The following is a 57,671-nucleotide window of genomic DNA, read 5'->3' as shown; positions in this document are numbered from 1 at the left end:
ATCAACAGCGATTAAGTTGGCTTTTCCATCTGGAGTAGGACAAACTCCGTCTTCACATAACCATGCGCCACCCCATTGGAAAACGTCCCCTTGTTTCTTCAGGTGTTGTATACCATCATAATTAGGATTTGCGACCGCGATTTCATTACGAATTTCTTGAGCATTTCTGAAGCTAACTAAATCAGCTGTTTCCGGTTTGACACGCTTCGCTAGATCAACGTAAATTTTCCACTCCTCACGTGCTTCTTCAATTCTGTTTTTATTTCCTTCGATTTCTGGTGAGAAGTAAACCATACGCTCCGTTGATGTCGATGTACCTCCACCTTCTTGTTCATATCGTGTTTTCGCCGGTAAAACAATAACGGCTTCCTTCGCATCAACAAGTGTTGACGTATTTAAAATAATATCTTGGTGGACACGAATGTCTAATTCAGAAAGTGCTTTTTCAACAAAATCAGGATTTGGCATCGTTTCTAAGAAGTTTCCACCTGATAAATAGTATAATTTTATTTTGCGTTCATTGTCTTCCGGTAAAACGATATTTTCAAGGGTAATTCCAACAATATCTCCTTGCCATTTTGGAATGTCAAAGCCCCAAATTTTCTCCATCCGTTCCATGTTTTTAGGTTCGAAATCTCCACCAGGAAGGACGAATGGATCTGCTCCCATTTCTCCACTTCCTTGTACAGAAGAATGACCACGGAATGGCATTAATCCACTATGCTTACGGCCTAAGAAGCCACGTAATAAAGCAAGGTTGGCTACTTGTGAAATGTTATCTGTCGCAAACGAATGCATAGTTAAGCCAAGCGCCCAAGCGAATACGGCATTTTTACTATTTGCTAATAACTCTGCTAACTCAATAATTCTCTCTTTACTAATTCCAGAAGACGTAATGATTTCATCCCAAGATTGTTCCTGGGCTTTCACCTTTAATTCATCATAACCATTCACATGTTTTTGAACAAATTGGTGATTAATCGCTGAACCATGTTGTTTTTCTTCCATTTCAAACCAATGCTTCATAATTCCATGCATAAAGGCGATATCTCCGCCAATGTTGACTTGATAGAAATCATCAGCTACTTTTGTCCCGAATAATGCCGACTCTGGTACTGATGGCACCCAATATTTATCCATTGAAGGCTCCATATACGGGTTAACAACAATAATTTTCGTTCCTTTTTTCTTCGCTTCTAACATGTATTTAGTCGAAACCGGTGAAGCGTTTGAAGCAACACTCCCCCAGAATAAAAGGACATCTGTTCCAATCCAGTCTTGATAGTTAACCGTCGATGCCCCAACTCCGACCGAACGTTTTAACGCTGTTTTACTTGGTGAGTGACATATACGTGATGCATTATCAATATGATTTGTCCCTAAGAAACGAGAAACTTTTGCCGCTACATAGTAGGACTCATTCGTGATCCCTCTTGACGTTAGATAGAAAGCATATTGCTTAGGGTCTAATGTTTTCATTTTAGCTGCAATCATATCCATTGCATCGTCCCACGTAATACGCGAAAACTTACTTTCTCCAGGTCGACGAATGAGTGGATATGGAATACGACCTAATTTTCGTAATTCTGTGCTCGAATATTTTCGTAATTCATCAATATCTGCATGAAGAATCTCTTCTTTAATTGCCGGCATTGTGTTTAAACGAAGCACATTAAATCTCGTTGTACAAACGTGAGGTCCAGTTAATGTTTGGTCATAGAGTCCAGAGACGCCTAATGCACAGCCATCACAAACCCCTTTTGTAATAATATTAGCCGCATATCCTAGATTATCTTTGTTTTCCCATACCGTTTTAAATGAGTCACGGATATGTTTTGGCTTTACTTTACCAAGCCCGAATGGGATTGGACTAACCCAAAGTTTAGGTGCTGGGATTTTTGACTTTTTCATTGGTCCAGCATGTTTTGTTTTCCCCATCTATTAACACTCCTCGTATTGGTTTTTTCTGTAAAAAAACCACCGTACACTTTTTCCTTAAAAAGATGCAACGGTGGTTAAGTCTTGAGCAGGAACGCTGCTAAGTGCCAAACCTCTATTTATTTTGAAGCAGAAAACTTTTGTTCTATATCTTCATCAAAAACAAAAATGGACATCCCAAAATCACGTTCAATATCAATATCAACAAACAGGTGTAAAAACTTACATTGCAAAAACTCTTCCATTTCAGTTGGCGGGTTCTTCCGATACATATCCTTGACCATTTCCGTCCGTGCCGCCCGAAGCATTTGCTTCCCTTCATCAGCAGTTGCAATAAATTTTTCAATTGGAGATAAGTTACCCTCCATCTCGCAAATCGCCCAGTTTTTACAAAACGTTGTACTAACCCTGCTTGGTCCTTTACCCATATGCTTTTTACGAAAAGAACGAACTAAGTTACTAAATTCAGCTTCATATCTATTCATGTACTACAACCCTTTTAATTTAAGATGGTTATAGTATACCATCGCCATAAAATGATAGACAAATAACTCGTTTTACTTTAACCGAAGTTTCTATTTCCTTCTTTACAATAGTTATCCAATTAAGATACTTTTCTAACTTCAACTTGTTCTTTAGCCGCTTTTAATCTGCGGATATCTAGCCTTGTCAGGAAAGAAATGATGAGTGCTACGATAAATAAACCGCCAAAGAAGCTTAAACTAGCACCATAACTTCCAGTCGTATCTTTGATCCATGCTGCAAATAATGGACCTACAAGACCTGCAGCGGCCCAAGCTGTTAAGATGTAGCCGTGAATCGCACCAAGCTGCTTCGTACCAAATACATCACCGATAAAAGCTGGAATTGAAGCAAATCCTCCACCGTAACAAGCATAAACAATAACAACACAAATTGAAAAAATTACTTGGCTTGTAACACTTGGAAGTAAGAAGAAAATCGGAATTTGCAATACAAAAAACAAAGTGTATGTATTTACACGACCAATATAATCAGAAACTGTAGCCCAACCTAACCGTCCTAAACCATTGGCTATTCCTAATGCACCTACAAGAGCCGCAGCAGCCTCAGGAGTTAATCCGATACTTTCCTCAGCGAGAGGCTTCATTGCGGAAATAATCGCAATACCACACGTTACGTTGATGAAAAGCATGAACCATAAGAAATAAAAACGTTTTGTTTTAATTGCTTGGTTCGCTGTTAATTGTGCTAAATCTTCGGTCACTTTTGCTTTACCAGAATTAACTTTTTCATTAAGTCCTTCAGGTGCCCACCCGGCCGGTGGTCTTTCTAAGTAAAGTGATGATAAAAGCATGATTGCAAAATAAGCAGCACCAAGAATATAAAATGTTTGTGAAATACCCACATTTGTTATTAAAGCATTCATAATTGGACTTGCAACGGCTGCAGCGAATCCAAACCCCATAATGGCTAAGCCTGTCGCTAATCCTCTTCGGTCTGGGAACCATTTAATAAGTGTTGATACTGGGGCGATATAACCAACCCCTAACCCGATTCCACCTAATACCCCGTAAAATAAATACAACAACGGAAGTGAACCTATGTTTACAGCAAAACCAGATCCGGCAATTCCTATACCAAAGAATATCGTTGCAACTAAACCGGCTTTTCTTGGACCATGTCTTTCAACAAAGTGGCCCATAAAAGCAGCTGAAAGACCTAAAAATAAAATAGCTAAACTAAATGTTAATTGTACTTGACTCGAAGACCAACCAAACTGCTCAATTAATGGTGTTGTAAAATTGCTCCAAGCATAGACTGAGCCGATGGAAATATGAAGCCCTACCGCAGCTAAAGCAATAAGCCAGCGATTTTTAACCTTCCCCATCTAATCACTCCTTTACCTTTATTTAAAAACAAAAAAACCACCGCTAATCCCTTAAATCATTAAAAAATGACATAAGAAAATTGTGCGCCGGTTAGTATCAAGCAGGTTCTCTACTCTAGGACCAACTGGTAATCACTTTTGAAATCATGTAAGCAATTGTAATTGATGACAGGTTCGCTATCTCAGATCACAATTGTTACAAATTAGTGAACTTTTCTTTTTATAGCATAACTATATTTTTAATTATATTCAATAGTTTTCTTTTAATATTTTTTATAAAATAGTAATCTATCCTTTTTGATAATTAACAAAATAAACTACTTGTCTATTTCAAAATAATATGTTTAGATTTTAAATAATTATTAAATTTGAAATGGGTGAGTCTTTTGGATCATGCTACAAGTAACCCTATGAGCTTTAAAAGACCAATTGTTAAATATAGTGACGGAAAATCACATTCAGTTCATGATGAGATTGTAACCGAATTTCCGCTAACGATTTATGTAAATGATCAAGAATTCGCGACAATGGTCTGTACCCCTTCTCACTTTGATGAAATGGTCGTTGGATTTTTAGCATCTGAAGGGGTTATCCGATTCATCGATGATATTAAAAAAATGACAATTGATACTGATAAAGGCTTTGCCTATGTTGAATTACATTCACAACAAAACACAAACCAACAATATTACTCAAAACGGTTTATCGGTTCATGTTGCGGAAAAAGCAGACAATTTTACTTTCATAACGATGTAAAAACAGCGAAGACTTCGACATCGAAAACAACCATTACAGCTGAACAATGCATTACCTTAATGAACGAAATGCAAGATAATAGTCTAGTATTTAAAGAAACTGGCGGTGTACACAACGCAGCACTCTGCACACCAGACGATATGATTGTCTATCATACAGACATTGGCAGGCACAATGCCCTAGATAAGCTTTATGGCCATTGCCTTATTAACAGGATCCCAGTCCGTGATAAGATTCTCGTTTTTAGTGGTCGAATTTCTTCTGAAGTATTAACGAAAGCAGCTAAGATCGGTGTCGGCATCATCCTTTCCAAATCAGCACCCACAGACTTGGCTATCAGTTTAGCAGAAGATTTAAATATTACTGCTGTAGGCTTTATTAGAGGATCATCCTTTAATATCTACTCACATCCGGAAAGAGTTACAGCTCAAACAGCAAAATAGAAAAGTCCAAAAAAGGGATGTCTTAAAAGTAACAGTCAGTCACTTTTTAAACATCCCTTTTTGTTAACGATTATTCTGAAGTTGAATCTGAAAAATCAGCCTCAATCCTTTTTAAAAATTCTTCTGCAGCATTATATCCTTGCTGCTTCAAATACCAGTTATTGGCCGCTGCTTCAATTAACCCTGCTACATCACGTCCAGGATACAGTTGAATTTCGAGCGATGGCACCTTAACACCCATATATTCTGTAAATTGAGGTTCATGATCAAGCTCATTATTTAGAGCATCTTTTTGCCATTTTGTTAATTTTATATCCAGTGCAATTCGAGTTTCATCTTGGAAAGCCTTTCGCCCATATAAGCGGACAACATTCAATAAACCGACACTACGTAAAGCGAGGAATTCTTTGTTTTTCTCATCATGTGTGCCCAATAGTGTTTGTGGACTAAGCTTTTTTAAGACAACAATATCATCAGCCACTAAGCGGTGCCCCCGACCAATTAACGTATGTGCTGTCTCACTTTTTCCAACTCCTGAATTCCCGCGTAATAAGACACCAATTCCAGACACATTTAAACAGACACCATGTACAGCTATTTCAGGAGCTAACTCTTTTACAAGATAACCATCCAATTTAGTAATAAATTCAGAAGTTGTCTCAGGCCTTTTAGTAATGAGTAAGGGGATTCCCTCTTTAATACAGTGTTTTGGTAAATACTCTAGCCTCTCTTCATCAGCTGTAACGATGAAACATGGCGGATGATACTTAACGATATTTCCAATTCTCACTTTACGTTCTTCTTTATCTAATTTAAACAAATAGTTGATTTCTTTTTTCCCTAAAATTTGAACCCGCTCTGTCGGAAAAAAATCAAAGTGTCCAACAAATTCCAAGCCTGGACGATGCACCCGTGATTGCGTAATGGTATTATGTAATTGATCTTCACCAACTAGCACTTTTAATGAAAACTTACGAACCAACTGTTCCACAGTTATTGATTTCACCTTCAACTCACCGTCCTAATCCAAATTGCTCTCTAAACTTGAATTATACTCAAAAAAGATGGAATCGTCATCTTTCTGCCGTATAAATATATAAACATTGTTTCCTATTAATCATTAGTGTGTAAACTACAAATAAGTAATATCCTTATCCCTGCATAGCTACTCGCGGTTCTTACAGAAAAAAATAGTTCTATTTACCCTGAAGCGATATCCAACCTTAAAAATGCATTGCCTCAATTATCAATCGGTAGTTCAAAAGTAGTTAATTGTCGAATAAAAACGCTTCTATTTCCTGAAAAATCAAACTATAATAATTTTAGTTACTACGCTCTATCTTTTTGTGGCCACAATTAAGGAGCAAAGTGCTAGTCAAGAAGACTTGGGAAGCGAAGAAGTATAGCCTGCATTTGGACACTTGGACTATATGGAGCTAGTAGTGTAACCGGCCCTCTTATTTAATTTTACTTAACTAAAAATTTATTTAAGAGGAGAAATGAAATGAAAAAATTATTTGCAGGTTTATTAGCTACAACTTTACTCTTAAGTTTTGGAACTGGTGTTTTAGCAAAACCTAATCCAGTAATTGAAGATGGACGTAATGGTAATAGTGAAAAGAATGGAAGTTTTGAGCTAATTGTTTCAGATGGTCCTTACTATGTAGGTGAAAATGTTGATGTTAGTGTAGAAAATTTAGTGATTGATGGCCCTATCGATACTTTAGAAATTGTGGGAGATGGCGAATTAACATTACCAACTACCCCTGGAGAGTACACAATTACTGTTACAGCAACAACATATTTTAAAAACGGTACAAAGGATGGACAAATTCATACTCAAGTTACACGCACTAAAACTATTGACGTTATCGAAAAACCAAGTAATCAATTACAAGTAGCAACTACTATTTCAGCTCAATGGAATGGCCATCCTAATGAAAATAATACGGTTAGAGTAAATTACACTATTACAATTGATGGTACTACAATTAACCACTTTGTTAACTTTAATAAAGACGATAGAGAAGCAGGATTTGTAGAAGTTGAAAAAGATGGTTATAGATTCATCGTTAACTATCTTGCTCCTTGATACACTAATAAAATTAATGAAAGTATTCGAGAAAGCAAAGCTTTTCGAATACTTTTTTTGTTTTGCTACCTTGCCACTTACACTAAAATTCCCTTTGATGTACCTAAATAAGCTTTTTGATTCACCCTTCAAAATAAGGTATTATTGATAATAAACAATTTTCAACTTAAGGTCGTGATTAACATACGTATTAATAAATATATTAGTGAAGCTGGGAAAGCATCCAGACGTGGTGCGGATAAATTAATTAGTGAAGGCAGAGTCACCATCAATGGCAAACGTGCCAAAATAGGTGATCAAGTCAATCCAGGCGATGATGTCCTGGTAAATGGAGCGCCGATTCGGGTAGCTAGAAATAATGTTTATATTGCCTTAAATAAGCCTGTAGGTATTACAAGTACAACAGAAAAGAAAGTAAAGGGAAACATTATTGATTTAGTAAATCACCCGTTAAGAATTTTTAATATTGGCCGACTTGATAAAGACTCTGAGGGCTTGATACTCCTCACAAATGATGGTGATATTGTTAATGAGATTTTACGTTCCGAAAATAAGCATGAAAAGGAATATATCGTTTCAGTAGACAAGGCAATTACTCCTGAATTTGTAAAGAAAATGTCCGAAGGTGTAAAGATTTTAGGTACAATAACACTTCCATGTAAAGTCGTACAGTTATCAAAATATGATTTTCAAATTACGTTAACACAGGGGTTAAATCGCCAAATTCGTCGCATGTGCGAAACGTTAGGCTACGAAGTCTACAGACTGCAAAGAATTAGGATCATGAATATCCATCTAGGAAATCTCCCTCCTGGACAATGGAGAGATTTAACAAAGAAAGAGCGCACACAACTATTTAGAGAACTAAACTATGAACCAAAGGAATGGTAAAAAAACGGCTTTTTTACTATGGTTAACTAAGGTTATGCTAAGGTCTGAACTCGGTATCGTACCCGGGATCAGGCCTTTTACTTTTGCCTATATCAATGTATTTTCCAGTTAAATATCGGGAATAATGGTAGTCTACTAATTTTAAAGCTTATTAACTTTATCTAGTAAACTGGAGGTATATACATGTTTGAATTTATGAAAGAGATTCTTTTAATTCTTGGACGAATTATTACTATTTTACCGTTGCTATTGTTCATCAATCTTTTTATGGGAAAGCGTGCAATTGGAGAACTGCCTATATTTGATTTCTTAATAATTATCATTCTGGGAGCTGTTGTTGGGGCTGATATTGCAGATCCTAATATTCATCATTTTCCGACTGCGATAGCGATCATTGCTATTGGAATTCTTCAAAGAATAGTCGCAAAATGGAAGATTTCCAATCGGAAGATAGGTAGATTACTTACTTTTGAACCAACTGTTGTTATTCAAAACGGAAAATTTCTTGAGAGAAATTTAAAAAAAGTCCGCTACTCTATTGATAATGTATTACAAATGCTGAGGGAAAAAAATATATTTGATATTAATGATGTAGAAACAGCAATTATCGAAGCAAATGGCGCTTTAAGTGTTTTAAAAAAGCCGCAAAAAAACTCAGTTACTCTAGAGGATATGAAGATTCCAAAAACAACATCTGCAATATCCTTCCCTATTATTGTCGAAGGTACTATTTACCCAAGTGTCCTAAAACATTTTAGTTTAAATGAAGCATGGTTACAGCAGAAATTATCACATAAAGGTGTTGGCGATATTAAGAACGTTTTCTTTGCATCAATAAATCACAATCTTGAATTGTATGTCTCTTTAAAAGATAAAGATAAAAATAATATAGCCGTTCCACCAATCAAGCATTAATTTATTTATAATTGAGATTTCAAATTATTCAAAATCACAGAGGAACAAAACCGTACCATAAATACATTCCTATTTATGATACGGTTCACCTCTATTAATCTTAAACGCCCGGTACACCTGCTCTACTAAAATCAATCGCATTAACTGATGCGGAAATGTCATTTTGGAAAAAGATAACAATTGATCGGCGCGTTTTAATACGGTATCACTTAACCCTAGCGACCCTCCAATGATAAAGACAACTTTACTTCTTCCGTATGTAGCGAGTTTATCGAGTTCCTGGGCTAGTTTTTCAGAACTCCACATTTGTCCTTCAATTGCTAATGCGATAACATAAGCATCCTGGGGAACCTTTGCTAAAATTCGTTCCCCTTCTTTTTCTTTCACCTGCAGCATTTCTGTTTCACTTAACTGCTCTGGTGCTTTTTCGTCTGGAACTTCAATCATATCAACTTTCGCAAATGGTCCCAGCCGTTTAACATATTCCTCTATTCCCAGCTTCAAATACTTCTCCTTTAATTTCCCAACAGTAACAATGGAAATATTCACAATCCACACTCACCCTTTTTTCAAACTTTTATCCACAGAAGTTATCCACATATCAACATTATTGTTGGGGACTTACTTATTCACAATGTATATTGCTTCATTTTCACAAAATGAACACGTTGTGGATAATTGATTTTCCTCTGAAATCATTTCAACTACTGGTGCTACTTCATACTCATCCACAATTTGATCTATCGCTAACTCAACATGTTCAGCACAACATGAATACATGTTATCAACTCCTTTTTTCAATTCAAAATCACGAGAACTCAAATTAGAACTAATCCCCTCTTGAGTTACTCAACTCAATAAACAACTCTAAACAAATATCGTCTCTTCTTAGTATCCACAATTTCACCTTTCTTATTTTAACAGAAAAAATAAACAGGAGTACTCATCTCCTGTTTATCTTAACTTTTATTTAAAAACTATTTTGTTCAGAAAGCGCTAGAGTAACTGTTTGCTTTTTCCCTTCGCGGTAGAAAGTAACCTTTACTTCATCGCCGATCTTTTTATGTGTGTATAAGTATTTACGTAAATCATGACTATCACTTAGCTCTTGATCATCAATGGCTACGATAACATCATATTCCTTAAGACCTGCTTGATCAGCTGGTGACATTGGCGCAATGCTTGTAATGAAGATACCGGTTTTCACCTCTTCAGGCAGCTTCAATGTTTCTTGCCAATGATAACTTGGAATTTCTGATAATGAGCGAATTCCAACACCAATTTGCGGACGACGTACTTCGCCGTAAAGTTCTAAATCCTCGATAATTGGCACTGCAATTGCCGTTGGAATCGAGAAGCCAATACCTTCTACGGCTGATTGTGCAATTTTCATTGAGTTTATGCCAATGACTTGACCTTGAATGTTAATCAGCGCTCCACCACTGTTGCCTGGGTTAATTGCTGCGTCAGTTTGAATAACTTCAGCATGCCAATCGACCTGACCATCACGGTTTAAGTCTACCGGAATGCTTCTTTCCAACGCACTAATAATCCCTTGCGTAACTGATCCTGAAAACTGCAGACCTAATGGGTTACCGATAGCGATTGCCGGTTCACCGACACGCAGTGTATCAGAGTTCCCGAACTCAGCAACTGTATCAATATTTTCTCCATCAATTTGTAAAACAGCTAAATCTGTTAAAATATCTGATCCTAATAGCTTTGCAGGCACTCGACTTCCATCGCTTAGACTTACTTCAATTTCATTTGCGTTTTCAATCACATGATGGTTTGTGACAACAAAAGCTTTCCCATTTTCCTTTTTATAAATCACTCCAGAGCCTGTACCTTCATTATTCGTTTGTGACCAAAAATTAGACTCTCTTAAATTTACGACACCTACAACGGCATCTGAAACGCGGTCAACAGCTTCGATTACATCAGAATTCACTGAGAGATTTACCGTTTGTTCCAGTCCATCTGGGGTCTTTGGCTGTTCAATCACTATATCCTCTTGTGTCTTCGGTGTAACATTATAAGGTAAAAGCCCATTTTGTGCTAGAGTGGGGACGGACAAGATCACTAGCAATGCACCTACGGTAGAGCCAATAAAAGCAGAAAGACCAAATCCGACCCCTCTTCCTTTTTTCCTTTGATTTTCATTGTAGCGTTGATTTTGTTCATCATAATATCCCACGTTACGGTCACCTTCCCTATCGATGTAAAATGATAATTTGAAAAGATAATAAACCTTTTTGCTTATGTCATTATCCTCACTTATTATTTTATAAAATCAGAAAGATGAAAGTCTAGATAGCGGCGATGAATTCGATAATTTTCCATACTTCTTATAGAATTACCCATAGATATGGATAATAATCGAATATTTTCTTAGGACTTAATTGATAGGCGTGTGAATCCAAAGATTCACACGAACGAGCCCAAAATCAACACCAAACTTTAACAAAGCTAATTATAAAAGATTACACATATGTCAGCTCAGTCGGTTTCGCAGGGTCTGTATCGTATAACTTTAATTTATCTCCGATTACATAGCCGTTTTCCTCAAGCGTTTGCTGTACCGTCATTCTCGCCAAATCTTTCATATTATTATCAAGACTTAAATGAGCTAAATAGATTCGCGACGTTTTATCAGTAATAACATCACATAATGCCAGTCCTGCATCTTCATTTGATACATGTCCAACATCACTAAGAATTCGACGTTTTACATTCCATGGATATCGTCCCATTCTAAGCATATTCATATCATGGTTTGATTCAAAAATATACATATCGGCATCTTTAATTGTCCCTTTAATCCGTTCACTCACATAGCCAAGGTCCGTTGCCAGGACAAGCTTCTTTCCTTCATGATGAAATACATAAAACATCGGTTCTGCGGCATCGTGTGAGACCCCAAACGATTCTACATCTAAATCACCAAAGCTTTTCACAGTCTCAACTTCGAAATGAAACTTCTGTTCTAAAGATAATTTGCCCAGGTCCTTCTCCATTGCCAGCCACGTTTTTTTATTGGCATAAACCGGAATATCGTATCTTCTGGCAAGAATGCCTACTCCTTTTATATGATCACTGTGTTCATGAGTAACTAGTATTCCGTCCAGCTGTGAAGGGTCACAGTTGATTTTTTCAAAAAGCTTTTCCATCTGCTTACCACTTAATCCAGCATCAATTAATAGCCGCTTTTTTTCAGTAGCGACGTAAATGGCATTACCCGTACTGCCACTTGCTAGAACACTAAAACTCAAACTCATTTCTCCCACTCCACTTTCTTTGTTTCATTAGTTAATATGTTGAATTGAACTATCAATGGCATTGACTAAATAATGATCGTCATTAATACGTATACTCCACATTGGTGCAAGAACATGCACTTCACCTAATGGCCGAAATAGACTATAGTATCCTAATTCTACTTGAGTAATATGACTTTCATAAGGAATGAGATTTTCCTTAAAAAGAATTTCCACCGCTTTTAAGCCAGAGAGCATTTCTTGTTCTCGTCCTTGACGATGAATCGCTAAATAGCGTTGCTGATAACCAATAATTTGGTTATTTTCATCAACTTGAACAATTAACTGTCCACCGTCATAATTATAGACCGTTATTCCGGCATACGTTTGATAAAATCCCGCTTGCAATGTTTCTTCATTCCAGCCGCCAAAGCGATAATTCTCTCCGAATAAAATGTACTCATTAAGAAATTGTTCAAGGTCATATTGCGTGTTTGTCCTAGATAATAAAAACGGATTATCAAGCTGTGAAACAATCATTTTCTCATCTACAATTCTGGCACTTTGTCCAGACAAGTTCTCAACATTTTCTTTAAGAAATGCCTCCAGTTTCCCGCTAATATGAGTCCCTTTCACACTTTCATCAGGGATACTCACTTCGACCGTTACGGACATCTCTTTCAGACGCTCCTCAAGAGTAGCTTCCGTAAGCGGACTTACATTCGTAGAGTTTTTCTTTTCCATAAATTGATAACCTAGAAAACTATTTAAGAGGAAGAACGTCAGAATAAAAATTGTCTTCGTTTTACTCCAGTCCATTCGCTTCAGCCTCACGATCTACTTCATCATTAGCGATGACTTCATCATCTGTCTCATCATGAAAATCAACCACATCCCATTTGCCATTGTATAGGACAAACCATTCAGGCTGGAACGTAATGATCGAATTGTTCTTTGTCATCGAATACCCTATCGTTACTTTTTGAAGAAGTGACGGATCAAAACCTTCACTACTTTCAATTTTATTGATAACAGCTTCACCTGAGGGCAAGGCATATTGAAGGTTGGCATCGATTGGACTCTCATCTAAATCAAATAAGGGCCGAATATACTCATACGTTTGATTTCCAATTCGCGAGATATATAACTCAGCTACCTTCTGATGACTGGCACTAAAAACAGGTACACCAGAAACAACGAGACGAAAAAGTGCTTCTTCTTTCGTTTCGTCAACATTCCAATCGTAAAAAATATACTGATCTGTCCAACCGCCATGTCCGTTGATGAAATCTACACTGCTGATAACTACATTTTTTCCATTTTTGTCGTGCTGTTCACTATAACCAGGGTTAATATAAAACAAAATATTGCCTGAATATAACACGTTGAGCATTCGATTTCCGTCTGTATAGGATTCCTGGCGCTCACTTTGGCGATAATGCTTAGCATAACTAGGATCACTAAATAATGCTTGTTTAAATCTATCAGGTGATAATAGCGTTGACGTATATGTCAATCCATCGACTTGTAATTCACCTTTTGGTAAATAGATCTTCCGGTTAAACAGATGGTCTCCATCTACGATAGGATAAGCAAATGCAGCTGGAAGGGTATCAACACCATCCAAAAAATGGGTGAGAAACTCATCAACCGTTAGATTCGCTGTTGTTTGAATGACTTTTTGTTCGTCATAGGAATAAAAACGAACTGCAACCACTTGTCCTGAGGAGTTTTGCTCGATGAACATCTCCATTTGATTAATACCCTTCATCGAAAATTGCAACCCTTCAAGTTTAAAGGCTTCTTTAAAAACATCAATCGGAACAATGGAAGGGAATACGACCTCAATTCCACTCTTTTGATACGTAGATAGTGAAAGAATCTCATTATTTGTTAAATAGCGAACATCACTGAACGTTAATTCCTTCATTTTTTCATAAAACTGGTGAAACAATGGTTCTTTTGGATAGAGCAAATGAGATTGGCCATGATCAAAGACAATCATAGATTCAGGTTGAATCACTTTCGATATAGAAAGAGTCTCGCCAATAGGATTATTTTCGACATAGCCTTTGTCATCACGCTTTAATAATCCATAATCAGGTTGGAACGTCCACAACTGCCATGTTAAAACAACACTCATTAAGACAAGAGCTGTTAAAATAACTGTTTTAATATGCTCAAGCACCATCTTCACTCCTTCTTACTAAATGAGGAAGCGTGAAAGAAATCGTTGTTCCTTTTTCCCATTCACTTTCTACCCATATCTCACCGCCATGAGCCTGTACCATTTCTTTTGCAATGGCTAAACCAAGACCAGTTCCTCCTAAATTACGGGAACGGGCTTTATCAACGCGATAAAAGCGGTCAAAGATTTTATTGATGCTTTCCCGGGGAATACCTAAACCCTGATCGGTTACGGTTATACGAATATTTTCCTGTCCATCATGATGTACTCCAATCGTAATAACCCCACCTTCCGGAGAGTATTTAATCGCATTTGAAATGATATTATCAAGCACTTGTGTAATTTTATCGCGATCAACGCTGGCATACATATCTTCCCATTCAATTTCTCGTTCAAATGTGATTCTTCCATCTTTCGACACCATTTCAAAACGATCAATGACCATATTTACATATTCAGTAAGATTAATTTCTTCAAAATTAAGACGGTAATCTTTGCTGTCCATCTTTGAAAACTGTAATAAGTCATTCACTAGTCGAATCATTCGTTCCGTTTCATTCTGTGTCACTTGCAAAAACCTAGGTGCGATGTCCGGATCGTTCATTGCTCCATCGGCCAAAGCCTCTAAATAACTTCGTAAAGACGTTAATGGTGTCCTTAATTCATGAGAAACATTAGCAACAAACTCTCTTCGTTCTTGTTCAATTTTCTCTTGCTCTGTTACATCATGAACAACAGCAATTAATCCATTAACAGGACCATCTCCGTTTTGTATCACCGAAAACTTTGCTTCTACGATATAGTCCCGATGATCTCCACCAAAGTCGAGTAAAATAGGTTCTGTGCTTTCATAAAGTTCTTCTAATGTAATAGTGTCTGATAAATGCAGTAATCGTAAGAGAGATGCACCAAGGACGGCATCTCGATTAACGGCTAACAAATCTTCTGCTCTGTTATTCATTAAAATAATCCTACCCTCTTTATCAGTAGCAATAACACCATCTGTCATATGGGCTAACACAGAACTAAGCTTCTTTCTTTCACCTTCAGTTGTAGCATGGGCTTCTTCAAGCTTTTTCGTTAAATTATTAAAAGCCATCGCCAACTGTCCAATTTCATCATCACCATACACACGGACATTTTTTGAGTAATCACCTTTAGCCATGACCACAGCATGCTTACGCATATCAACAATCGGACGGGTGATTGTTCTTGCAAGGATAATTCCCAATAGTGCTGTAATCGTTAAGGCGATGAATGTACCTGTAGCAAAAATTTGATTGATCTGTTTTATTTGGTCATAAATCGCTTCAATGGAAGCTTCAATGTAAATCGCTCCGATAATATCATTGTTTGATTTAACAGGAACTGCCATCACTCTTACACGGTGGCCTGTTTGCGGGTCGCGTAAAATAGCTTCATCTTCTCTCCCAAGGAGCGCTCGTTTCACACGAATTTCCGTGCTTAACTGGCCAATAATATGGCGATTATTAAGGTTTGATGTACCAACAACCATTTTATTATGATCAATCACTTGAACTTCGGCTTGATCGATTGAAAAGAAATCACGTAACAATGAATGAATATCCGTTGTCAGTGAGGGAGATTGATCATCCCGTGTCTTAATCATCTCTTGCTCGACATTATAAGAGAGCAAATTGGCTCTGTCATCTAGCATTTTGAAATAATTTGTAATCAGCTGCTCTTCTAATTGACGTACAAAATAAACACCAATCACTTGCATGGCAATTAAAATGAGTAAAACATAGATCAGTACTAATTTTACATGGATCGATTTAAAGAAACCGACTTTCTTCATTACTTAGCTCTCCTCATGATGCCGTAAATAATAGCCAACACCTCTGCGTGTAATTATCCATGTCGGATGACTAGGGTTGTCTTCAACTTTTTCCCGTAGCCTTCTCACCGTTACATCAACAGTTCTTACATCACCAAAATAATCATAGCCCCATACTGCTTGCAGTAAATGCTCTCGTGTCATCACTTGACCAATATGCTTTGCCAAGTAATGAACCAGTTCAAATTCACGATGAGTTAACTCAATCGCTTGTCCTCTCTTCAAAACAAGATATGCATCTGGCTGGATCACTAATGATCCGATAACAATTTCTGTACTCTCTGATTCTTGCTCTTCTGTATTCTTACTATGACGACGTAAATTTGCTTTTACCCTTGCAATTAATTCCCTTGTACTGAATGGCTTTGTCACGTAATCATCCGCACCTAGCTCCAGACCAAGAACTTTGTCAATTTCGGAGTCTTTTGCTGTTAGCATAATAATCGGCATATCATATTTCTTCCGTACTTCACGACATACTTCCATTCCGTCTTTTTGTGGAAGCATAATATCAAGAAGAATTAAATCAGGTGTTTCTTGTTCAACTTTCTTTATGGCTTCGACACCATCATACGCACACTCTACTTGAAATCCTTCTTTTTCTAAACTGAATTTTAAAATATCAGCAATAGGCTGCTCATCATCAACAACAAGAATTTTCTTATCCACCCAAACTCGCTCCTTCTATTGAGTATCTATTTATATAAAAGCTACTTTTTGAAATTAAAATGCTTTTTACATTTTACATTTTTAATTTTACATTTTCACATGTCTTACTCTAACATTTTATCATACGTTCCTCTACTTACCTGCTTTTGCGGCAAAATCAAATCTATAAAGTTATGGAAATAAAAATCCTTTAGCTCGAAAAAGGAGATGTCTCTTGAGTGACATCCCCTTCTTGAATACTATCTATTTAAATAATCCATTGGGTTTTTGAGATTACCATCTTTATAGACTTCGAAGTGCAGATGAACACCAGTAGAATTCCCTGTTGAACCCATCACTCCAATTTTTTGACCTGAACCTACTGTGTCGCCTACATTGATATCAATTGAACTTAAGTGGGCATAGACCGTGCTGTAACCATTGTTATGATTAATAATCACTTTGTTTCCATAACCACCATCCCAGCCAGCAAATGAAACCGTCCCATTATCTGCTGCTAGTATATTGTGATTACTTGGTCTAGCAATATCAATCCCTTTATGAAAACGTCCCCATCTCGTCCCTTGATAGCTTGAAATATAGCCACCTACTGCCGGCCATGAAAATTGTCCAGTTCCACGAGATGTAGATTCTTTCGTTCCTTTAATTACAATTTTGTTCACGGGTTCTATAGTAATTTCTTCTTCTATCACACTTTTCTTGACAATTCGTCCATTTTCTTTAATGATTTCATATGTTACGGTTCTTTCCCCAGGTGAACCCTTTTGTTCTACTTTCGTATCCCCTTTCCACATTGTTGCATCTTCTTTCGTTTCAGTTTGGAAAGGAATCTCTTCTTTTGCCGTTTTCTTTTCTTCAACGATAACATAAACATAAGGTTCATAGTCTGTTACATTAATTTCATCACCAATTTGCAGTAATGTTCCTTCTGTAATCGTTGGATTAATCGCTAATACTTCAGCGACTGATAGTTGATATTGTTCAGCAATTGAACCTAACACATCACCTGGTTGTACAACGTGAATTTTGTCTTCTAACGTTCCGAGGGTTAATTGTTTCACCGCTTTATCAACGGTTAAAATATCTTCAACTTTTGCAACATCCTCTTTGTATGTAATCTCCTCTGAGAGACGCACATCACTAATAACTGATTCACCTGGCTTAGGTAAAGATTGTTCATTTTCATCAATCTCTACTTTATTTTCCAGTGACTCTAACACTGTCTCTGAAACGTATTTTTGCTTTAATTTAGCTATTGCCTCTTCTGCTTCTTCTTCACTACTAATGTGACCTACTATTTTATTACCAACAGATAGAACAATAGATTCGACCATCACTGATAATTGATCCTCTAATAGTTCAAGTGTTTGGCTGTTTTTAGTTCGTACTTGGAAAACCTTCTCTGGCACAACTTCTAGTTGTTCACCAATAACATAAGTAAAGCCCTCTTCATCCACTTCATTTTCTACTTCTTTTATCTTCTTCTCAACAACTCGATCAATTAGCTGTAATGAGTCGACACTACCAATTTGATCTCCATCAATATAAACATGATAGACTGTTTCAATTCCATTTATTTTCGGGTTATCTGCTAAACCTGCCCCTGAAAATAGTAATACTGCACAAGCTGTCGATCCTGCTGCAAGTTTCTTATTTTTAACTAAGCTAGTTAATTTATTTATACAGTTTGATACTACCTTTGAGGCGATCTTTTCAATGATTAAACGCATCGCTCTCCTCCTATAACCTTTTACATTTATTAAAAAAACTATGACACTTTTGCTAGTCACGTATTCTATTATAATAAAAATTTTAGTTATTCGATGAATTGACGTACAAATTTCCCAAAATCGACACAATTCAACACCTTTACTATTTTAGCACATGATTTGATGAAAGTACCATGTAATCTAAAAATATGGTAAAGATGGACTAAACTTCTTCAATTTTTTTCAAAAAAAATAGCCAGTCATTATATGACGGCTTCTCGTTTCTTATGAATAAATAAATGAAAAATGCCGGCCAGAGGACTTGAACCCCCAACCTACTGATTACAAGTCAGTTGCTCTACCAATTGAGCTAGGCCGGCAAATAATCAATATAAATGGTGGCTCGAGACGGAATCGAACCGCCGACACGAGGATTTTCAGTCCTCTGCTCTACCGACTGAGCTATCGAGCCTTATTTAGTTTAGAGTTTAAACTTATAAAAACAAATGGCGGACCCGACCGGGATCGAACCGGCGATCTCCTGCGTGACAGGCAGGCATGTTAACCGCTACACCACGGGTCCAGATTGCGGGGATAGGATTTGAACCTATGACCTTCGGGTTATGAGCCCGACGAGCTACCGAACTGCTCCACCCCGCGACGTTATAAAGTTACTGGACGATGTCTTGCTCTGAAGTCAGTTACACTGTTTCTTCCTCTACAAGTATCGCTTTGTTGCTTGCTGCGTCGAAACAACTCGAAGTACATTCAATGATGTAATGCTCGTTGCTCCACCTCGCGAACGTAATAAATTGATTTTATTGGTGACCCGTACGGGATTCGAACCCGTGTTACCGCCGTGAAAGGGCGGTGTCTTAACCGCTTGACCAACGGGCCACTTCTTGAAAGAAATGGTGAGCCATGAAGGATTCGAACCTTCGACCCTCTGATTAAAAGTCAGATGCTCTACCGACTGAGCTAATGGCTCGTAGTTTATTCAATGATGCTTCTCATGAAGCTTACGGACGATGTTTCGCTCCGTGGTCTTACCTGTTTCTTCCTCTACCAGTATCGCTCCGTCGCTTGCTGTGTCGAAACAACTCGTAGTTTCCCAATGCTGTTTCGCTCGTGACTGAGCTAATGGCTCGTAGTTGTAATGTGTTGTCTTAACGACAAGATTAATAATAACATGTCCAAAGATTAGATGCAAGTGTTTTTAAAAACTTTTTTAGTTTAGAGTTGAGAATGTAGAGTTTAGAATTGTTCGTTAGCATTTCGAAGGGGCTCTTAAACCTCGATGATACTCCCCCAAAAAACAACTCTACACTCTAAACTCTACACTCTAAACTAATATGTTTTTACGCAAATACCCCACGAACAAGGTTTGTTTGATTACGATCTGGTCCAACAGAGAAAACCGATAATGGAATACCTGTTAATTGCGATACACGCTCAATGTAATGACGTGCATTTTCAGGAAGCTCATGTAATGATTTCACTCCTGTAATGTCTTCCGTCCAACCAGGAAGCTCTTCATAAACTGGCTCACATTGTGCCAATACTTTTAAGCTTGCTGGAAACTCTTTAATGATTTCTCCGTTGTATTTGTATGCAGTACATATCTTTAACGTTTCGATCCCAGTTAATACATCAATTGAGTTTAAAGATAAATCTGTAATTCCACTCACGCGGCGAGCATGACGAACTACAACGCTATCAAACCAACCAACACGGCGTGGTCTTCCAGTAGTTGTACCGTACTCATTTCCCACTTCACGGATACGATCACCAATTTCATTATGAAGTTCCGTTGGGAATGGGCCATCACCTACACGAGTTGTATATGCTTTACTTACACCAACGACATGGTTAATTTTTGAAGGTCCAACACCTGAACCAATTGTTACTCCACCTGCAATCGGGTTAGAAGACGTTACAAACGGGTATGTACCTTGGTCAATATCAAGCATTACCCCTTGTGCACCTTCAAATAATACACGACGCCCTTCGTCAATCGCATCGTTAAGAACAACAGATGTATCAACAACGTATTGTGCAATTTGCTGACCATACTCATAATATTCATCTAAAATTTCTTCTTTAGTGAACCCTTCTGCATCGTACATTCTTTCAAGTAGACGGTTCTTCTCATTTAAATTACGCTCCAATTTTTGCTCGAATTCTTCTTTATCAAGAAGATCAGCGATTCGAATTCCAATACGGGCAGCTTTGTCCATATAAGCTGGTCCGATACCTTTCTTCGTTGTACCAATTTTGTTAGCGCCTTTGCTCTCTTCTTCTACAATATCCAATTTCAAATGATATGGAAGAATCACATGAGCACGGTTACTAATACGAAGGTTGCTCGTATCAACACCATGATCGTGTAAATATTTTAATTCTTCAACTAATGCTTTCGGATCAATAACCATTCCATTACCGATCACGCAAATTTTATCTTTATAAAAAATACCAGACGGGATTAAATGTAATTTATACTTTTTGCCACCGAAGACGATTGTGTGCCCTGCGTTGTTACCGCCTTGATAACGAGCTACTACTTCCGCTTTTTCTGATAAATAATCTGTAATTTTCCCTTTACCTTCGTCACCCCATTGGGTTCCTACTACGACAACTGATGACATTTGGCGCACCTCCAGGATCATAATGACACAATACACTTGTGCATTATCCATGTTTTAAAATTTTAATATTAATCATCATTTCTTTAACAACAATCATTGTTGTTTCAACGACATTAGTGTATGTAAAAATTCCTGTTTTTAAAAAGAATAATGTCTGAAACCATTTATTAGTGTACCAAATATTCTAAAAAAAAGTCAATAAAACCCGAACATTTTTTGTTTTTTATTAATACTATGTTCGTTAAAAGAAAGTTTAGAGTTTAGAGTGAAGACCATTGTCAGTAATACAAAGAAGGCGTCCTAGAAAATGCTTTCAATCAACTCTAAATTCTACACTCTAAACTCTAAACTAAAAAAATCCCCCTAGCTTTATTTGCTAGAAGGAATCATTTGGTGTGTAAAACTTTCAACTTTCAACTGTTTTTTACGCTCCTGGTGGCATACTGCTTTCGTCGTGACGCCGTTCAAGATTGACGAACTTATTGTATTCTTTTACGAACGCTAATTCAACAGTGCCAACTGGACCATTACGTTGTTTAGCGATGATGATTTCGATAATGTTTTGATTCTCTGTTTCTTTATCGTAATAATCGTCACGGTATAGAAAGGCAACAATATCGGCATCCTGCTCGATACTTCCTGATTCACGAATATCGGACATCATTGGTCGTTTGTCCTGTCTTGATTCAACTCCACGTGAAAGCTGTGACAAAGCAATAACCGGAACTTCTAATTCTCTCGCTAAAGCTTTTAATGATCTAGAAATCTCTGAAACTTCCTGCTGACGGTTTTCACCGCTTCGGCCATTACCGCGAATTAATTGCAAGTAATCAATCAGAATCATTCCAAGACCTTTTTCCTGCTTGAGACGACGGCATTTGGCACGGATATCATTTACTCGAATACCGGGTGTATCGTCAATGTAGATTCCGGCTTTCGAAAGACTGCCCATTGCCATCGTTAATCTTGTCCAGTCTTCTTCTTGCAATTGTCCAGTACGCATTCGCTGTGCATCAATATTTCCTTCCGCACAAAGCATACGAGTGACGAGTTGGGCTGCACCCATCTCTAAACTAAATATCGCGACATTCTCGTCCGTTTTCGTTGCTACATTTTGCGCAATATTTAATGCAAAGGCTGTTTTCCCGACCGATGGACGAGCAGCAACAATGATTAAATCATTGCGCTGGAATCCCGCTGTCATACGGTCTAACTCGATAAAACCAGTCGGAATCCCTGTAATATCACCTTGACGGTTTTGGAGCATCTCTATATTATCGTACGTCTCTACGAGTACATCTTTAATTGATATAAAAGCACTGGTATTTTTTCTGTGGGCAACTTCAAGAATCGTTTTTTCGGCATCGTTGAGAATTGAATCTACTTCTTCTTCAGCTGTATAACTATCAGCAGCAATCGTTGTTGCCACTCTGATTAAACGACGCAACGTTGATTTCTCCTCAACGATTTGACAGTAATAATCAATATTTGCAGCTGTAGGAACGGCATTGGCTACATCACTTAAGTACGATACTCCACCGATTTCTTCTAACCACTTTCGGTCTTGAAGCTCAGCTGTTACCGTAATTAGATCTACCGGTTCCCCTTTTTCCGCCAAATCTAGCATAACTGTATAGATTTTTTGATGAGCGGCACGATAAAAGTCTTCAGGAGCCAGTCTCTCTGAAGCTGTTACGATCGCTTGTTCTTCCAGGAAAATAGCGCCAATTACCGCCTGCTCTGCTTCGATATTCTGCGGGGGCGTACGGTCTGCGTATAAATCACTCATGCTACCTTCCTCCCTCTCCTCATAATCTAACACATGTTTTCTATTCTACTATGAAAAAGCAAAACAACACACAATCAATATTTAACAGTAAATATCTTGTGTGTTGTTATTGACTTTAACTTTTACTCCTCTACAACATGGACTTTAACAGTTGCAGTTACTTCTGGGTGAAGCTTAATTGGAACATTTGTATAACCAAGTGCACGAATTGGCTCATCTAGCATAATTTTTCTTTTATCAACTTTCTTTTTCATTTTCTTTAAAGTCTCTGCAATTTGTTTCGTTGAGATTGCTCCAAATAAGCGCCCGCCTTCACCAGACTTCGCTCTCACTTCAACCGTCAGGCTCTCTAGCTCTTCTTTATAACGCTTTGCTTCTTCTAATTCTTCAGCAGCTTTTTTCTCTTCACTTTGCTTCTTTACCTCTAACGTTTTTACATTACCCTTTGATGCCTCGACAGCTAGATTATTAGGAAAAAGATAATTCCTTGCATAACCTTCAGATACGTTTTTGATTTCACCTTTTTTTCCTTTTCCTTTTACATCTTGTTGAAAAATAACCTTCATATTACTCTTCTCCTCCTTTAAGGTAATCATCAATAATCTCTTTTAACATGTCTTCCGCTTCAACAATCGATATGCCTTTAATTTGGGTTGCCGCATGTGTCAAATGCCCTCCACCTTGAAGAGCCTCCATAATTACTTGCACATTCACCTCGCCTAATGAGCGAGCACTAATTCCTATTTTGCCGTCTTTTCGTTTTGAAATAACAAACGATGCAATCACATCATTCATTGTAAGCAAGGTATCGGCAGCTTGCGCAATTAACACTTGGTCATAGCATTTATCCGGGTGCCCTTTAGCAATGGCGATACCACCTTTGTAAATTGTTGCACTTTCAATTAGCTTTGATCGCTTCACATATTGCTCTATATCTTCTTTTAATAGTTTTTGGACTAAAGTAGTATCTGCACCTTGAGATCTTAAATAAGAAGCCGCATCAAATGTTCGCGCTCCTGTACGGAGGGCAAAACTTTTTGTATCAACGATGATCCCGGCTAACAGGGCGGTTGATTCCAAAATATCCATTTTTATTCGGTTTGGTTGGTATTCAAGCAATTCAGTCACTAATTCTGCAGTTGATGAAGCATACGGTTCCATATAGACAAGCACAGGGTCAGTAATAAATTCCTCGCCACGTCGATGATGATCGATAACGACAACACGCTCAACTTTTTTCAGCAAACGCGGCTCAATTACTAGTGACGGAATATGTGTATCAACGACAACGAGTAACGTTCGGTCAGTCATCTCTTCCAGTGCTTCTTCGGGTGTAATAAAGTGAGCCCATAACCGGTCATGCTTCTCAACTTCATCCATGAGTTTTTGAACACCGGAATTAAGCTCATTTTTATCGAGAATAATATAGCCCTCTTTTCCATTTGCTTCAGCAACCTTAAATATCCCAATTGCCGCACCGATTGCATCCATATCAGGATTTTTATGTCCCATTATTACGACTCGATCACTTTCGTTTACAAAATCCCGCAGTGCATGAGAGATTACCCTGGCCCGGACACGGGTTCTTTTTTCAACAGCATTAGATTTCCCGCCATAAAAACGCACCTTGCCCGTTTTATGCTTAATAGCTACTTGATCTCCGCCACGTCCAAGGGCTAAATCTAAGCTGGACTGTGCCAAAGCTCCTAATTCTCTTAACGAAGATTCACCGCTTCCAATTCCAATACTTAATGTTAACGGAATTTTCTCTTTCCCGGTTGACTCTCTTATTTCGTCTAAAATATCAAATTTTGTTTCCTCGACAAGCTCAAGTGTCCGTTGGTTAAAAATCGCAATAAAGCGGTCTGAAGATGTTCTTCTAAGAAGAATATCATGCTTTTGCGCCCACCTATTTAAAGATGATGTAACTTGACTTACGAGCTTACTAAGAATTTGATCGTCCATTCCTTGTGTTACTTCATCATAATTATCTAAATATATAAATCCAATGACTTGCTGTTCTTCTTCATAAAGCCTTTTTATTTTTTCCTGATCCGTTACATCAAAGAAATAAACGATTCCCTCTTCTCTTTGAAAGCTAAGCAGATATTTATGATCATTAATCGTAATAATTCTTTTCTTTTCTTTGCTTTCCAGAGCTGTAGTAAGCTCTTTTGAAATCTTTTCTAGAGGGTGTCCTAATAAGTCATTATTAATAAATGACGTCATATAAGGATTTACCCACTCAATAGCCGAATTCTCATTATAAAGAACAACCCCGAACGGTAACTTCAAAAAGGTGTCTTCCCCGGACTTATGAATTCGATGGGACAATGTCGCGATATAATCCTCTAAATCATGGATAAATGAGGCTTTTGCTTGAAGTGCATAAATTAATAATAGCCCTAACAGAAAAAAACCTAATAAGCCGATTATCCATTGGTAATAGGTTAAAACTGCAATAGATAATGTTGCCAATACAAATAAGGCAATCACATGATAACCATGCCAGCGTTTCAATAAGAACTTTGGCATTATTTCAACTCCTACTTCTCTTGTGTATTCATCCGCTTACGTAAATCAAATCCTAAATCAATTATACCTAAGATTCGAACAAGATAAAGAACAAATGGGAAAATAAATCCTGCAATTACGATACTGATAGGTAATGCTTTTGCAATTTGCTTATGATGGCAGTAAAAGAAGATGAGCGATAAACCTTGGATCGTCATAATTAGCTCTAATATCGGAAAGAGATTCCAAACAATAAGATAGAGTGACGTTCCTTCCTCAACACCAAAGATAACAAACAAGGTAACAATCAAGTAATACCAAAGAAATGATTTTGGGAACATCCAATTACGAAATGGTTTAAACCCTTCCACATCATGACCTAAACGGGTTACAACGATTTTGGCGATCAACTGAATGATCAGTGCGAACGTAACTCCTGTTAAAATAATCATGCTTGGTGTTAGATCATCAATACGTTCAATCAATGTAATAAATGATTCGAGCTGATCTGTATTTTCTTGACCGATTCCAATTAACATATTTTCTGCGGTTTGTACGGATTGCAGCATCATCTCTTGAATGGCTCTTATCGGATGGATATCAAAAAGAACGATACTCCCCGCAAAATATAGAATAAGGTTAGCCATATACGTCAAACTTCCACCTAACAATACAGTAAAGGCGTTTTTCTTTCTCCTGTACAGTTCACCAACAACGATCCCACCTGTGCCAAATAGAAATGTTAACGGTAAAACAATAACCCCGCCGATAATAAATGAAACAAAAAATGTAACCACTAATAGTGAGAGCCCGGACTTTAAACCATGCCGTAATACATAAATGATAAAAGGAATCGGCAATAGCCAAATAACGATTGACCCCACAATCGGAACATATAATGTTAAAAAAAGAATAATTGCAAACAGAGCAGCGATTATTGCTCCCTCTGTTAACTTTCTTGTTTCTCTCACTCTTCCACCTCTTCTCAACTTCTCTCTAGTTCAAGAGAAAGTTGCCCTTCTAATAACTATATGCTTCTAACTTCTTTATCGGAAAAAAGCAGGCATTATAAACTCCAAGTTTCAAAAACAGCCTATTTTCCTATTTGTTTCTTTTGCAACTGTAAAAAGAATATCATATTTCTATACTAAACAAAAAATAAAAAGGCGGCAACAATTGGTATAAAGCATAACTATTTCGATTTTTTCAGCTGATTTTGGAAATAATAAATAAATAGTACATAACCTTTAGGAGTCCTATTTATGAAGCCCTTACGTTCATCCGAAAAAGTAATTCTCATAATTTTATTATTATTCATCTTCTCATTAAGGCTGCCTTATCTCTCTCATTCTCCTTTTGAAATCGGAGAGTCCTGGCGACAAAGCGATACTGAATCAATGGCTCGTAATTTTGTTGAGGATCGGTTTAATATCCTCTATCCACAATTGAACTATGATGGTGTCCCACCAAATTATGCACAACTTGAATTCCAAATTACAACTTTTCTTATCGCAATCCTTTATAAACTATTTGGATTCCATTATGAAATAGCAAGACTAATTCCGCTCTTATTTTTTACTGGGTCAGCATATTTCCTGTTTTACATCGTAAAAAGGTTTTACTCCATGAATATGGCGTGGATAACCACATTGCTCTATTCGATTTTTCCGTTAAACCTTTATTTCTCAAGAGCGATTATGCCAGAGGCTGCAGCTCTTTTCTTTTTTTTAGGTGCTTTCTACTTCTTTTGTCAATGGATCATCGAAGAGAAAAATTGGGCCATTATCGCAGCTGCTTTTATGACAGCAATAGCGATTTCTATTAAAGTTCCAACGATTTTTGCAGGGATCCCGATGCTTATCATGAGCATCATGAAATATAAACAAAACGTTTTTAGAACATGGCAGCTGTGGATATTTGCCGCCATTTCACTACTGCCACCACTTATTTATTTTAAGTGGCTAGAATCAGTGGCCGAATTTAACTTTGTAAGTGGAATAGGGACAAAGCATATTATTCCTAAATTCACCACAGCTCTTTTTACACCTGAGGCATTAGACTTTTTTCAGACGTATTTACCGAAATCTTTTACTCTCATTTGCCTTAGCTTATTTCTAATCGGAGTTTTCATGACAAATTGGAAGGTTGAGTATCCAATCGTATTACTTTTACTTGCTTTCATTTTAGAAATGGTAACGATCGTTGCCGTCATTCAATTTAACTATTACCTTGTTTTTATTAGTCCAGTTATAGCGATCTTTGCTGCCAAGCCATTAGCTTATTGTTTCAGATGGGTAGGTGGTTTTGTTCCCTTTATTATGCTGATGACAATCATCAGTATTGTTAGTTTTTCAGAAGTGAAACCATACTTTGAAGAGAAAGCTGGCTTAGTTAAACAAGCAGAGGTCGTGAAACAATATACAGAAGATGATGATTTAATTGTAATCGGAACCTTTTCACCCGAACTTTTAAATGCCAGTTCCAGGAAAGGCTGGAGGGCTAACATTAATTATTATGATTACATTCCGAAAGGTCCTGAGGAGGAGTTAAAGTATTTTGTTTCACATGGAGCAAGATATTTTTTTCCAGTGAAAGGATATATTTACGGAGATACGGATCATTCTTATCGAAACTATTTAGAGAAACATTATAAAAAGATTAACGTTATTATTAATGATAGTGATTATTCTTTTTTCCAGTTACAGTAATCAAAAAGGGGATGTCATAAGTGACAACCCCTTTTTATTTGTTCAAAAGAATAACTCCAATAATGATAAAAATATTACCGATAACTTTCATTGTTGTGAAAGATTCATTGAATAAAAAGTAAGAAAGAATAATGACATTAATGTAACCGAGACTTACCATTGGGTAGGCATAGCTAAGTTCTGATTTTGTTAATACCTTAACCCACAATAAAAAGCTTGAACCAAAAAAAACGAGCCCCAGCATGATTTCTGGGGTTTTCATAATACGAACAAGGTCATAAAAAATGGTATGTAAGCCAAACGATAATGACCCTAATTTATTTGCGCCAATTTTAAGTATAACTTGCCCAATTGAACCCAATAAGACCGAAACAAGAATTATGATAAGGTTAGTCATACAATTTCCTTTCTTAATTTAATCGAGGTGGTTTTTTCACTTTTGATAATAATGTAAAATAACCTGTAATTGTCTTTACTACATTCATCTTACTAGGTGTTTCTTTCAAATGATATTCTAAAACAAGAGGATACTCCCCTACTTTGATTCCAATCTTACTAAAACGGGCCAGCAATTCCACCATACACTCAAATCCATTAGACGTTATTACTTTTCCATTATAAAGGTTGAACGCTTTCCTAAGGTATTGAATTCGATATGCTCGGTAACCGCTCGAATAATCATTAACATTTGCAATTGGAAAAAACACTTTAAAAAACAGTTTTGCTCCGCGGCTATACAACTTTCTTAATGGTGATAGACCAACCTCTATTCCACCTTCGGTAAATCTAGAAGCAATCACGACATCCAACTTCTCTTTTTCTAACTTCGAAACTATCGATGGAATAATATTCGGGTTATGGGTATTATCAGCATCTAGGGTAACAACTATGTCATCATCACCATAACCATGCAAAATATGAGTAAATAAAGTTTTCATTGCTTCACCAAGCCCTTTATTTTGCTCATGATCAATGTATGTAATAAACGGATAATTAGTCGAATAGTGGTCAAGTACTTGCTTTGTCCGATCTGTGCTACCATCATTGACAATGACAACTTCCAACGGCTTAGTCATATATCTTCTTACATTGATTAATTTATCTAATAACTTTGGCAGACCTATTTCCTCATTATAAGCTGGTAATGCAACAATAATGCTGTTCATAATTTCCACCCTTTAGGATTCTAACTAGCTCACTTTATACGAAATGCTAAACGAAATAGTAATAGTTACTCATACCTTTTCCAAAGCCACCTTTTTTTATTCAATACACCATTCTTTGATTCTGCTGCAAAACACCATACAAAAAAGCAGCAAGGTTTTAACCCTTGCTGCCTCAATATAAGTGATTATTCACCACTTACATATGGTAACAATGCAATTTGACGAGCACGCTTGATTGCAGTTGTTAATTGACGTTGGTACTTAGCAGAAGTCCCTGTTACACGACGAGGTAAAATTTTACCACGTTCAGAAACGAACTTCTTAAGTAAGTCAACGTTTTTATAGTCGATCTTTTTGATCTTGTTTACTGTAAAGTAACATACTTTACGACGCTTTGGTCCACGACGACGTCCACCAGCCATGTTGAAAGCCCCCTTTCATCTTTTTTATTTATTATATCGCACGTATTGTATCGTTTTTAAAATGGTAAATCATCATCTGAAATGTCAATTGGTTTACCATCACTAGCGAAAGGGTCTTCGTCAAACCGAGAGTTATTGTTCCGATTTGGACCAGGATTTTGACTCCTAAATCCATTATCATTCATTGGGCCTGGAGGATTTCCGTAAAAATCGCCACCTTGGTTGCCGCCACCAGATCCACCAGCACTTCTAGGCTCCAAGAACTGAACACTATCGGCTACAACTTCAGTAACAAACACTTTACGTCCTTCATTGTTGTCATAATTTCTCGTTTGTAAGCGTCCATCAACGCCTGCTAAACTACCTTTTTTCAAGTAGTTCGCCACGTTTTCAGCTGGCTTACGCCAAACTACAACATTAATAAAATCTGCTTCACGATCTCCTTGCTGATTAGAAAAAGGTCGATTCACTGCGAGTGTAAATGTAGCTACTGCAACTCCATTTGCAGTAAACCGCAATTCCGGATCTCTCGTTAATCGCCCAACTAGAACAACGCGGTTTAACATCAGTACCCCTCCCCTGTTACATATTATTCTTCGTCTTTCGTTACTAAATGACGAATGATATCTTCGTTAATCTTAACTAGACGATCAAACTCAGCGATTGCAGCTGGATTTGAATTTACGTTAAGAAGCATATAGAAACCTTCACGGAAATCATTAATTTCGTATGCTAAACGACGTTTACCCATTTCTGTTGCCTTTTCGATTTCAGCTCCGTTAGATGTTAAAACGTTATTAAAACGCTCAACTACTTCCTTTGTAGCTGCTTCTTCAAGGTTTGGGCGGATAATGTACATAATTTCGTACTTACGCATTCCAAGTCACCTCCTTTTGGTCTAAGCGGCTCCTGATTTCAGGAGCAAGGAGCAAATAATTAACGGTGTGTTAATTACTCGCATTATCAGATTATAACAGACTGTATAAAACAAAACAAGCTAAATTTCGCATTTGTTCTATGATACATTAATTAGAAGTGCTGCCATTACTATTTTATACGTTAAATCTAAAATGAATAATGTCGCCGTCATTTACGACATACTCTTTACCTTCAAGGCGAACTTTCCCTTTTTCTTTGGCCGCAGCCATTGATCCTGCTTCGATTAAATCATCATAAGAAACGATCTCAGCCCGAATAAATCCGCGCTCAAAATCTGTATGAATGACACCTGCCGCTTGCGGAGCCTTTGTCCCTTGGCGAATTGTCCAAGCTCGTACTTCCTGGACCCCAGCTGTAAAGTACGTAGCTAGTCCAAGTAAATGGTAAGCTGCCCGAATTAACTGATCTAATCCTGACTCTTTAATCCCTAGTTCTTCTAAGAACATCGCCTTCTCATCGCCTTCTAGTTCAGCGATTTCTTCTTCGATCTTTGCGCAAACAACAATAACCTCAGAATTTTCTCCTGCAGCAAATTCACGTACCTTCTGAACGAGTGGATTATTGTCAGCATCTAATAATCCATCTTCACTGACATTTGCTACATAAAGAACTGGCTTCATCGTTAATAAGTGCATACCTTGTACAATTTTCTTTTCTTCATCTGTTAAATCAACACTGCGGGCAGGCTTTTCATTTTCAAATGCTTCTTTTAGTTTGACAAGCACTTCATGCTCTGCCATTGCCTCTTTATCCTTTTGCTTCATTAGTTTCGCAACACGATCGATTCGTTTTTCCACTGACTCTAAGTCAGCAAGAATCAGCTCTAAATTAATAACTTCAATATCCGAAATTGGATCGACTTTCCCAGCAACATGGGTGATGTTCTCATCTTCAAAACAACGGACAACATGAGAGATTGCATCAACTTGGCGAATGTGAGACAAAAACTTATTTCCTAATCCTTCACCTTTACTTGCTCCTTCAACAATACCGGCAATATCTGTAAACTCAAAAGCAGTAGGTACTGTTTTTTTCGGTACAACAAGCTCAGTTAGTTTTGTCAGACGGTGATCTGGTACCTCAACAATCCCGACATTCGGGTCAATTGTACAAAACGGATAGTTTGCTGATTCTGCCCCTGCTTGAGTAATTGCATTAAATAAAGTTGACTTCCCTACGTTTGGTAACCCAACAATTCCAGTCGTTAACGCCATAATTTCCACTTCCTTTAACATTTATCACAATAAACATTCGTTCTCTATACATCCTTACCAATTATATTGACAATATAAAAAAAGCGCAAGTGGGCTGTTTATCGGCGACAAGCGGTGGAAGACCAACAAAAAGTGTCCTGCCTTTGGACACGTTTGTTGGTCTGAACCGACCTCGAGCCGATGCCCACTGGAGCTAGACATTATAAAAAAAGCGCAAGTATTCAAATAACTGCTAACTTATACATCAAACTTTAACAACTAACAATATAAAAAGCGCAAGTTGTCCATTTTAAAAGGATACTTGCGCCAAGCATGTTCATGATATTATTTATCCTCTTGTTTTGCTAAAACTTTCTTTAGCTTTCGAGTAAATTCACGGCGAGGAATTAATACACTATGGTCACACCCTAAACACTTAATTCGAATATCCATCCCCATCCGAATTACTTTCCAACGATTTTCACCGCACGGATGAGGTTTTTTCATTTCAACAACATCATGTAGGTCAAACTCTTTATTTACCATTCCTATACCACTTCCCTTCTTTCCGTGAATGTGCTTTGTTGTCATTATACAACATAACTACAAATCATTACATATTCGTACGTTTAGTAATTGGATACAGTAATATTGCTGCCAGGATATACAAGTTTAAAACGCCATATAAAGGGTATAGGAAAGCAATCAAGTTAGAGAATCCAAATGTCGTTAACGGAATCATCATAAGCAACAATAGTAGAGCTAATAACCATAATGGTAATTTAATATAATTACGAAAACGAGTGACTAATCCAAACACGCCTGCCGCAGCAGTTGTATAAATGGCTGTCCACAGTAACCCAGACATAACAAGAATCATATAATAAGGATAATGCTTTAAAATTGCAAATAAGGGGATCTCGTAAAGCATAATTTCATGAGCTACCTTCAGTAGCGATTCATTATACAAAAATGATATCCCACCGAGCAATAAACCGCTGCCAATACTGGCAATCCAAACTTCACCTTCATGTTTTATTTCTTTTCCAACAGCAGCTAATACAGCAACAAGAGGGAGAATATTTAAAGCAGTAAATGTAAAGGCGGTCGGCCAGTTTTGCTGTTTTGATAAATCAATTTCAATTGAGAAACCCATGGACATTTGAAATACAGATAACACTCCAACTAAAAATATAATTAATAGTGGAATAACAAAAGAATTCATTGAAGTCATCCCTTTTGTATCCCATAAAAACAATACAACAAGTAAAAATACGATAACGGCAATGCCTATCCAATATGGAAATTGAATAATTTCAAGTGTTGCTCCTCCACCGGCAAGCATAATTACTGTTGTCGAAAATAGATAGAGAATAATCATCATATCATAGAGGCCTGTCAATTTTTTCCCCATAAGAGATTGCAATATTGGTAAATAATGTGTTGATTCAGAACGAAAGCTAATTTTCATGATCACTGAACAGCAAATGATAAATAAAACGGTAAAGATCATAATAGCGAGTCCACTTTCAGCACCAAAAAACTCCCATAATTCACGTCCTGATGCGTACCCTGCTCCGATCATTGTTCCGATAATTAAAAACATCCATTTAAATCCGTTCCGCCACATTTTTCTTCTTCCTTTCCTCCGTATTTTTCTCCGTTTAATGTATAGAAAGGTAAAAAATTCCGTATACTATTACTACTATTGCAAAGGAGAGGATCATATGATTCCTAAACGCAAAATTTTCCCAAAGAAGTTTTCTTATAAGGTTCACTTTGAAGATGAGCAAGCGATTGAAAACTTTTCTACAAATTTAAAAAGGCTGTTGCCTGTTTCCGGAAGACAGGATATTGTCATCGTTTGTATTGGTACAGATCGCTCTACAGGTGATTCTCTTGGTCCTCTCGTTGGTACGAACTTAGTAAATAAAAGCCTCTCATCTTTTCACGTATACGGTACATTGGAAAACCCTGTTCATGCTGTCAATTTAAATGAACAATTGGTTGAAATTAAAAAAATCCATCAAAATCCATACATTATCGGTGTTGATGCTTGTTTAGGAAGAATGAATAGCGTTGGAACAATCTCTTTAGCAGATGGGCCAGTTAAACCTGGTGCAGCAGTTAATAAACAGCTCCCTGAAGTAGGCGATATCCATATAACTGGAATCGTGAATATTGGCGGGTTTATGGAGTATTTTGTTCTCCAAAACACACGCTTACATGTTGTAATCAAAATATCAGACATTATCGCTGAAAGTATTTATCTCGTTGACAAACAATTAGCGAAAGAAAGAGCAACAAAAAGTTCATTATTACAATCAATGAAAACAAAGTTTGTATAATCAAAAAGACTCTTCTTACAATTGCAAGAAGAGTCTTTTTTTCTTTATGATGTCTTTTTTACAAGAAATATGAAAACAGAGCGATAATAGATTGCCAGTAGTAGTTTACCGACACGAGGAAAGCAACAACAAGAATCGCTGGAAGTAAGTTAGCGACTCGGACCTTTATAATTCCAAGAATATTTAACCCGATAGCTACAATCATAATTCCACCTGTTGCTGTCATTTCAACGATAAAAGAATCCATTAACTCTACCGGAATAAATCGGTCAATCTGAGTGGCAAACAAAGCAATCGCACCTTGATAAACTACAACTGGAATTGCTGAAAAGATTACCCCAATACCTAATGTAGACGTAAAAATAATTGCAGAAAATCCATCAAGCATTGATTTCGTATAAAGAACGGAATGTTCTCCTCTTAACCCGCTATCCAACGCCCCAATAATCGCCATTGCACCAACAACATAGATTAATGTTGCTGTTACAAAAGCTTTGGCCACTTTCCCGTCTTCCTTTGCCCCGATTTTTTTCTCTAACCATTGACCAAGCTGATTCAAACGATCTTCTAGCGCCCATTTTTCACCTAATATTGACCCAATGACCAGACTACCAATAACAATTAAAAATTGTTCACTTTTTAACCCCATTCCAATTCCTAAAATAACAACAGCTAAGGCAATGGCTTGCATCACCGTTGCCTTTACATTTTCAGGGATTTTTTTAAAAAGTGAACCTAGTAATGCTCCAAAAATAATCGCAACTCCATTTACTAACGTTCCTACTAGTGCCATTACTCTCTCTCCTATCCAATTAAGCCAACCTTTATCTCTTCAATCGCTTGAATGAAGCGATCAATTTCTTCGATCGTATTATAAATACCAAAACTTGCCCGAATTGCACCAATATCAGCTGTACCGATTGTCTGATGTGCTATCGGTGAACAGTGAAGCCCTGCTCTAATTGCAATCTGATAATGCTGATCTAAAATCATTGCCACTTCATGTACGTCAACACCATCAATGGTAAACGGAATTACCGCGACTCTTTTTACATCAAGATCAGGTCCAAAAACAGTGACCCCTTCAATCTTATTTAAACGTTCTAAACAATATTTTGTTAACATCCATTCATGAGCAAAAATTTGATCTGTGCCCACTCGCAGTATTTCATCAATACCTGCTGATAGTCCTGCAATCCCAGGTGTATTTAACGTACCACTTTCAAAACGGTCCGGCCTCTCATCCGGTTGCTCAACCTGTTCAGAATGACTGCCGGTCCCTCCATGAATCACTGGTTGTAAATCAATCTCCTGTTTTACAATAAGGACTCCTGTACCCTGTGGACCAAGTAACCCTTTATGACCTGGAAAAGCAACCATATCAATCTTCATCTCTTCCATGTTAATCGGAAGTACTCCAGCTGTTTGTGAAGCATCCACGATAAATGTAAGTTCATGTTCTTTAGCAAAACGGCCAATTTCTTCAATTGGCAGAATCGCACCAGTAAGATTTGAGGCATGGCTGACAATAATTGCTTTCGTTTTAGTTGTCAGTAATTTTTCCAGCGCTGCTGCTAAGATCCACCCATTTCCGTCTGGTTGGAGATAAGTAACCTCAATTCCCTTCTCCTTCTTTAAATACTCCAACGGTCTTCGGACTGAGTTATGTTCAATCGTTGTCGTTATGACATGATCCCCATATTGAAACGGCATCCCTTTAATCGCTTGGTTCAATGCAAATGTCGCATTTTGATAAAAAAATACGTTACGAGAATCTTGAATTCCAAACAACTTTGCTAGTTTTACCCTTGTTTCATTAACCACTTGATTTGCCTTTATTGCTAAGGCATGTCCGCCACGACCAGGGTTTGCTCCATAGTTTGTAATCGCATCGGCAACGGCCGTTGCCACTGTTTCCGGCTTTGGAAATGAAGATGCTGCTTGATCAAAATATATATAAGACAAGGACCTTGCCCTCCTTTAATGAAAATTGCCACGATAATTATTATACAACCTTAATCACGAAGCGACAAAGATTCCATTTTTCCGTTATACTAGACCTCTTCTTAAGCTTTATTGTGCTCAGCATTTTTAATCTTATAAAGACAAAAAGGTAAAAAGCCACCAAATCCTTGATGGCCATCGATACTTATTAAAATTAATAAAGCTCTTCTTCTCCTTCTAGCAACGTTAAAATTCTCTCTAAATCCTCTTCAGAGAAAAAATTAATTTCAATTTTTCCTTTTTTCTTGTTCTTCTTAATCGAAACCGCAGTGCCAAATCGTTCTCGTAACACACTTTCTTTTTCTCTAATAAATGGTGTAGATTCTATCAACTTCTTTTTTGTTTCACGTGGAACATTTTCATTTAATTTTTGTACTAATTGCTCTAACTGACGTACACTTAACTTCTCAGCAATAACTTTTTGAGCTAGAGGAGCTAATTTTTCTTTGTTTTTCAAACCTAACATAGCCCTTCCATGTCCCATCGATAGCTTTCCATCAGCAATTAATTGTTGAATTACGTTTGGCAATTGTAATAAACGAAGATGATTCGCAATATGTGGTCTGCTCTTCCCAAGTCTACTTGCTAACTGCTCTTGCGTTACTTGTAGATGATCCATCAGCTTTTGATAGGCAGTTGCTTCCTCTAATGGATTCAAATCTTCACGCTGTAGATTCTCAATCAATGCTAATTCCATCACTTGACTTTCAGACAGTTCACGAACAACAACAGGAATTGCTTCTAACCCTGCTGCTTCTGCTGCACGAAACCTGCGTTCACCGACAACTATTTCATACCCTTTAATGCTTTTGCGGGCAATAATCGGCTGTAAGATCCCATGATTGATGATCGATTCTCTTAGTTCAGCAATTGCCTCTTCGGAAAATGTTTTTCTCGGTTGATATGGATTGGGGCGTAATTCGCTTAATTTAACTTCTTTTACTTCTTCATTTTTCTCGTCATCAACCTGCGGAAGTAATGCATCCAGTCCTTTCCCTAGCCTTTTAGCCACTAGCAACCACTTCCTTTGCTAAATCTAAATACACTTCTGCCCCTCTTGACTTTGGATCATAAACAATAATTGGTTTACCATGACTCGGTGCTTCTCCTAAGCGAATATTTCTCGGAATAATTGTAGCAAATACTTTTTCACGGAAATATTTTTTCACTTCATCAATCACTTGAAGTCCTAAATTGGTTCTGGCGTCCAACATTGTAAGTAAGACTCCTTCTATTGACAGGTCGGTATTTAAATGTTTTTGTACAAGCCTCACAGTATTTAATAACTGACTTAACCCTTCTAATGCATAATACTCACACTGAACTGGAATTAAGACTGAATCTGCTGCAGTTAAAGAATTAATCGTAAGCAATCCAAGTGATGGTGGACAATCTATAATAATATAATCATACTTTTTTTCGATAGCAGCCAGCGCTCTCTTCAAACGAACTTCTCTTGAAATCGTAGGAACTAATTCTATTTCGGCTCCGGCTAGTTGGATGGTTGATGGAATAATGTGCATCCCTTCTACGACGGTCTGCTTAATTACACGCTTAGGATCAACATCCTCCACTAATAAATCGTAGATACACTCATCAACATCTCCTTTATCGATTCCAACACCACTTGTCGTATTCCCCTGTGGATCTACATCGATTAACAGCACTTTCTTTCCTATGTATGCTAAGCATGCTCCTAAATTTACCGCTGTCGTTGTTTTACCAACTCCACCTTTTTGGTTTGCTATGGCAATAATCTTCCCCACGATGTCACCTACCTTTTAACCAATATTGCGTAAAGTGATCCCCTTTTTTATAACCAATGTATCTCTAATCTATTACTATCATGAAAAAAATCTATCAATTTATGATAGATTATTTTTTTGGTATTCGAATTGTGAATTGATAGTATTCATCATGTTCTTGTTCGTCAGTGTCTATAGATAAGCCACTTTTTACAACCATATCAACAGATTGACGGATTGTATTCATAGCTAAACGCATATCCTTTGAATACATCTTTCTTGTCGGCTTCTTTTTCTTTGTCGAACCTTCTAATTGTTTCTTCACTAACTCTTCTGTTTGTTTTACGTTTAAGCCTTTTTCAATAATTTGTTCCAGTAATTTATCTTGTAATTCTTCATCTTTTAAAGGGATAAGCGCTCGTGCATGACGTTCTGTAATTGTACGGTGTAATAATGCATCCTGTACAGTTTGAGGCAGGTGTAACAATCTGAGCTTATTCGCTATTGTTGATTGTCCTTTCCCTAACCTCTGCGCCAAACTTTCTTGAGTTAAGCCATGCAACTCTAGTAATTTTGCATACGCAACCGCTTCTTCAATCGCTGTCAGTCCCTCGCGTTGAAGATTTTCAATTAAGGCAACTGAAGCTGTTTGTGAGTCATTAAACTCCTTAATAATAGCCGGGATCGATTCCCACCCTAACTTTGTTACAGCTCTCCAGCGTCGTTCACCTGCGATAATCTCAAATTTCCCGTCACGTTCCCGTACAACAATCGGTTGAATAATCCCGTGTGTTTTTATCGTTTGAGCTAATTCCTCAATTCGTTCGTCTACAAATACGGTCCGTGGCTGAAATTGGTTAGGCACTATGTCTTTAATTGGTATTTGCTTCACTTCTTCGTTTTCACTATCTAGCTGTTCTTCCTCTTTCAATTCTTGATTTTTTTCACCTAAACCAAAAAATCGTGAAAACGGTTGTTTCATAGCCTGACACCACCTTCTAAAAACTACCGACATTATAAATAATTCGCGATGATTACCAACAGTTCCTGCTTTTTCGATAGACCATTTTCTCTATATTAAACTATACTACTTTCTCATCTATTTGGCTATGTTTCACGTGAAACAATTTGCAAGAAACGCTAGGCTTTTAATCTATTATTTATAGCGGCTACTGAGGTTGAAATACGTATAAGCAATTTTTTTGAATCATCAATATTTCTTATACTAATGGCTGTTTATTTGGCGTCCCCGGTTTTCGCGGGTACTTCTTTGGTGTTGCTTTTTCTTTCTGAATGACGATAAAATGGCGTTCACTTTCCTCAATTGGCAATGTGAATTTTTCATTTTTCAGCAATGCACCACCTAATTGGGAAATTGCCTTCTTTGCTTCATTTATTTCCCCTGCAGCTTCTGGACCTTTCATTGCCATAAACGTTCCACCGACTTTTGCAAGCGGTAAACATAATTCAGATAAAACAGGCAATCTCGCCACAGCTCTTGCAATGACAAAGTCATACTTCTCACGATGCTGTTTATTTTGACCAAATGTTTCAGCGCGATCATGGTAAAACGAACAATCTGTTAGTTGTAATTGTTCAGTTACATGTTTTAAAAAGCCGATTCGCTTATTTAATGAGTCGACAATTGTAATTTTTAAATGTGGAAAACAAATTTTAATAGGCAAACTAGGGAAACCAGCTCCTGCCCCAACATCAACGATATGGAGCTTGTCAGCACTTGAAAAATCATAAAAAAAGGCAGCTGAAATGGAATCATAGAAGTGCTTTAAATAAACGCCATCTTCATCGGTAATGGCTGTTAGATTCATTTTTTCATTCCATTCTACAAGTAGTTGAAAATATTGATCGAATTGGTTACGTTGCTGCTCAGAAAGTTCGATCCCCTTTTCTGCTAATAAAGCCGGAAATTGCTCTTTACTCATTGTTTTCCTCCTATGTATAGCTTGCTGATTGTAGAAAGTCACCTCTACAATCAGCGAATTTTATTTGTTTGTTTTTGCTAAACGTCCTTGCTCTAAATAAACGAGCAAGATCGAAATATCTGCTGGATTGACCCCGGAGACACGCGAAGCTTGCCCCACAGATAATGGTTTTACTTCGCTTAGCTTTTGTCTTGCCTCCGTCGCTATGCCTGAAATCTTATCATAATCTAAATCAACCGGGATTTTTTTATCATCCATTTTTTTCATTCTCTCAACTTGTTGCCACTGCTTTTCAATATAGCCCGCATATTTCACTTGAATTTCCACTTGTTCAGCAACATCGTCAGGGACTTCGATATCAGCTGGTGTAATCTTTGCTATATGCTCATAGTTTATTTCTGGCCGTTTCAGTAATGCTGCAGCTTTGACCGCATCTTTTAACGGTGTCGAACCGGCCTCTTCCAACAGTGCATTAAGCTCATCAGATACTTTAATAATTTCTTTGTTTAAGCGCTGCAGCTCCTGTTCAATAAGTTCCTTTTTCTTCGTAAAGTTTGCATAACGTTCCTCGGAAATTAAACCAACTTTATACCCTGTCTCTGTTAAACGCAAATCTGCATTGTCATGCCGCAGTAGCAAACGGTGCTCTGCACGGGATGTAAGTAAACGGTACGGCTCATTTGTCCCTTTTGTCACAAGATCATCAATGAGAACCCCGATATAAGCTTGAGAACGGTCAAGAATGAGTGGCTCTTTTCCTAACACTTTGCATGCTGCATTAATTCCGGCAATAATCCCTTGTGCCCCTGCCTCTTCATACCCTGATGTTCCATTAATTTGACCGGCAGTGAAAAGATTTTTTACTTTTTTTGTTTCTAATGTCGGCCAAAGCTGGGTTGGGACAATCGCGTCATATTCAATCGCGTAACCTGGTCGCATCAACCTAACTTCTTCTAACCCAGGTATTGTTTTTAAAATTTTAAACTGTACATCTTCCGGCAAGCTTGTTGATAAGCCTTGAACATAAACCTCAGATGTATTTCGTCCTTCCGGCTCTAAGAAAATTTGATGACGCGGCTTGTCATTAAAGCGAACAATCTTATCTTCAATGGACGGACAATAACGGGCACCCGTTCCTTCAATCACTCCTGAAAACATTGGTGAACGATGCAAATTATTATTAATAATGTTATGCGTCTCTTCACCGGTGTACGTTAACCAACAAGGAAGCTGATCAGTGATATATTTTGTAGTCTCATATGAAAATGCTCTTGGTACGTCATCACCAGGTTGAATTTCAGTTTTTGAATAATCAATGGAATTACCATTGACACGAGGTGGTGTTCCTGTTTTAAAGCGAACCAGTTCAAACCCTAGTTCCTGCAAGTGGTTCGACAGCTCGACAGAAGGCTGCATATTATTTGGTCCACTCTCATACATCAAATCACCAATAATAATCTTTCCACGCAAATAGGTCCCCGTTGTCACAATGACCGTTTTCGCACGATACGTGGCGCCGGTTTGGGTAATAACCCCTTTACACTCTCCATCTTCAATAATTAATTTTTCAACCATCGCTTGCCGTAACAGTAAATTTTCTTGTTCCTCAATTGTTTTCTTCATTTCATGCTGATACATGAATTTATCTGCTTGTGCACGTAAGGCCCGAACTGCTGGTCCTTTACCTGTGTTTAACATTCTCATCTGAATATGTGTTTTATCAACATTGCGCCCCATTTCACCACCAAGGGCATCAATTTCTCGAACAACGACCCCTTTTGCCGGTCCACCTACTGAAGGGTTACATGGCATAAAGGCCACTGCATCAAGATTTATCGTTAACATTAATGTCTTGGCACCCATGCGTGCAGCAGCAAGGCCCGCTTCAGACCCTGCATGCCCTGCACCAACGACAATAACGTCAAATTCACCGCCTTCATATCCGATCATCTTCTTCATTCCTCCTACTTCGAATACATAAGTCTCTATCTTATTACAACTAATACGTTATTTTCCTAAACAAAATTGGGAAAACAATTGATCAATTAAGCTTTCATGCACTGTATCTCCAATGATTTCACCAAGTATTTCCCATGTTCTTGTAATATCAATCTGAACCATATCAACAGGAACATCAAGCTCAATCGCCTCGATTGCATCTTCAACAGATTTCTTTGCTTGATGTAATAAGGCAATATGACGGGAATTCGAAACATATGTCAAATCATTTGCTTCAATATCACCTTGGAAGAAAAGGCTGGCGATTGCTTCTTCTAAATCATCTACCCCTTGGTCCTCAATCAAAGATGTTTTTACAACTGGCATCTCTTTTGCTAATTGCCGAACGCGATTTTCGTCAATTTTTTGTTCTTTATCACTTTTATTAATGATAACAATTGTCTCCATTCCCGAAACTGCTTCAAACAGCTTTTCATCCTCAGGAGATAATGGTTCATTATTATTTAAGACTAACAAAATAAGCTCTGCTTCTTTCAACACTTGGCGAGAACGTTCGACACCGATCCTTTCGACAATATCTTCAGTTTCACGGATTCCGGCAGTATCCAATAAGCGTAATGGAACACCTCGAACATTTACAAATTCTTCAATGACATCTCGGGTTGTTCCAGGAATGTCGGTGACAATTGCTTTATTTTCATGGACAAGACTATTCAATAATGACGACTTCCCGACATTTGGACGACCTATAATAACAGTGGAAAGCCCTTCACGAAGTATTTTCCCTTGTGCTGCCGTCGTTAATAAGCCTTCAATTTCCTTTTTGACATAAGTTGCTTTCTCCATCAGAATGCCTAATGTCATAGTCTCTGCATCATATTCAGGATAGTCAATGTTCACTTCAACATGAGCAACCGTCTCCAAAAGTGCTTGGCGTAACTTTTGCACTTTTTTCGACAGTTTGCCTTCCATTTGACCGAGAGCAATATTCATCGCTTTATCGGTTTTTGCCCGAATTAAATCAATAACACCTTCTGCCTGTGATAAATCAATTCTGCCATTTAAAAATGCCCGCTTCGTAAATTCGCCTGGCTCAGCTAACCTTGCACCATGAGTTAAAATAAGCTGCAAAACTCGATTGACAGATACAAGTCCACCATGGCAATTAATTTCCACTATATCTTCACGAGTAAAGGTTCTTGGAGCCTTTAATACAGACACCATAACTTCCTCTACAATTGTATTCGTTTTTGGCTCTACAAGGTGGCCATAATGAATCGTATGGGAAGGTACCTCTTTCAACGATTGTGTTCCTTTATAAATTTGGTCAGCAATTGAAATCGCTTCATCACCGCTGATTCTCACAATCGCAATCGCTCCCTCCCCCATTGGAGTTGAAATTGCTGCAATTGTATCAAACTCCATGATCATCACCTCTCTCTTTCTAAAACATCTATATGAAACATGACAAGCCGTCACCAGTCTAGATATAACTAACACAAACAACGAACTGGATATTTTTCCCCCTAAAATAATAGAATATCATAATTTTTATGTCATAAAAAGATATCAACAACTTGATTGTTACTATTGTTGCCGAAAAACACCTAAATCAATCTTTCCACATGTGGATAATCATTTTGCAAACAGAGATTAGAGTTGAAAGTTCATTGCTATCCGTTAAAGGCTAATGGCTAAAAAGATAGTTCTTCGAGGTTAGATATGTACCGGGGAAATTTAACTAAAAAAAGCCCAAGGATCTCTTTTGATCCTTGGGCTTTACTTATCTTTGTTACTTAGGAGCTACAACGATACGGCGATTAGGTTCAACACCTTCTGAATAGGTCTTAATGCCTTTCATGTCTTGTAATGTGACATGGATAATCTTCCGTTCCAATGCATTCATCGGCTCCAAAATAACTTCTTTTCTTGTTTTTATTGCTTTTTGGCCAATACGAGTGGCTAATTGCTCCAATGCTTCTTTACGTCTGGCACGATAATTTTCAGCATCCAATGTAATACGAATATATCCTTCTGAATGCTTATTTGCTACAAGATTTACTAAATATTGAAGTGAATCCAACGTTTGTCCGCGCTTTCCAATTAACACGCCAATCTTTTCACCTGTAAGTTCAAAAACGTGTCCATCGCGATTTGTAGATTGCTTAATCTCAACTTCAATGTCCATCTTTGAAATAATATCGTTTAGAAAAGCTAGTGATTCTTCAACCGGATCAGGCTTTAACAGTACTTCGACTAGAGCTGGTTTTGACCCGATAAGACCAAGAAACCCTTTTTGCGGTTCCTCAATAACAGTTAACTGAACACGATCTTTTGTCGTATTTAATTGTGCCAATGCCGTCTCTACAGCTTCATCTACAGTTTTACCTGATACAGTTACTTTTTTCACTTTTTCGCTCCCCCTGTTTTCTTTTCACCGACTTTCGGTCCGGTAATAAAGTATGTTTGAACAATCATAAAGATATTACCAATGACCCAGTACAACGCTAATGCTGATGGGAAATAGATTGCAAATGCCACGATCATGACTGGCATCACATATAATAACACTTTCATTTGCGGGTTATCTGTTACCATCATCATCTTTTGTTGGATGAATGTTGTAATCCCGGCTACAACAGGCAATATAAAAAATGGGTCAGGATTTCCTAGGTCAAACCATAAGAACGTATGTCCGGCAATTTCACCAGTACGCATAATTGCATGATAAAACGCTAAAAGAATCGGCATTTGAATAAATAAAGGCAAACATCCAGCAAGAGGATTAACTCCATGCTCTTGGAACATCTTCATCATTTCTTGTTGAAGCTTTTGTTGCGTCTTTTGGTCTTTCGCGCTATATTTTTCTTTTAATTTTTGCATTTCAGGCTGAATTGCCTGCATTGCCTTCGCGCTTTTCGTTTGTTTAATCATTAATGGTAAAATTACAATACGTAATAGAATCGTAACAAGAATAATCGCTATCCCGTAATTTTCATTAAACATCTCAGCGAAGTAAATCAATACCCATGAAAGCGGGTACACAAAATATGAATCCCAAACTCCTTCACTTTCTGATGTTATAGGTTCATTTATATTAAAACACCCGGTCATTATGACCATTAAACCAACTAACATTAATACTAAACTTAACTTCCTTGACACCACTCTTCCTCCTTCTGACAAAACCTCATTCTAATTTGAGAGGGTATTGAAACAATATACTAGGATTAAATTTCATAACATTACAATCATATACTTGAAGCAGAACCTTTTACAACCCCTATCCGACTTCATTCAGCAAAATATCCTTTGAAAGATGCTGCTTGTCGATGTGTAGCGATTATTACTTTAGTTCTGTTTTCTTTTTATGATAATGAAAATCCTCTGGAACTGGATCAATTCCACCTGGGTGAAAGGGCTGACATTTTAGAATTCTCTTTAATGTTAACCAGCTGCCCTTCAGTGCTCCAAATCGCTTAATGGCTTCCAATCCATAATGAGAGCATGTTGGATAGAAACGACATGTAGGCGGTGTAAAGCGGGAAATCCACTTTTGATAAAAGACAATAACCCCAATCAATACCGACTTCAACGTTTTCACTCCCTATTTCTGATAACGCTCCCTCTTTTTAAACACTCTCGCTTTATTTAAAACATGAATCAAACTTTTTTTGACTTCATGAAAATCCATATCTGCTGTTGGAATTCTGGCAATGACAACATAATCATTCGATTGGTTAAGGTCGTCTTTTAATTGTGTAAATGTTTCCCGGATCAGTCGTTTAATACGATTTCTTGTCACCGCATTTCCTACCTTTTTACTAACCGAAAGCCCAATTCGAAAGTTTGGTTGTCCTTCTTTAGGTAACACATATAAGACAAATTGTCGGTTGGCAACAGATTTCCCCTTTTGAAAAACAACACTAAAGTCTTCATTTTTCTTGATTCGATAATCTTTCTTCATCTGTTACACCCCAGCTATGTCGATAATCCGTTTTCCTTTTTTCAAAATCATTATTATGTACTTACCTTTTCTATACCATTTATTCACTAACTACTTACTAATTCATACCTCTATACGTTCATAATTCTTATTTATTTACTTATTTCCCTTCTTTTTATGAAGAAAAATTTATTTTTGTTTTGGCTGCGTTAAAGTTTGATGTTGATTTTTGGCTCGTTCGTGTGAATTCTAACCTTCCTAAAACGAGTCAAAAATCAACATCATACTTTCAGCCTTTATTTAAGCAAGTCTAGAAAAAAGACCACTGACAATCAGTGGTCTATGCAGACAATACTTTTCTTCCTTTACGACGACGACGTGCTAATACTTTACGTCCGTTTTTCGTAGCCATGCGCGCACGAAAACCGTGTACTTTTTTACGTTTACGATTGTTTGGTTGGAAAGTAGGTTTCACTCTATTACACCTCCCTGAGGATAAACTTCTTGTAAGACATACTTATAAAGTATAAGGAAAGACCCCTTACTTTGTCAAGTTCATCTCTTATTCCTTATTTTTGAAAATCAGCAACTTGTTCGATCGCCATCACCAAAAATGGCTCGTCCAATTGGTGTGGATAACTATTTTTACACCATTTTTCAGTATTCAACAAGTTATCGACACCTTTCACACAGTATCTAGTGTTGTGGAAAAACATTGCACACAACCACTAGTAAGTTGTGGATAACCTTCACAAAATCATTGCGCACGCTGTTTTTTTTTGATATTATATTTATGTTTTTACCCGTGGATAAATTTCAGCGTGCAAGTGAGTTACCCACATCTGTGGATATGTGTGTGGACAACAATATCCACCATGTTTATAGTTTTTCCACAAGAGTGTGTAAAAGTCATTTTGTTACGTTTTTCTACTATATTATACTTATTTCAACATCAGTTGTGAATTAAATAATTATACACTTGTATGTAGTAGGTTGTGCAAAGGTTGTACATCCTACTTTTCTACTGAATTAAGTATGTTAGTTATCTGCAATAGATCGGAACGATATGAGGAGGGATGATTTTTGGAAAACATAACTGACTTATGGAATCAAGCGCTGGTCGTTATCGAAACAAAGGTTAGTAAACCTAGCTTTGAAACATGGCTAAAAGCGACAAAAGCAAATGATATCCATAATGATACGATTACTATAACCGCTCCAAATGAATTTGCCCGTGACTGGTTAGAAAATCGTTACTCCGATTTAATTTCAGAAACATTAGCTGATTTAACCGGTGCTGAACTGGAAGTTAAATTCATCATTCCGCAAAACCAGCTCCAGGAGGAAGTTAATTTAGAAGAGAAATTAAAAAAAACACCAAAAGAACAAGCCCCAACAAACGGGGAAATTCCAAAAAGTATGTTAAATCCTAAATATACGTTTAATACATTTGTTATCGGATCGGGTAACCGCTTTGCACACGCTGCTTCATTGGCCGTCGCTGAAGCACCTGCTAAAGCATATAACCCTCTTTTTATTTATGGTGGAGTTGGTCTAGGGAAAACCCACTTAATGCATGCAATTGGACATTATGTCATTGATCATAATCCGGACGCCAAAGTTGTTTACCTTTCTTCTGAAAAATTTACCAATGAATTCATCAACTCAATTCGAGATAATCGAGCGGTGAATTTTCGAAATAAATATCGTAATGTCGATGTTCTCTTAATCGATGATATTCAGTTTTTAGCTGGAAAAGAACAAACACAGGAAGAGTTTTTCCATACATTTAATGCCCTGCATGAAGAAAGTAAGCAAATTGTTATCTCGAGCGATCGACCGCCAAAAGAAATTCCGACATTGGAAGACCGTCTTCGCTCAAGATTTGAATGGGGATTAATTACGGATATTACACCGCCGGATTTAGAAACAAGAATTGCGATATTGCGCAAAAAAGCGAAAGCTGAAAACCTTGATATTCCTAATGAAGTGATGCTCTATATTGCCAATCAGATCGACACAAACATTCGTGAGTTAGAAGGGGCATTAATTCGTGTTGTTGCTTATTCTTCACTCATTAATCAAGATATGAATGCCGATTTAGCAGCGGAAGCATTAAAGGATATCATCCCAAATGCAAAACCAAAGATGATCACCATTCAAGATATTCAAAGTGTCGTTGGGGAACACTTCAACTTAAAGATGGATGATTTTAAAGCGAAGCGCAGAACAAAGTCGGTTGCTTTCCCACGACAAATCGCGATGTATTTATCACGTGAATTAACCGATTCTTCATTACCGAAAATTGGTGGGGAATTTGGAGGGAGAGATCACACAACGGTGATTCATGCCCACGAAAAGATTTCCAAGCTTTTAGCCAGTGATAACGAACTTCAAAAACAAGTTCAGGAAATTATTGATCAACTGCGTAACTAAAACATGCATCTGAGGAAATTGTGCATAAATAACGTCAGCCTATACACACCTTGTCCACATGTGTATAGGCTGATTTTCACCCGTATATGCTGCTTGTCCACAAATCCACAAGCCCTATTACTATTACTACGATTTTTTTATAAAAAGATATAGTATATTATCCTTTTATGATGCTTCTTTTTTATCCTATGCAGGTACGCTAAAATTTATGATAAAAATGATTCAATAAAACGTAAAAGCTCTTAAGGAGGCTTATTATGCAATTTATTATTAATCGTGAGCCATTTGTTCAAAGTATTCAACATGTAACGAAAGCAGTTTCTTCACGTACCACAATCCCAATTTTAACTGGAATAAAAATTGTTGCTGACCGCACTGGTGTTACATTAACAGGCAGTGATTCCGATATTTCCATCGAATGTTTTATTCCAATTGAAGAAGAAGGAAAAGAACAAGTTAAAGTGATGCAGCCTGGAAGCATTGTATTACAGGCCAAGTATTTCGCTGATATTGTAAAAAAATTACCGGAATCACAAGTGGAAATAGTTGTCCAAGATCAATTTGCAACAACGATCAGATCTGGTTATTCTGTGTTTAATTTAAATGGTTTAGATCCTGAAGAGTATCCTCGCCTGCCGCAAATTGAAGAAGAAAATGTGTTTCGCCTTCAAAATGATTTACTGAAAAACATTATTCGACAAACAGTTTTCGCAGTGTCCACTGCAGAAACACGTCCAATCTTGACAGGTGTAAACTGGCAGGTCGATAACGGGGAGTTGAACTGTACTGCAACAGACAGCCACCGTTTAGCAATGAAAAAGGCAGCGATCGAAGGAAATGATGATTTGTCATTTTCAAATGTCGTCATTCCTGGAAAAAGTCTAAATGAGTTAAATAAAATTATTGATGACTCATCTGAGCAAATGATTGATATTATTGTTACTGAAAACCAAATTTTATTTAAATCGAAACATATTTTATTTTTCTCAAGGTTATTAGATGGCACATATCCAGTAACGAAAAATATGATTCCAACACATACGAAGACTGACATCACACTGCAAACAAAAGGTTTTCTTCAAGCGATTGAGCGTGCATTGTTATTATCACAAAGCAGTAAAAACAACGTTGCCAATTTAAAAACATTAGATGATGGAATGATAGAAATTACTGCAGTAACTCCAGAAATCGGGAAGGTTACTGAGCGCGTACAAAGCATTTCAACTGAAGGGGAAGAGTTGAGAATTTCCTTTAATGGGAAAAATATTATTGATGCTCTAAAAGTCATTGATAGTACCGAAGTGAAAATTGCCTTTACGGGAGCGATGAGTCCGTTTGTTATTCGCCCAAGTAATCAGGATGATGCCCTACATTTATTTTCACCAGTGAGAACATACTAAATAAGAGTAAAGTTTGAAAATGAAAGGGGATGTCTCAAAATAAAGTAACAGTCACCTCGACCACAAAATATAGAAGTTGATCTGTAATGCAACCTCTACATTTTGTAAACGTCAGAGGAGAGCTGTCACTTTAGAGGCATCCCCTTTTAATTGATATAGAGTTATAATAAGTATAGGATTATGTTGGCTCAGCACAGAGACTTTAGTAAAATAGAATTGAAGACGAAAGTGAGAGATTTCATGACTAACCAAGTGAACATTACAACAGAGTATATTACGTTAGGCCAACTGTTAAAAGAAGTTGGTCTCATTGATACGGGCGGAATGGCAAAATGGTTCTTATCTGAACATGATGTATTATTAAACGGACAACTAGAAAATCGTCGGGGAAAAAAGATCTATAACAACGATATCGTTGAAATTCCTAATGTAGGAACATTTGAAATTGTCTCTAGCTGAATGGGGGAATCCCGTTGCATATAAGTGAATTAACGCTAACCAACTATCGCAACTATGAAAAACAACATGTCACATTTGAAAATAAAGTCAATGTTATTCTAGGAGAGAATGCCCAAGGAAAGACGAACATTATGGAAGCGATCTATGTATTGGCACTAGCAAAATCACATCGTACTTCCCGTGATAAAGATCTTATCTGTTGGGATCAAGAATATGCTAAAATAGAGGGTAGGCTCCAAAAAGCAAACGGGCCGATTTCGATGGAAGTCATTATTTCATCCAAAGGGAAAAAAGTAAAAGTAAACCGTTTGGAGCAACGAAAGTTAAGTGAATATATAGGTACAGCTAATGTTGTTATGTTTGCACCTGAGGATCTAAATCTTGTCAAAGGGAGTCCCCAGGTGCGCCGTCGTTTTATTGATATGGAAATTGGTCAAATCAACCCAGTCTATCTTCACCATTTAAGTAAATATCAAAAAATTCTCCAGCAGCGCAATCATTTGTTGCGAGATTTACAGAAAAAAAGACAAGATTTGACAATGCTCGATGTGCTCACAGCACAGCTTATTGAAAGTGCAGCAAAAATTATCGAAAGACGGTTTCAGTTTTTGCAGTTTTTACAAACATGGGCCCAAAAGGTCCATCATGACATTAGTCGCGGACTAGAAAAGCTAATAATTGAATATAAACCATCAGTGAAGGTATCAGAAAGCATGGATTTGTCGAGAATAGAAGGAGTATTGGAAGATTCTTTTGCAAACGTGAAAGAAAAAGAAATAATGAGAGGGACATCATTAGTTGGTCCTCATCGTGATGATTTAGGATTTTTAGTTAATGGCAAAGATGTTCAAACCTTTGGTTCTCAAGGGCAACAGCGAACAACGGCTTTATCCTTAAAGTTAGCGGAAATTGAATTAATTAAGGCAAAAGTAGGAGAATATCCAATCTTGCTATTGGATGATGTATTATCGGAATTGGATGATTACAGGCAATCTCATCTACTTAACACGATACAAGGGAAAGTACAAACATTTGTAACAACGACAAGTGTTGAAGGAATTGACCACGAAACGTTAAATGAAGCTGCAACCTATGAAGTTCAACAAGGAGCAATTACTAAATTGAAATGAGGTGGCTAATTGTTTATTCATTTAGGTGGTGACACTGTGATTCGGTCAAAGGATGTAATTGCCATTTTAGACGGCCAGTCAAAGGATTCTTCGTCAATCTCAAAGGAATTTTTGCAACAATATGAAACGGACAATTCAGTGATTACAATCTCAAAAGAGCTGAGTAAATCAATCGTAATAACAACGGATGCTATTTATTTATCCCCTATATCATCAATTACATTAAAGCGTCGAGCCCATGTTGTAACTGAGTTTGACAGCTATACTGATTAATATAACCGTAACTCTTTTTTTATTTTCTCCAAGAAAGCCAATCTATTAAGCTTTTTTATATAAAGAAGAAATTTCTGATGTGTTGCGTCTGATCTAGGCGCTTGCGCTTTTCTTCAGAATGGTGACATTCAATTAACTTAAAAGTGTAGGTGAGTGTTTTGGCAGTTGATCAACATTCTTATGATGAAAGTCAGATTCAAGTTTTAGAAGGTCTAGAAGCTGTAAGGAAACGACCAGGTATGTATATTGGTTCCACGAGCGGGAGAGGTCTTCACCATTTAGTTTGGGAAATTGTTGATAACAGTATTGATGAAGCAATGGCCGGTTACTGTGATACAATAACTGTTGCAATTGAAGAAGATAATAGTATTACTGTTATGGATAATGGACGCGGAATTCCTGTTGGGATTCATGAAAAAATGGGGCGGCCTGCAGTGGAAGTAATTATGACTGTATTGCATGCTGGTGGTAAATTTGGCGGTGGAGGCTATAAAGTTTCAGGTGGATTACATGGCGTAGGAGCATCGGTTGTAAACGCTCTGTCAACTGTACTTGAAGTGGAAGTACACCGTGAAGGACAAGTTTACTATCAGCAATACAAACGTGGTGTCCCGCAAGAAGATTTAAAAGTGATCGGTGAAACGGATGTAACTGGGACAAAAGTCCACTTTAAGCCAGATGACGAGATTTTTACTGAAACACAGATCTATGACTATGACATATTAGCAACAAGATTGCGTGAGTTAGCCTTCTTGAACAGAGGATTACGAATTATTATTGAAGACCGTCGTCCTGAAGGGAAAAAAGCTGAATATTTTTATGAGGGTGGAATTGCTTCCTTTGTTGAGCATTTAAATCGCTCAAGAGAAGTGATTCATGAGACGCCAATTTTTATTGAGGCTGAACGAGAAGGAATTCATATCGAAATTGCTGTTCAATATAACGATAGCTATACAAGCAATATTTATTCGTTTGCAAATAACATTAACACCCATGAAGGTGGTACACATGAATCCGGTTTTAAGACTGGTTTAACCAGAGTGATTAATGATTATGCACGCAAAAATAATTTATTTAAAGAAAATGACCCTAACCTTACAGGGGAAGATGTACGTGAAGGATTAACGGCAATTATTTCAGTGAAAATACCTGATCCTCAATTTGAAGGACAGACAAAAACAAAGCTAGGCAACAGTGAAGCAAGAACAATTACTGATTCTTTATTCTCTGAGCATTTTTCAAAATTTTTATTTGAAAATCCTCAAGCGGCAAAGAAAATCGTTGAAAAAGGATTAATGGCATCAAGAGCAAGAGAAGCTGCAAAGAAAGCACGTGAATTAACTCGCCGCAAAAGTGCCCTTGAAGTAAGCTCATTGCCTGGAAAGTTAGCTGATTGCTCATCAAAAGATGCCTCGATTAGTGAAATATATATTGTAGAGGGTGACTCGGCAGGTGGATCGGCGAAACAAGGACGTGATCGCCATTTTCAAGCGATTTTGCCTTTAAGAGGGAAAATCATAAATGTTGAAAAGGCAAGGCTCGATAAAATTCTCTCAAACAATGAAATAAGAGCGATTATTACAGCACTTGGTACGGGAATTGGTGAAGATTTCAATATCGAAAAAGCACGTTATCATAAAATTATTATTATGACCGATGCCGATGTTGATGGAGCACATATCCGGACGTTATTGCTTACATTCTTCTATCGCTATATGAAGCCTATCATTGAAAAAGGCTATATTTATATCGCCCAACCACCGCTTTATAAGGTGCAACAAGGAAAAGTGATCGAATATGCCTATAATGAAAAAGAATTGGATGTTCTTTTAAAGGAAAAATTCAAAGACCAAAAACCTGGTATTCAGCGTTACAAAGGGTTAGGGGAAATGAATCCTACACAATTATGGGAGACAACGATGGACCCTGCTACCCGTACTGTATTGCAGGTAACAATGGAAGATGCTATGAAAGCTGATGAAACATTTGAAACATTGATGGGTGATAAGGTTGAGCCGAGACGTGACTTTATTCAAGAAAACGCTCATTATGTGAAGAATTTAGATATATAGCTTTTTTCCATGTTGGCGTTCTGCACATTGTAAGGGACGTAGATGTAATATGGAATAATGGAGGTTAATTAGATGCCAGATAAGGAGCAATCAAGAGTTAAAGAAATTAATATTAGTCAGGAAATGAGAACATCATTTTTAGACTATGCAATGAGTGTTATTGTTAGTCGGGCACTTCCAGATGTACGCGATGGACTTAAACCAGTCCATCGTCGTATTTTGTATGCTATGAACGAGTTAGGAATGACCTCTGACAAAGCGTATAAGAAATCAGCACGTATCGTCGGTGAAGTTATTGGTAAATACCATCCGCATGGTGATTCAGCTGTTTATGAAACAATGGTTAGGATGGCGCAAGACTTTAACTATCGTTATATGCTAATTGATGGGCATGGGAACTTTGGTTCGATTGATGGAGATGCAGCGGCAGCGATGCGTTATACAGAAGCACGTATGTCGAAAATTTCGATGGAAATGGTTCGTGATATTAACAAGGACACAATTGACTATCAGGATAACTATGATGGTTCAGAGCAAGAACCAAAAGTTCTTCCTGCTCGTTTCCCAAATTTATTAGTAAATGGTGCTTCAGGTATTGCGGTAGGAATGGCAACAAATATTCCGCCACATCAGTTAGGGGAAGTTATTGACGGTATTCTTGCATTAAGTAAAAACCCTGATATTAGTATTCCAGAATTAATGGAGTATATTCCTGGTCCTGATTTTCCAACGGCTGCAGAGATTGTTGGAATCTCTGGAATTCGTAAAGCTTATCAAACAGGTCGTGGCTCCATAACACTTCGAGCAAAAGCGAATATTGAAGAGAATGCTAATGGGAAACAACGGATTATCGTTACGGAAATCCCATATCAGGTGAACAAAGCGAAACTTATCGAAAAAATTGCTGAGCTTGTTCGTGATAAGAAAATTGATGGGATTACGGATCTTCGTGACGAATCTGACCGAAATGGAATGAGGATTGTCATTGAAGTGAGAAGAGATGCCAATGCCAATGTTTTATTAAATAATTTATATAAACAAACGGCTTTTCAAACGAGCTTTGGAATCAACCTTTTAGCGTTAGTTGATGGGCAGCCTAAAATATTAAATCTTAAAGAATGTTTATATCATTATCTTGAACACCAAAAAGTAGTCATTCGTCGCAGAACAGCATTTGAACTTCGTAAAGCGGAGGCAAGAGCTCATATTTTAGAGGGGTTACGTATTGCCCTTGATCATATAGATGAAATCATTGCTTTAATTAGAGGGTCAAGAACAACTGAAATTGCTAGAAACGGGTTAATGGAGCAATTTTCGTTAAGTTATGATCAAGCTCAAGCAATTCTTGATATGCGTCTCCAACGCTTAACGGGCTTGGAGCGAGACAAAATTGAAAATGAATATGCTGAACTAATTAAACGAATTGCTGAATTAAAAGCAATTTTAGCTGATGAGGAAAAAGTGCTAGAAATTATCCGTGGTGAATTATTAGAGGTTAAAGAGCGGTTTAATGATGAAAGACGTACAATCATTTCTATTGATGAGAATTATCTTGAAGATGAAGACCTCATTCCAAGACAAAATGTCGTCATCACATTAACCCATAACGGCTATATTAAACGATTGCCGATTTCGACATATCGCAGTCAAAAACGTGGTGGTAGAGGAATACAGGGGATGGGTACAAATGAGGATGATTTTGTAGAACATCTCTTTACAACAAATTCCCACCATACGATTCTCTTTTTTACAAATAAAGGGAAGGTATATCGTTTGAAAGGCTACGAAATTCCAGAGTTAGGACGAACTGCAAAGGGTATTCCTATTATTAATTTATTGCAAATTGAACAGGGTGAATATATTACTGCGGTTATCCCTGTAGAAGAATTTGTTGAGGATTGGTATTTGTTCTTTACGACAAGAGAAGGTATCTCCAAGCGTACATCGCTCTCTTCCTTTGCAAATATTCGCAAAGGTGGATTGTTTGCCATTAATGTTCGTGAAGATGATGAATTAATGGGTGTTCGCTTAACGGACGGAAATCGCGATATTATCATCGGTACGAAAAATGGGATGTCAATACGTTTCCATGAAACAGATGTGCGTCTAATGGGTCGGACGGCCACTGGTGTGAAAGGGATCACTCTTTCAGAAGGGGATCGTGTTGTCGGGATGGAAATTATTGAAGAGCACCAAGATGTTTTGATTGTAACTGAAAATGGCTATGGAAAACGAACAGCAAGTGAGGAGTATCGTGCACAAAACCGTGGTGGAAAAGGGATCAGAACATGTAACATCACTGATAAAAATGGACTTGTTGTGTCACTGAAAGTTGTTTCTGATGAAGACGACCTGATGGTAATCACCGCTGATGGCGTTATTATACGTATGCATGTGAATGGTATCTCAAAAATGGGCCGCCATACACAAGGTGTCATGCTTATAAGAGTTGCTGAAGGTGGAGAGGTTGCAACAGTTGCCAGAGTTGAAAAAGACGAAGATGATGAAGAGACAGAGCAATTAGAGCAAACAGAGCTAGATACAAATGGAACTGAAGGCACAGAAAACGAAGAAAAAGAAGAGCTTGAAGTAGAAAACGATGTTGAAGAATAAAAACATTGCTAAAGACATTTGCTGAAATCCATAGAATAATTACTAAAAAGAGGAAAATCATGATGATTTCCTCTTTTTTTTTGCGTTATAATTAAAAAGTAGAAATAACTAAGAAAAGGGAGACTGCTATGAGGGTAAAACGGAATCAACTAATAGAAGGATGTATTTTAGCAGAGGATATTTTCGTATCAACAAATCAGCCTATTATTCGTAAAAAAACAGTTCTTACACCACAGCAATTACAGATCATGGACATTTTTCTAGTTGATCAAGCAGTTGTCGAGAAAAATTTAAGTAATGGGCAACCGTTTGCCCCAGTAGAAACGATTGAAGATAGCAAAGAATTGCAACAAGAATATGTTGTTGAAAAGACATTTCTAGAACTATATGAAGTAGCCGTGAATGGTTTTAAACGGCTATTTATGAATTGGCAATCAGGGGTCAAGGTAGACATTTGGGGGGTACGTCGTTTAATTTTACCACTAATTGAAAAGGAATTTAAAAATGCAAATGATATTCTAAGACTTCACCATTTATCTACGAAAGAAGATTATTTATATCATCATGCAGTGGCTGTCGCGGTTCTCTCAGCATTTTTGGCACAGAAGTTAAACTATAGCAAAGGTGATTGGATTCAAGTTGGTATTGCCGGACTTCTAAGCGATAGTGGAATGTCGAAAGTGCCAGAACGCATTATAAATAAAAAAGGTCCTCTTACAAATACAGAAATTCATGAAATAAGGAAGCATTCAATTCATAGCTATAACATGCTTAAACCGATTCATTCAATAACCGAAGGAATTCTATTAGGCGTTCTTCAACACCATGAGCGATTAGATGGCAGTGGCTATCCATTAAAGATTAATGGTGAAAAACTCCATCCATTTAGCCATATTATTGCAGTAGCTGATGTATATCATGCGATGACATCGGAACGGCTGTATAGAAAAAAGCAATCGCCATATAGAGTAATTGAAGCTTTAACGAAAGAGCAGTTTGGTAAGTTTGAGCATAGGATCGTCCAAACGTTAATAGAAGGGGTTATTACTTTTTCACTTGGCGCAACTGTTCGATTATCAACAGGTGAGGTAGGTACAATTATTTTTATTGACCAACAACAACCAACTCGTCCTATCATCAAACTTGATTCTGGCGAAATGCTTAATCTTATGGAAAAGAATGATATCTATATCGAAGAAGAGTTAGATTTATAAAAAGCTTAATAATTATTACTTAAAACTTCCAAATAAAAATTATTGATATATAACATTTATCGTGGTATAGTATTAAATGTCGCTAAAACGCGTCAAGAAAATAACTTAGGATGTTGACAAGTTTTAATAGAATATGTTATATTATTTAAAGTCTCAACTAGAGGCAT

General features: G+C 37.3%; 53 protein-coding genes, 6 tRNA genes and 1 riboswitch (1 of these 60 running past the window's edge). Of the genes, 14 read left to right on the top strand and 45 right to left on the bottom strand.

All coding sequences use genetic code 11. The features are described from left to right. The 3 genes from ACJ2A9_RS15040 to ACJ2A9_RS15030 all read right to left on the bottom strand — a co-directional run. Positions 1-1,938 carry the 5' portion of an FdhF/YdeP family oxidoreductase gene (locus ACJ2A9_RS15040; RefSeq protein ID WP_441422488.1) on the bottom strand. 420 nt of this gene lie to the left of the window's left edge, so the window shows 1,938 of its 2,358 coding nt (coding positions 1-1,938); its start codon is at positions 1,936-1,938; its stop codon lies beyond the left edge, outside the window. A 119-nt stretch (positions 1,939-2,057) separates the two neighbouring features. After that, complete coding sequence (locus ACJ2A9_RS15035; protein ID WP_441422487.1) at positions 2,058-2,423, bottom strand: DUF2294 domain-containing protein; 366 nt, start codon at positions 2,421-2,423, stop codon at positions 2,058-2,060. A 119-nt stretch (positions 2,424-2,542) separates the two neighbouring features. Beyond that, a complete protein-coding gene (locus ACJ2A9_RS15030) occupies positions 2,543-3,808 on the bottom strand; it encodes an L-lactate MFS transporter (protein ID WP_441422486.1) in 1,266 nt (421 codons plus the stop codon). 410 nt (positions 3,809-4,218) lie between these two features. Here ACJ2A9_RS15030 and fdhD point away from each other — a divergent pair, with 410 nt between their 5' ends. After that, positions 4,219-5,007, top strand: coding sequence for a formate dehydrogenase accessory sulfurtransferase FdhD (gene fdhD / locus ACJ2A9_RS15025; RefSeq protein WP_441422600.1), 789 nt, complete (start codon positions 4,219-4,221; stop codon positions 5,005-5,007). A 70-nt stretch (positions 5,008-5,077) separates the two neighbouring features. Here fdhD and hprK read toward each other — a convergent pair whose 3' ends face one another. Then, complete coding sequence (gene hprK / locus ACJ2A9_RS15020; protein WP_441422599.1) at positions 5,078-6,013, bottom strand: HPr(Ser) kinase/phosphatase; 936 nt, start codon at positions 6,011-6,013, stop codon at positions 5,078-5,080. Positions 6,014-6,386: 373 nt separating this feature from the next. Next, a riboswitch (cyclic di-GMP riboswitch) is annotated at positions 6,387-6,470 on the top strand. Between the two features lie 41 nt (positions 6,471-6,511). On the opposite strand from hprK, the gene ACJ2A9_RS15015 reads away from it, so the two are divergent. The 3 genes from ACJ2A9_RS15015 (at position 6,512) to ACJ2A9_RS15005 (ending at position 8,905) form a co-directional block, all read left to right on the top strand. Next, the gene (locus ACJ2A9_RS15015; RefSeq protein WP_441422485.1) at positions 6,512-7,099 is read left to right on the top strand and encodes a hypothetical protein; all 588 of its coding nucleotides are present in this window, start codon (positions 6,512-6,514) and stop codon (positions 7,097-7,099) included. A gap of 183 nt (positions 7,100-7,282) precedes the next feature. Continuing rightward, positions 7,283-7,990, top strand: a complete 708-nt coding sequence (gene rluF, locus ACJ2A9_RS15010) for a 23S rRNA pseudouridine(2604) synthase RluF (RefSeq protein ID WP_441422598.1) — start codon at positions 7,283-7,285, stop codon at positions 7,988-7,990. A gap of 183 nt (positions 7,991-8,173) precedes the next feature. After that, a complete protein-coding gene (locus tag ACJ2A9_RS15005; RefSeq protein ID WP_441422484.1) occupies positions 8,174-8,905 on the top strand; it encodes a DUF421 domain-containing protein in 732 nt (243 codons plus the stop codon). A gap of 69 nt (positions 8,906-8,974) precedes the next feature. On the opposite strand, the gene rlmH is transcribed toward ACJ2A9_RS15005, so the two are convergent. The 20 genes from rlmH to ACJ2A9_RS14905 form a co-directional block, all read right to left on the bottom strand. Beyond that, positions 8,975-9,454 (bottom strand): 23S rRNA (pseudouridine(1915)-N(3))-methyltransferase RlmH, encoded by a 480-nt coding sequence (gene rlmH / locus ACJ2A9_RS15000; protein ID WP_441422483.1) that lies wholly within the window; start codon positions 9,452-9,454, stop codon positions 8,975-8,977. A gap of 72 nt (positions 9,455-9,526) precedes the next feature. After that, a complete protein-coding gene (locus tag ACJ2A9_RS14995) occupies positions 9,527-9,727 on the bottom strand; it encodes a CxxH/CxxC protein (RefSeq protein WP_441422482.1) in 201 nt (66 codons plus the stop codon). Positions 9,728-9,875: 148 nt separating this feature from the next. Beyond that, the gene (locus ACJ2A9_RS14990; protein ID WP_441422481.1) at positions 9,876-11,102 is read right to left on the bottom strand and encodes a S1C family serine protease; all 1,227 of its coding nucleotides are present in this window, start codon (positions 11,100-11,102) and stop codon (positions 9,876-9,878) included. A 286-nt stretch (positions 11,103-11,388) separates the two neighbouring features. Beyond that, complete coding sequence (locus ACJ2A9_RS14985; RefSeq protein ID WP_441422480.1) at positions 11,389-12,183, bottom strand: MBL fold metallo-hydrolase; 795 nt, start codon at positions 12,181-12,183, stop codon at positions 11,389-11,391. Positions 12,184-12,210: 27 nt separating this feature from the next. After that, a complete protein-coding gene (locus tag ACJ2A9_RS14980) occupies positions 12,211-12,981 on the bottom strand; it encodes a two-component system regulatory protein YycI (RefSeq protein ID WP_441422479.1) in 771 nt (256 codons plus the stop codon). Further along, on the bottom strand, positions 12,968-14,350 hold the full coding sequence (locus ACJ2A9_RS14975) for a YycH family regulatory protein (protein WP_441422478.1): 1,383 nt from the start codon (positions 14,348-14,350) through the stop codon (positions 12,968-12,970). The genes ACJ2A9_RS14980 and ACJ2A9_RS14975 overlap by 14 nt, the downstream gene beginning before the upstream one ends. After that, entirely contained in the window at positions 14,343-16,169 is a 1,827-nt protein-coding gene (walK, locus tag ACJ2A9_RS14970) for a cell wall metabolism sensor histidine kinase WalK (RefSeq protein WP_441422477.1), read from the bottom strand. The genes ACJ2A9_RS14975 and walK overlap by 8 nt, the downstream gene beginning before the upstream one ends. A 3-nt stretch (positions 16,170-16,172) precedes the next feature. Then, positions 16,173-16,877 carry a response regulator YycF gene (gene yycF / locus ACJ2A9_RS14965; protein ID WP_441422476.1) on the bottom strand — a complete coding sequence of 235 codons (705 nt, stop codon included), beginning with the start codon at positions 16,875-16,877 and terminating at the stop codon, positions 16,173-16,175. A gap of 239 nt (positions 16,878-17,116) precedes the next feature. Continuing rightward, positions 17,117-18,607 (bottom strand): peptidoglycan DD-metalloendopeptidase family protein, encoded by a 1,491-nt coding sequence (locus ACJ2A9_RS14960; protein ID WP_441422475.1) that lies wholly within the window; start codon positions 18,605-18,607, stop codon positions 17,117-17,119. A 286-nt stretch (positions 18,608-18,893) separates the two neighbouring features. Continuing rightward, positions 18,894-18,966, bottom strand: a tRNA-Thr gene (locus ACJ2A9_RS14955). 16 nt (positions 18,967-18,982) lie between these two features. After that, positions 18,983-19,058, bottom strand: a tRNA-Phe gene (locus ACJ2A9_RS14950). Positions 19,059-19,093: 35 nt separating this feature from the next. Then, positions 19,094-19,169: transfer RNA gene (locus tag ACJ2A9_RS14945), tRNA-Asp, on the bottom strand. A 3-nt stretch (positions 19,170-19,172) separates the two neighbouring features. Then, positions 19,173-19,246, bottom strand: a tRNA-Met gene (locus ACJ2A9_RS14940). 162 nt (positions 19,247-19,408) lie between these two features. Further along, positions 19,409-19,483: transfer RNA gene (locus ACJ2A9_RS14935), tRNA-Glu, on the bottom strand. 15 nt (positions 19,484-19,498) lie between these two features. Further along, positions 19,499-19,574 (bottom strand) — tRNA-Lys (locus ACJ2A9_RS14930). Between the two features lie 370 nt (positions 19,575-19,944). Then, on the bottom strand, positions 19,945-21,231 hold the full coding sequence (locus ACJ2A9_RS14925; RefSeq protein WP_441422474.1) for an adenylosuccinate synthase: 1,287 nt from the start codon (positions 21,229-21,231) through the stop codon (positions 19,945-19,947). Between the two features lie 424 nt (positions 21,232-21,655). Further along, positions 21,656-23,020, bottom strand: coding sequence for a replicative DNA helicase (gene dnaB / locus ACJ2A9_RS14920; RefSeq protein WP_441422473.1), 1,365 nt, complete (start codon positions 23,018-23,020; stop codon positions 21,656-21,658). A 122-nt stretch (positions 23,021-23,142) separates the two neighbouring features. Next, positions 23,143-23,586, bottom strand: coding sequence for a 50S ribosomal protein L9 (gene rplI / locus ACJ2A9_RS14915; protein ID WP_441422472.1), 444 nt, complete (start codon positions 23,584-23,586; stop codon positions 23,143-23,145). A gap of 1 nt (position 23,587) precedes the next feature. Continuing rightward, positions 23,588-25,555: a DHH family phosphoesterase gene (locus tag ACJ2A9_RS14910; RefSeq protein WP_441422471.1), complete on the bottom strand. Its 1,968-nt coding sequence runs from the start codon at positions 25,553-25,555 to the stop codon at positions 23,588-23,590. An 11-nt stretch (positions 25,556-25,566) separates the two neighbouring features. After that, positions 25,567-26,505, bottom strand: a complete 939-nt coding sequence (locus ACJ2A9_RS14905; RefSeq protein ID WP_441422470.1) for a YybS family protein — start codon at positions 26,503-26,505, stop codon at positions 25,567-25,569. Positions 26,506-26,796: 291 nt separating this feature from the next. Here ACJ2A9_RS14905 and ACJ2A9_RS14900 point away from each other — a divergent pair, with 291 nt between their 5' ends. Further along, complete coding sequence (locus tag ACJ2A9_RS14900; protein WP_441422469.1) at positions 26,797-28,242, top strand: ArnT family glycosyltransferase; 1,446 nt, start codon at positions 26,797-26,799, stop codon at positions 28,240-28,242. A gap of 34 nt (positions 28,243-28,276) precedes the next feature. Here the strand turns inward: ACJ2A9_RS14900 and ACJ2A9_RS14895 are convergent, their stop codons facing one another. The 8 genes from ACJ2A9_RS14895 to ACJ2A9_RS14860 all read right to left on the bottom strand — a co-directional run bounded on the left by ACJ2A9_RS14895 (position 28,277) and on the right by ACJ2A9_RS14860 (position 33,592). Beyond that, a complete protein-coding gene (locus ACJ2A9_RS14895) occupies positions 28,277-28,639 on the bottom strand; it encodes an EamA family transporter (protein ID WP_441422468.1) in 363 nt (120 codons plus the stop codon). Positions 28,640-28,652: 13 nt separating this feature from the next. Beyond that, entirely contained in the window at positions 28,653-29,408 is a 756-nt protein-coding gene (locus tag ACJ2A9_RS14890; RefSeq protein ID WP_441422467.1) for a glycosyltransferase family 2 protein, read from the bottom strand. Between the two features lie 185 nt (positions 29,409-29,593). Further along, positions 29,594-29,830, bottom strand: coding sequence for a 30S ribosomal protein S18 (gene rpsR / locus ACJ2A9_RS14885; protein WP_441422466.1), 237 nt, complete (start codon positions 29,828-29,830; stop codon positions 29,594-29,596). Positions 29,831-29,886: 56 nt separating this feature from the next. Further along, a complete protein-coding gene (gene ssb / locus ACJ2A9_RS14880) occupies positions 29,887-30,396 on the bottom strand; it encodes a single-stranded DNA-binding protein (protein WP_441422465.1) in 510 nt (169 codons plus the stop codon). A 23-nt stretch (positions 30,397-30,419) separates the two neighbouring features. Next, the gene (gene rpsF / locus ACJ2A9_RS14875; RefSeq protein WP_441422464.1) at positions 30,420-30,707 is read right to left on the bottom strand and encodes a 30S ribosomal protein S6; all 288 of its coding nucleotides are present in this window, start codon (positions 30,705-30,707) and stop codon (positions 30,420-30,422) included. Between the two features lie 175 nt (positions 30,708-30,882). Next, complete coding sequence (gene ychF / locus ACJ2A9_RS14870; protein ID WP_441422463.1) at positions 30,883-31,983, bottom strand: redox-regulated ATPase YchF; 1,101 nt, start codon at positions 31,981-31,983, stop codon at positions 30,883-30,885. 324 nt (positions 31,984-32,307) lie between these two features. After that, positions 32,308-32,508, bottom strand: coding sequence for a DUF951 domain-containing protein (locus tag ACJ2A9_RS14865; RefSeq protein ID WP_441422462.1), 201 nt, complete (start codon positions 32,506-32,508; stop codon positions 32,308-32,310). A 67-nt stretch (positions 32,509-32,575) separates the two neighbouring features. Beyond that, entirely contained in the window at positions 32,576-33,592 is a 1,017-nt protein-coding gene (locus ACJ2A9_RS14860) for a YkvI family membrane protein (protein ID WP_441422461.1), read from the bottom strand. 97 nt (positions 33,593-33,689) lie between these two features. On the opposite strand from ACJ2A9_RS14860, the gene yyaC reads away from it, so the two are divergent. Beyond that, positions 33,690-34,310 carry a spore protease YyaC gene (gene yyaC, locus ACJ2A9_RS14855; RefSeq protein WP_441422460.1) on the top strand — a complete coding sequence of 207 codons (621 nt, stop codon included), beginning with the start codon at positions 33,690-33,692 and terminating at the stop codon, positions 34,308-34,310. A gap of 58 nt (positions 34,311-34,368) precedes the next feature. Here the strand turns inward: yyaC and ACJ2A9_RS14850 are convergent, their stop codons facing one another. From ACJ2A9_RS14850 to rpmH, 13 genes are all read right to left on the bottom strand, one after another. After that, positions 34,369-35,103, bottom strand: coding sequence for a DUF554 domain-containing protein (locus ACJ2A9_RS14850; RefSeq protein WP_441422459.1), 735 nt, complete (start codon positions 35,101-35,103; stop codon positions 34,369-34,371). Between the two features lie 11 nt (positions 35,104-35,114). Further along, positions 35,115-36,275: an aminotransferase class V-fold PLP-dependent enzyme gene (locus ACJ2A9_RS14845; RefSeq protein ID WP_441422458.1), complete on the bottom strand. Its 1,161-nt coding sequence runs from the start codon at positions 36,273-36,275 to the stop codon at positions 35,115-35,117. 193 nt (positions 36,276-36,468) lie between these two features. Further along, complete coding sequence (locus ACJ2A9_RS14840) at positions 36,469-37,326, bottom strand: ParB/RepB/Spo0J family partition protein (protein WP_441422457.1); 858 nt, start codon at positions 37,324-37,326, stop codon at positions 36,469-36,471. Beyond that, positions 37,319-38,080, bottom strand: a complete 762-nt coding sequence (locus ACJ2A9_RS14835; RefSeq protein ID WP_441422456.1) for a ParA family protein — start codon at positions 38,078-38,080, stop codon at positions 37,319-37,321. The genes ACJ2A9_RS14840 and ACJ2A9_RS14835 overlap by 8 nt, the downstream gene beginning before the upstream one ends. Before the next feature lie 109 nt (positions 38,081-38,189). Then, positions 38,190-39,041: a nucleoid occlusion protein gene (gene noc / locus ACJ2A9_RS14830; RefSeq protein WP_441422455.1), complete on the bottom strand. Its 852-nt coding sequence runs from the start codon at positions 39,039-39,041 to the stop codon at positions 38,190-38,192. Positions 39,042-39,279: 238 nt separating this feature from the next. Beyond that, a complete protein-coding gene (gene rsmG, locus ACJ2A9_RS14825) occupies positions 39,280-40,002 on the bottom strand; it encodes a 16S rRNA (guanine(527)-N(7))-methyltransferase RsmG (protein WP_441422454.1) in 723 nt (240 codons plus the stop codon). Positions 40,003-40,062: 60 nt separating this feature from the next. After that, on the bottom strand, positions 40,063-41,949 hold the full coding sequence (mnmG, locus tag ACJ2A9_RS14820) for a tRNA uridine-5-carboxymethylaminomethyl(34) synthesis enzyme MnmG (protein ID WP_441422597.1): 1,887 nt from the start codon (positions 41,947-41,949) through the stop codon (positions 40,063-40,065). A gap of 60 nt (positions 41,950-42,009) precedes the next feature. Beyond that, positions 42,010-43,386: a tRNA uridine-5-carboxymethylaminomethyl(34) synthesis GTPase MnmE gene (mnmE, locus tag ACJ2A9_RS14815; RefSeq protein WP_441422453.1), complete on the bottom strand. Its 1,377-nt coding sequence runs from the start codon at positions 43,384-43,386 to the stop codon at positions 42,010-42,012. Positions 43,387-43,753: 367 nt separating this feature from the next. Then, a complete protein-coding gene (gene jag, locus ACJ2A9_RS14810) occupies positions 43,754-44,371 on the bottom strand; it encodes an RNA-binding cell elongation regulator Jag/EloR (RefSeq protein WP_441422452.1) in 618 nt (205 codons plus the stop codon). Beyond that, on the bottom strand, positions 44,368-45,126 hold the full coding sequence (gene spoIIIJ, locus ACJ2A9_RS14805; protein ID WP_441422451.1) for a YidC family membrane integrase SpoIIIJ: 759 nt from the start codon (positions 45,124-45,126) through the stop codon (positions 44,368-44,370). Before spoIIIJ ends, jag begins: the two co-directional genes overlap by 4 nt. A 181-nt stretch (positions 45,127-45,307) precedes the next feature. Then, positions 45,308-45,556, bottom strand: coding sequence for a membrane protein insertion efficiency factor YidD (gene yidD, locus ACJ2A9_RS14800; protein ID WP_441422450.1), 249 nt, complete (start codon positions 45,554-45,556; stop codon positions 45,308-45,310). A gap of 12 nt (positions 45,557-45,568) precedes the next feature. Continuing rightward, entirely contained in the window at positions 45,569-45,928 is a 360-nt protein-coding gene (rnpA, locus tag ACJ2A9_RS14795; RefSeq protein ID WP_441422449.1) for a ribonuclease P protein component, read from the bottom strand. A 319-nt stretch (positions 45,929-46,247) separates the two neighbouring features. Next, positions 46,248-46,382 carry a 50S ribosomal protein L34 gene (rpmH, locus tag ACJ2A9_RS14790; RefSeq protein ID WP_026678436.1) on the bottom strand — a complete coding sequence of 45 codons (135 nt, stop codon included), beginning with the start codon at positions 46,380-46,382 and terminating at the stop codon, positions 46,248-46,250. A 608-nt stretch (positions 46,383-46,990) separates the two neighbouring features. Between rpmH and dnaA the strand changes: the two genes are divergently transcribed. The 8 genes from dnaA to ACJ2A9_RS14750 all read left to right on the top strand — a co-directional run bounded on the left by dnaA (position 46,991) and on the right by ACJ2A9_RS14750 (position 57,504). Continuing rightward, on the top strand, positions 46,991-48,343 hold the full coding sequence (dnaA, locus tag ACJ2A9_RS14785; RefSeq protein WP_441422448.1) for a chromosomal replication initiator protein DnaA: 1,353 nt from the start codon (positions 46,991-46,993) through the stop codon (positions 48,341-48,343). Between the two features lie 257 nt (positions 48,344-48,600). Continuing rightward, entirely contained in the window at positions 48,601-49,743 is a 1,143-nt protein-coding gene (dnaN, locus tag ACJ2A9_RS14780) for a DNA polymerase III subunit beta (protein WP_441422447.1), read from the top strand. 240 nt (positions 49,744-49,983) lie between these two features. After that, on the top strand, positions 49,984-50,202 hold the full coding sequence (gene yaaA / locus ACJ2A9_RS14775; RefSeq protein WP_441422446.1) for a S4 domain-containing protein YaaA: 219 nt from the start codon (positions 49,984-49,986) through the stop codon (positions 50,200-50,202). Between the two features lie 14 nt (positions 50,203-50,216). Then, the gene (gene recF / locus ACJ2A9_RS14770; protein ID WP_441422445.1) at positions 50,217-51,332 is read left to right on the top strand and encodes a DNA replication/repair protein RecF; all 1,116 of its coding nucleotides are present in this window, start codon (positions 50,217-50,219) and stop codon (positions 51,330-51,332) included. A 9-nt stretch (positions 51,333-51,341) separates the two neighbouring features. Further along, complete coding sequence (gene remB, locus ACJ2A9_RS14765) at positions 51,342-51,605, top strand: extracellular matrix regulator RemB (protein ID WP_441422444.1); 264 nt, start codon at positions 51,342-51,344, stop codon at positions 51,603-51,605. 158 nt (positions 51,606-51,763) lie between these two features. Further along, positions 51,764-53,677 carry a DNA topoisomerase (ATP-hydrolyzing) subunit B gene (gene gyrB / locus ACJ2A9_RS14760; RefSeq protein WP_441422443.1) on the top strand — a complete coding sequence of 638 codons (1,914 nt, stop codon included), beginning with the start codon at positions 51,764-51,766 and terminating at the stop codon, positions 53,675-53,677. Positions 53,678-53,749: 72 nt separating this feature from the next. Further along, a complete protein-coding gene (gene gyrA / locus ACJ2A9_RS14755; protein ID WP_441422442.1) occupies positions 53,750-56,290 on the top strand; it encodes a DNA gyrase subunit A in 2,541 nt (846 codons plus the stop codon). Positions 56,291-56,418: 128 nt separating this feature from the next. Next, positions 56,419-57,504, top strand: a complete 1,086-nt coding sequence (locus ACJ2A9_RS14750; RefSeq protein ID WP_441422441.1) for an HD-GYP domain-containing protein — start codon at positions 56,419-56,421, stop codon at positions 57,502-57,504. Positions 57,505-57,671: the final 167 nt, after the last annotated feature.

The sequence above is a fragment of the Anaerobacillus sp. MEB173 genome (genome assembly GCF_052119505.1).
In the GTDB taxonomy this organism is placed as follows: domain Bacteria; phylum Bacillota; class Bacilli; order Bacillales; family JBJMAU01; genus JBJMAU01.
Note: the sequence above shows the minus strand (reverse complement) of the source record. Positions and strands in the feature narration are given on the sequence as shown.

Excerpts from the sequence above, each read along its gene's own strand:
- ACJ2A9_RS14910 (WP_441422471.1), bottom strand. The coding sequence starts at position 25,555 with ATGCCAAAGTTCTTATTGAAACGCTGGCATGGTTATCATGTGATTGCC.
- ACJ2A9_RS14985 (WP_441422480.1), bottom strand. The coding sequence starts at position 12,183 with ATGAGTTTGAGTTTTAGTGTTCTAGCAAGTGGCAGTACGGGTAATGCC.
- ychF (WP_441422463.1), bottom strand. The coding sequence starts at position 31,983 with ATGGCGTTAACGACTGGAATTGTTGGGTTACCAAACGTAGGGAAGTCA.
- walK (WP_441422477.1), bottom strand. The coding sequence starts at position 16,169 with ATGAAGAAAGTCGGTTTCTTTAAATCGATCCATGTAAAATTAGTACTG.
- yyaC (WP_441422460.1), top strand. The coding sequence starts at position 33,690 with ATGATTCCTAAACGCAAAATTTTCCCAAAGAAGTTTTCTTATAAGGTT.
- gyrA (WP_441422442.1), top strand. The coding sequence starts at position 53,750 with ATGCCAGATAAGGAGCAATCAAGAGTTAAAGAAATTAATATTAGTCAG.
- ACJ2A9_RS15015 (WP_441422485.1), top strand. The coding sequence starts at position 6,512 with ATGAAAAAATTATTTGCAGGTTTATTAGCTACAACTTTACTCTTAAGT.
- rplI (WP_441422472.1), bottom strand. The coding sequence starts at position 23,586 with ATGAAGGTTATTTTTCAACAAGATGTAAAAGGAAAAGGAAAAAAAGGT.
- noc (WP_441422455.1), bottom strand. The coding sequence starts at position 39,041 with ATGAAACAACCGTTTTCACGATTTTTTGGTTTAGGTGAAAAAAATCAA.
- ACJ2A9_RS14960 (WP_441422475.1), bottom strand. The coding sequence starts at position 18,607 with ATGCGTTTAATCATTGAAAAGATCGCCTCAAAGGTAGTATCAAACTGT.
- ACJ2A9_RS14850 (WP_441422459.1), bottom strand. The coding sequence starts at position 35,103 with ATGGCACTAGTAGGAACGTTAGTAAATGGAGTTGCGATTATTTTTGGA.
- rpsR (WP_441422466.1), bottom strand. The coding sequence starts at position 29,830 with ATGGCTGGTGGACGTCGTCGTGGACCAAAGCGTCGTAAAGTATGTTAC.
- ACJ2A9_RS14895 (WP_441422468.1), bottom strand. The coding sequence starts at position 28,639 with ATGACTAACCTTATCATAATTCTTGTTTCGGTCTTATTGGGTTCAATT.
- ACJ2A9_RS15030 (WP_441422486.1), bottom strand. The coding sequence starts at position 3,808 with ATGGGGAAGGTTAAAAATCGCTGGCTTATTGCTTTAGCTGCGGTAGGG.
- dnaN (WP_441422447.1), top strand. The coding sequence starts at position 48,601 with ATGCAATTTATTATTAATCGTGAGCCATTTGTTCAAAGTATTCAACAT.
- ACJ2A9_RS14860 (WP_441422461.1), bottom strand. The coding sequence starts at position 33,592 with ATGTGGCGGAACGGATTTAAATGGATGTTTTTAATTATCGGAACAATG.
- ACJ2A9_RS14900 (WP_441422469.1), top strand. The coding sequence starts at position 26,797 with ATGAAGCCCTTACGTTCATCCGAAAAAGTAATTCTCATAATTTTATTA.
- yaaA (WP_441422446.1), top strand. The coding sequence starts at position 49,984 with ATGACTAACCAAGTGAACATTACAACAGAGTATATTACGTTAGGCCAA.
- dnaB (WP_441422473.1), bottom strand. The coding sequence starts at position 23,020 with ATGAGTGATTTATACGCAGACCGTACGCCCCCGCAGAATATCGAAGCA.
- rnpA (WP_441422449.1), bottom strand. The coding sequence starts at position 45,928 with ATGAAGAAAGATTATCGAATCAAGAAAAATGAAGACTTTAGTGTTGTT.
- fdhD (WP_441422600.1), top strand. The coding sequence starts at position 4,219 with ATGAGCTTTAAAAGACCAATTGTTAAATATAGTGACGGAAAATCACAT.
- ssb (WP_441422465.1), bottom strand. The coding sequence starts at position 30,396 with ATGTTAAACCGCGTTGTTCTAGTTGGGCGATTAACGAGAGATCCGGAA.
- ACJ2A9_RS14980 (WP_441422479.1), bottom strand. The coding sequence starts at position 12,981 with ATGGACTGGAGTAAAACGAAGACAATTTTTATTCTGACGTTCTTCCTC.
- mnmE (WP_441422453.1), bottom strand. The coding sequence starts at position 43,386 with ATGGAGTTTGATACAATTGCAGCAATTTCAACTCCAATGGGGGAGGGA.
- ACJ2A9_RS14925 (WP_441422474.1), bottom strand. The coding sequence starts at position 21,231 with ATGTCATCAGTTGTCGTAGTAGGAACCCAATGGGGTGACGAAGGTAAA.
- ACJ2A9_RS15005 (WP_441422484.1), top strand. The coding sequence starts at position 8,174 with ATGTTTGAATTTATGAAAGAGATTCTTTTAATTCTTGGACGAATTATT.
- ACJ2A9_RS14890 (WP_441422467.1), bottom strand. The coding sequence starts at position 29,408 with ATGAACAGCATTATTGTTGCATTACCAGCTTATAATGAGGAAATAGGT.
- ACJ2A9_RS14865 (WP_441422462.1), bottom strand. The coding sequence starts at position 32,508 with ATGGTAAATAAAGAGTTTGACCTACATGATGTTGTTGAAATGAAAAAA.
- ACJ2A9_RS15035 (WP_441422487.1), bottom strand. The coding sequence starts at position 2,423 with ATGAATAGATATGAAGCTGAATTTAGTAACTTAGTTCGTTCTTTTCGT.
- ACJ2A9_RS14750 (WP_441422441.1), top strand. The coding sequence starts at position 56,419 with ATGAGGGTAAAACGGAATCAACTAATAGAAGGATGTATTTTAGCAGAG.
- rsmG (WP_441422454.1), bottom strand. The coding sequence starts at position 40,002 with ATGAGTAAAGAGCAATTTCCGGCTTTATTAGCAGAAAAGGGGATCGAA.
- rpsF (WP_441422464.1), bottom strand. The coding sequence starts at position 30,707 with ATGCGTAAGTACGAAATTATGTACATTATCCGCCCAAACCTTGAAGAA.